The organism is Arthrobacter sp. 2762 (assembly GCF_040548745.1).
GTDB lineage: Bacteria > Actinomycetota > Actinomycetes > Actinomycetales > Micrococcaceae > Arthrobacter.
Genome location: NZ_JBEPSI010000013.1, coordinates 57,672 through 99,773, shown reverse-complemented (window position 1 = coordinate 99,773; position 42,102 = coordinate 57,672). Strand labels below are relative to the sequence as shown.

At 62.7% G+C, this 42,102-nt stretch carries 39 protein-coding genes and 1 tRNA gene (1 of these 40 cut by a window edge); 27 read left to right on the top strand and 13 right to left on the bottom strand.

What is annotated here, in order from left to right; genetic code table 11:
* Window positions 1-319 precede the first annotated feature (319 nt).
* Window positions 320-1,417, bottom strand: coding sequence for a hypothetical protein (locus ABIE18_RS20280; protein WP_499724329.1), 1,098 nt, complete (start codon window positions 1,415-1,417; stop codon window positions 320-322).
* Here ABIE18_RS20280 and ABIE18_RS20275 point away from each other — a divergent pair.
* From ABIE18_RS20275 to xerD, 9 genes are all read left to right on the top strand, one after another.
* Window positions 1,370-2,230, top strand: coding sequence for a hypothetical protein (locus ABIE18_RS20275; protein ID WP_499724328.1), 861 nt, complete (start codon window positions 1,370-1,372; stop codon window positions 2,228-2,230). The two genes, ABIE18_RS20280 and ABIE18_RS20275, sit on opposite strands and share 48 nt — an antisense overlap.
* Window positions 2,223-3,209 carry an HAD-IIA family hydrolase gene (locus ABIE18_RS20270; RefSeq protein WP_499724327.1) on the top strand — a complete coding sequence of 329 codons (987 nt, stop codon included), beginning with the start codon at window positions 2,223-2,225 and terminating at the stop codon, window positions 3,207-3,209. The genes ABIE18_RS20275 and ABIE18_RS20270 overlap by 8 nt, the downstream gene beginning before the upstream one ends.
* Window positions 3,210-3,218: 9 nt before the next feature.
* Entirely contained in the window at window positions 3,219-3,482 is a 264-nt protein-coding gene (locus ABIE18_RS20265) for a hypothetical protein (protein WP_499724326.1), read from the top strand.
* 3 nt (window positions 3,483-3,485) lie between these two features.
* On the top strand, window positions 3,486-4,298 hold the full coding sequence (locus ABIE18_RS20260; protein WP_499724325.1) for a TlyA family RNA methyltransferase: 813 nt from the start codon (window positions 3,486-3,488) through the stop codon (window positions 4,296-4,298).
* Between the two features lie 13 nt (window positions 4,299-4,311).
* Complete coding sequence (locus ABIE18_RS20255; protein ID WP_499724324.1) at window positions 4,312-5,370, top strand: NAD kinase; 1,059 nt, start codon at window positions 4,312-4,314, stop codon at window positions 5,368-5,370.
* A 3-nt stretch (window positions 5,371-5,373) separates the two neighbouring features.
* Entirely contained in the window at window positions 5,374-7,113 is a 1,740-nt protein-coding gene (gene recN / locus ABIE18_RS20250; RefSeq protein ID WP_499724323.1) for a DNA repair protein RecN, read from the top strand.
* A gap of 146 nt (window positions 7,114-7,259) precedes the next feature.
* Window positions 7,260-9,005 carry a CTP synthase gene (gene pyrG / locus ABIE18_RS20245; protein WP_477516481.1) on the top strand — a complete coding sequence of 582 codons (1,746 nt, stop codon included), beginning with the start codon at window positions 7,260-7,262 and terminating at the stop codon, window positions 9,003-9,005.
* A gap of 35 nt (window positions 9,006-9,040) precedes the next feature.
* Window positions 9,041-9,703, top strand: coding sequence for an NUDIX domain-containing protein (locus tag ABIE18_RS20240; protein WP_477516482.1), 663 nt, complete (start codon window positions 9,041-9,043; stop codon window positions 9,701-9,703).
* 2 nt (window positions 9,704-9,705) lie between these two features.
* Window positions 9,706-10,665 (top strand): site-specific tyrosine recombinase XerD, encoded by a 960-nt coding sequence (gene xerD, locus ABIE18_RS20235; protein ID WP_499724330.1) that lies wholly within the window; start codon window positions 9,706-9,708, stop codon window positions 10,663-10,665.
* Window positions 10,666-10,673: 8 nt separating this feature from the next.
* On the opposite strand, the gene ABIE18_RS20230 is transcribed toward xerD, so the two are convergent.
* Entirely contained in the window at window positions 10,674-11,459 is a 786-nt protein-coding gene (locus tag ABIE18_RS20230; RefSeq protein WP_499724322.1) for a hypothetical protein, read from the bottom strand.
* 74 nt (window positions 11,460-11,533) lie between these two features.
* Between ABIE18_RS20230 and ABIE18_RS20225 the strand changes: the two genes are divergently transcribed.
* Complete coding sequence (locus ABIE18_RS20225) at window positions 11,534-12,028, top strand: 8-oxo-dGTP diphosphatase (protein ID WP_499724321.1); 495 nt, start codon at window positions 11,534-11,536, stop codon at window positions 12,026-12,028.
* Window positions 12,029-12,140: 112 nt separating this feature from the next.
* Here ABIE18_RS20225 and ABIE18_RS20220 read toward each other — a convergent pair whose 3' ends face one another.
* The 8 genes from ABIE18_RS20220 to ABIE18_RS20185 form a co-directional block, all read right to left on the bottom strand.
* Window positions 12,141-13,280, bottom strand: a complete 1,140-nt coding sequence (locus ABIE18_RS20220) for a bifunctional 2-methylcitrate synthase/citrate synthase (protein ID WP_499724320.1) — start codon at window positions 13,278-13,280, stop codon at window positions 12,141-12,143.
* A gap of 75 nt (window positions 13,281-13,355) precedes the next feature.
* Window positions 13,356-14,261 carry a methylisocitrate lyase gene (gene prpB, locus ABIE18_RS20215; protein ID WP_499724319.1) on the bottom strand — a complete coding sequence of 302 codons (906 nt, stop codon included), beginning with the start codon at window positions 14,259-14,261 and terminating at the stop codon, window positions 13,356-13,358.
* A complete protein-coding gene (locus ABIE18_RS20210; RefSeq protein ID WP_499724318.1) occupies window positions 14,261-15,781 on the bottom strand; it encodes an MmgE/PrpD family protein in 1,521 nt (506 codons plus the stop codon). Before ABIE18_RS20210 ends, prpB begins: the two co-directional genes overlap by 1 nt.
* Before the next feature lie 44 nt (window positions 15,782-15,825).
* Window positions 15,826-16,467 carry a GntR family transcriptional regulator gene (locus ABIE18_RS20205; protein WP_499724317.1) on the bottom strand — a complete coding sequence of 214 codons (642 nt, stop codon included), beginning with the start codon at window positions 16,465-16,467 and terminating at the stop codon, window positions 15,826-15,828.
* 71 nt (window positions 16,468-16,538) lie between these two features.
* Window positions 16,539-17,651: a class I SAM-dependent methyltransferase gene (locus tag ABIE18_RS20200; RefSeq protein ID WP_499724316.1), complete on the bottom strand. Its 1,113-nt coding sequence runs from the start codon at window positions 17,649-17,651 to the stop codon at window positions 16,539-16,541.
* A 150-nt stretch (window positions 17,652-17,801) separates the two neighbouring features.
* Window positions 17,802-19,427 carry a LuxR C-terminal-related transcriptional regulator gene (locus ABIE18_RS20195; RefSeq protein ID WP_499724315.1) on the bottom strand — a complete coding sequence of 542 codons (1,626 nt, stop codon included), beginning with the start codon at window positions 19,425-19,427 and terminating at the stop codon, window positions 17,802-17,804.
* 57 nt (window positions 19,428-19,484) lie between these two features.
* Window positions 19,485-20,198 carry a response regulator gene (locus ABIE18_RS20190; RefSeq protein ID WP_499724314.1) on the bottom strand — a complete coding sequence of 238 codons (714 nt, stop codon included), beginning with the start codon at window positions 20,196-20,198 and terminating at the stop codon, window positions 19,485-19,487.
* The gene (locus ABIE18_RS20185) at window positions 20,195-21,841 is read right to left on the bottom strand and encodes a sensor histidine kinase (RefSeq protein WP_499724313.1); all 1,647 of its coding nucleotides are present in this window, start codon (window positions 21,839-21,841) and stop codon (window positions 20,195-20,197) included. Before ABIE18_RS20185 ends, ABIE18_RS20190 begins: the two co-directional genes overlap by 4 nt.
* Before the next feature lie 139 nt (window positions 21,842-21,980).
* Here ABIE18_RS20185 and ABIE18_RS20180 point away from each other — a divergent pair, with 139 nt between their 5' ends.
* From ABIE18_RS20180 to ABIE18_RS20135, 10 genes are all read left to right on the top strand, one after another.
* Window positions 21,981-23,327: a cation:dicarboxylate symporter family transporter gene (locus ABIE18_RS20180; RefSeq protein WP_499724312.1), complete on the top strand. Its 1,347-nt coding sequence runs from the start codon at window positions 21,981-21,983 to the stop codon at window positions 23,325-23,327.
* Between the two features lie 272 nt (window positions 23,328-23,599).
* The gene (locus ABIE18_RS20175) at window positions 23,600-24,499 is read left to right on the top strand and encodes a ParA family protein (protein ID WP_216922900.1); all 900 of its coding nucleotides are present in this window, start codon (window positions 23,600-23,602) and stop codon (window positions 24,497-24,499) included.
* Window positions 24,500-24,506: 7 nt separating this feature from the next.
* Window positions 24,507-25,394: a segregation and condensation protein A gene (locus ABIE18_RS20170; protein WP_499724311.1), complete on the top strand. Its 888-nt coding sequence runs from the start codon at window positions 24,507-24,509 to the stop codon at window positions 25,392-25,394.
* Window positions 25,387-26,043, top strand: coding sequence for an SMC-Scp complex subunit ScpB (gene scpB, locus ABIE18_RS20165; RefSeq protein WP_499724310.1), 657 nt, complete (start codon window positions 25,387-25,389; stop codon window positions 26,041-26,043). Before ABIE18_RS20170 ends, scpB begins: the two co-directional genes overlap by 8 nt.
* A 143-nt stretch (window positions 26,044-26,186) precedes the next feature.
* Window positions 26,187-27,392 (top strand): pseudouridine synthase, encoded by a 1,206-nt coding sequence (locus ABIE18_RS20160; protein WP_477522875.1) that lies wholly within the window; start codon window positions 26,187-26,189, stop codon window positions 27,390-27,392.
* A 3-nt stretch (window positions 27,393-27,395) separates the two neighbouring features.
* Window positions 27,396-28,502, top strand: coding sequence for a prephenate dehydrogenase (locus tag ABIE18_RS20155; RefSeq protein ID WP_499724309.1), 1,107 nt, complete (start codon window positions 27,396-27,398; stop codon window positions 28,500-28,502).
* A complete protein-coding gene (gene cmk / locus ABIE18_RS20150; protein ID WP_216922906.1) occupies window positions 28,502-29,215 on the top strand; it encodes a (d)CMP kinase in 714 nt (237 codons plus the stop codon). Before ABIE18_RS20155 ends, cmk begins: the two co-directional genes overlap by 1 nt.
* Window positions 29,205-29,954: a lysophospholipid acyltransferase family protein gene (locus ABIE18_RS20145; protein ID WP_499724308.1), complete on the top strand. Its 750-nt coding sequence runs from the start codon at window positions 29,205-29,207 to the stop codon at window positions 29,952-29,954. The genes cmk and ABIE18_RS20145 overlap by 11 nt, the downstream gene beginning before the upstream one ends.
* A gap of 10 nt (window positions 29,955-29,964) precedes the next feature.
* On the top strand, window positions 29,965-31,515 hold the full coding sequence (gene der / locus ABIE18_RS20140; RefSeq protein WP_499724307.1) for a ribosome biogenesis GTPase Der: 1,551 nt from the start codon (window positions 29,965-29,967) through the stop codon (window positions 31,513-31,515).
* A gap of 141 nt (window positions 31,516-31,656) precedes the next feature.
* A tRNA-Pro gene (locus tag ABIE18_RS20135) sits at window positions 31,657-31,733 on the top strand.
* 158 nt (window positions 31,734-31,891) lie between these two features.
* On the opposite strand, the gene ABIE18_RS20130 is transcribed toward ABIE18_RS20135, so the two are convergent.
* Window positions 31,892-32,338 (bottom strand): MarR family winged helix-turn-helix transcriptional regulator, encoded by a 447-nt coding sequence (locus ABIE18_RS20130; protein ID WP_499724306.1) that lies wholly within the window; start codon window positions 32,336-32,338, stop codon window positions 31,892-31,894.
* A 174-nt stretch (window positions 32,339-32,512) separates the two neighbouring features.
* Here ABIE18_RS20130 and ABIE18_RS20125 point away from each other — a divergent pair, with 174 nt between their 5' ends.
* Entirely contained in the window at window positions 32,513-33,721 is a 1,209-nt protein-coding gene (locus ABIE18_RS20125; RefSeq protein ID WP_499724305.1) for an MFS transporter, read from the top strand.
* Window positions 33,722-33,802: 81 nt separating this feature from the next.
* Here ABIE18_RS20125 and ABIE18_RS20120 read toward each other — a convergent pair whose 3' ends face one another.
* On the bottom strand, window positions 33,803-34,384 hold the full coding sequence (locus tag ABIE18_RS20120; RefSeq protein WP_499724304.1) for a hypothetical protein: 582 nt from the start codon (window positions 34,382-34,384) through the stop codon (window positions 33,803-33,805).
* A gap of 117 nt (window positions 34,385-34,501) precedes the next feature.
* On the opposite strand from ABIE18_RS20120, the gene gcvH reads away from it, so the two are divergent.
* The 5 genes from gcvH (at window position 34,502) to ABIE18_RS20095 (ending at window position 37,577) form a co-directional block, all read left to right on the top strand.
* Window positions 34,502-34,888 (top strand): glycine cleavage system protein GcvH, encoded by a 387-nt coding sequence (gcvH, locus tag ABIE18_RS20115; protein ID WP_216922914.1) that lies wholly within the window; start codon window positions 34,502-34,504, stop codon window positions 34,886-34,888.
* A 138-nt stretch (window positions 34,889-35,026) separates the two neighbouring features.
* The gene (locus ABIE18_RS20110; RefSeq protein WP_477516504.1) at window positions 35,027-35,503 is read left to right on the top strand and encodes an FHA domain-containing protein; all 477 of its coding nucleotides are present in this window, start codon (window positions 35,027-35,029) and stop codon (window positions 35,501-35,503) included.
* Window positions 35,504-35,526: 23 nt separating this feature from the next.
* Window positions 35,527-36,243 (top strand): transcriptional regulator FtsR, encoded by a 717-nt coding sequence (gene ftsR / locus ABIE18_RS20105; RefSeq protein ID WP_442017595.1) that lies wholly within the window; start codon window positions 35,527-35,529, stop codon window positions 36,241-36,243.
* Window positions 36,243-36,746, top strand: a complete 504-nt coding sequence (locus ABIE18_RS20100; protein WP_216922920.1) for a bifunctional nuclease family protein — start codon at window positions 36,243-36,245, stop codon at window positions 36,744-36,746. Before ftsR ends, ABIE18_RS20100 begins: the two co-directional genes overlap by 1 nt.
* Window positions 36,747-36,983: 237 nt before the next feature.
* A complete protein-coding gene (locus tag ABIE18_RS20095; RefSeq protein ID WP_499724303.1) occupies window positions 36,984-37,577 on the top strand; it encodes a MerR family transcriptional regulator in 594 nt (197 codons plus the stop codon).
* A gap of 90 nt (window positions 37,578-37,667) precedes the next feature.
* On the opposite strand, the gene ABIE18_RS20090 is transcribed toward ABIE18_RS20095, so the two are convergent.
* Window positions 37,668-38,477, bottom strand: coding sequence for a ParA family protein (locus ABIE18_RS20090; RefSeq protein WP_499724302.1), 810 nt, complete (start codon window positions 38,475-38,477; stop codon window positions 37,668-37,670).
* 303 nt (window positions 38,478-38,780) lie between these two features.
* Between ABIE18_RS20090 and ABIE18_RS20085 the strand changes: the two genes are divergently transcribed.
* Window positions 38,781-42,102 carry the 5' portion of a pyruvate carboxylase gene (locus ABIE18_RS20085; protein WP_499724301.1) on the top strand. 74 nt of this gene lie beyond the right edge of the window, so 3,322 of the gene's 3,396 nt are visible here — the first part of the coding sequence; it begins with the start codon at window positions 38,781-38,783; the stop codon falls past the right edge of the window.

Sequence of the window (42,102 nt, the reverse complement as noted above, 5' to 3'; positions counted from 1 at the left end):
ACCCGGGAGGGTGTGGGAGAGTAGGACACCGCCGGACACACATTAGGTCGAGACCCCCCAACCCACCAAGGGACGGGGGGTCTCCCACATTAACGAGACAATCAAAGACGCTGGAACCAACCAAGCCCCGACCACCACGGCCGGGGCTTCCCCCATTTAACCCCCAAAAGACGCAGAGCCAACAACGCTGTGAGACTTGCCACGGGGCGCCCATGGAGGTGCCCTGACGTTCGGCGCCTGAGGCGCTGTCGCCTAGAATTGCATAAGACATACGAGTCGGCAGCCCAGTGCTGCAGACGGCGTGACAACGAAATAAGGGTTATGAGCGACTACGCACGCGCCAGTGGTCGGCTCGCAACAGGAGGAATCCACCATGGCTGAGCACAACGGCGGCAATCGCGACGGCAATCGCGGGAACTTTGGCGGGAATCGCGGTGACCGCGGTTCTTTCCGCCCCAACAACAACTCCGGTGGAGATCCTCGCGGATTCCGTTCCAGGGAGAATCGCGACGGCAATGAGCAGGGTCGTTCCTTTAGTGGCGATCGTGATCGTAAGCCCTTCGGTGACCGCGGTGACCGCGCTGATCGTCCGGCGCGTGATGGTGAGCGTCGTCCGTTCAACAACGACCGTGGCGAGCGTAAGCCGTTTGGCGACCGCCCGCCCCGCGATGGTGAGCGTCGTTCCTTCGGCGGCGATCGTGACCGTAAGCCCTTCGGCGACCGTGGTGACCGCGCTGATCGTCCGGCGCGTGATGGTGAGCGTCGTCCGTTCAACAATGACCGTGGCGAGCGTAAGCCGTTTGGCGACCGCCCGCCCCGCGATGGCGAGCGTCGTTCCTTCGGCGGCGATCGTGACCGTAAGCCCTTCGGCGACCGTGGTGACCGCGCTGATCGTCCGGCCCGTGATGGTGAGCGTCGTCCCTTCAACAACGACCGTGGCGAGCGTAAGCCCTTCGGTGACCGTCCGGAGCGTGGAGGTGAGCGTCGTCCGTTCGGTAACGACCGTGGCGAGCGTAAGCCCTTCGGTAGCCGCCCTGAGCGTGGCCCGCGGAACTTTGATGGGCCGCGTCGTGATGGCGAGGAGCGTCGTCCGTTCAGCAACGACCGTGGCGAGCGTAAGCCGTTTGGCGACCGTCCCGAGCGTGGTGGCGAGCGTCGTCCCTTCAACAATGACCGTGCCAACTCCTGGGAAGAGCGCCCGGCCCGGGTTCCCAACGCGAAGGACATTCGCAGCGCCAACCGCCCTGACCGCGAACGTTCTCCCGAGATCGATGAGGATGTCACGGGTAAGGAACTTGACCGCGCCACCGGGCATCAGATCAAGACCCTCGAAGAGCAGAGCGCAGGCTGGGTGGCGAAGCACTTGGTCATGGCCGGTCGCCTGATCGACATCGAGCCGGAGTTGGCCTTCCAGCATGCTTTGGCCGCCAGCCGTAGGGGTGGCCGGCTCTCGGCTGTCCGGGAAGCTGTTGGCTTGACGGCTTACGCTGCGGGTCACTATGGCGAAGCGCTGCGCGAATTCCGTACGTACCGCCGTATCAGCGGATCCAACGTTCACCTGCCCGTCATGGCGGACTGTGAGCGTGGCCTTGGCCGCCCTGACCGTGCACTGGACATGGTCCGGTCTCCTGAAGCGCAGGACCTGGATGCTCCGGGCAAGGTAGAGCTGGCGATTGTGGCTTCGGGCGCCCGCGCGGACCTCAACCAGCTTGATGCTGCTGTTGCTGAGCTTGAGATCCCGCAGCTGGATATCAACCGGGCGTTCTCTTACAGCCCCCGCCTGTTCCGTGCGTATGCGGAAGCGCTGACGGCTGTGGGTCGCACTGAGGAAGCCGATAAATGGGCTCGTCAGGCACTGGTAGCCGAGAATGCCTTGGGTGTTGGCGACTTCGCGGAACCGGAAATTCTTGATCTCGGCTGGGACGAGCAGGAAGAAGCAGCAGCTGCACGGAAGCCGCGCTTCGAGAAGCGCGGCGAGGATTCCGACGTCGTTAGGCCGGAAAGCGAATCAGTGATCGCCGAGGCGGCTGCTGCAGATGCCGAACACGACGACGTTGACATCGATGATGCAGAGTCCGATTACTTCGAGTCGGACGACGCCGAATCGGACATCGATTCAGCAGAAGAGGCTGACGAAGCAGAAGCAGAAGAAGCAGAAACAGAAGCCGACGAATCCGTATCCCACACGGAACCCACCGAGGAACAGGGCACTGACTCCCAGCATGGCTGATTCACTCATTTCGTCCTTTGACGCGGTTCTTTCCGATCTTGATGGTGTCGTTTATGCAGGTCCCCATGCCATTCCCGGCGCTGTGGAGTCGCTGCAGCGCCTGGAGACGGTAGGCGTCGGGTTGGGTTACGTGACGAACAACGCCTCGCGTACTCCCGCCCAGGTTGCCGCGCACTTGAGGGAACTCGGGGCGCCTGCGGAGGATCACCAGGTGGTCAGCTCTTCGCAGGCCGCGGGGGAGTTGCTTGCTTCGATGCTGCCGGCGGGGGCTCACGTGCTCATTACCGGCAGTGCGGCGTTGGCCCATGAGATCGAACTGGTGGGCCTCAAGCCCGTGCATAGTGCAGCGGAGTCGCCGGTGGCTGTTGTCCAGGGCTTCAACCCGGAGATCGGCTGGAAGGACCTCGCTGAGGCCTCCTATGTTGTTGCCGGTGGCGCCCAATGGTTCGCGACCAACACGGATATGTCCATCCCGCAGGCACGCGGTATGGCTCCTGGCAACGGTACTCTCGTTGCCGCAGTGGCGGCCGCAACCGGCAAGACGCCGTTGGTGGCCGGTAAACCCGAAGCGCCGTTGTTCCACGCTGCTGCCAAGCGCTTGAAGTCTGATCGCCCTTTGGTGGTGGGGGACCGTTTGGATACGGACATCCTGGGCGGCAACCGTGCTGGATTTGCGACGGCGGCGGTACTCACCGGCGTCGATACGACGCTAACGATTCTGGCTGCACGGACAGAAGAGCGTCCGGACTACCTTCTGGCGGACTTGGGAGACCTTTACGCTCCTTACCCGGAAATCGTCAGCGACGCCGGCACTTACCGCTGCGGTGCAGCATCAGCAATTGCCGAGGACGGGAAGGTCACCCTCACGGGGGATAAGGATGACCTCGACGCGTGGCGGGCGGCGTGTGCGGCATGGTGGGCTGCGGTTCCGGACACTGCCGTGGCCCAAGCGCCGCAGCTGGAATGGCGAACTCATTAGACTGGTGCGATGACTGAGCCCAACAACCTCCCGGAAGCTGAGGCTGAACGGACCGCTGTGCACTGGCCGGAGGCTCTCGATTCCACCGGCGACGCCCCGGTGGACCGTGCCCTCAGCTTGCTGGAGGGCGTTCATGGTGCTCCGGTGGCCGATCATGCTGGGTTGTACGCAGCAATTCATGACTCCCTCCTGGAGGCTCTGGATGCTGAGCCTGGCCTGCCGCCCGCTGCGGACCGGGATACCCCTCGTACCCGCCCGGAAGGCGAGAATTAGCGAATGGCAAGACTTGATCAGGAACTCGTCGCGCGTGGGCTGGCGAGGTCCCGGACGCATGCTGCCAAGCTCATAAGCGACGGCAAGGTGAGTTCTGGCGGGGTTGTCTTCGCAAAGGCGGCCCAGCAAGTGGACGCCGGTACAGACCTGACCGTCCAATCCCACCTTGAGGACATCTACGTGAGCCGCGCCGGGCACAAGCTGGCGGGCGCGCTGGCCGCGTTTCCGGGGGTCGCCGTATCCGGCCGGCGGTGTCTCGACGCCGGAGCCTCCACTGGCGGCTTCACTGACGTGTTGCTTCGGCAAGGAGCGGCACAAGTGGTGGCGGTCGACGTCGGGCACGGCCAACTGGTGCCGCTCCTTCGCAATGATCCCCGGGTGGTGGTCCATGAGGGGCTTAATGTCAGGTACATGACGCCGGACCAGATCGGCGGCACCGCGGCCCTGACCGTTGCAGACCTGTCCTTCATTTCGCTGACGTTGGTCCTGGGCCCCCTTGCTGCCTGCACGGAACCTGGCGGAGACCTTGTCCTGATGGTCAAGCCGCAGTTTGAAGTCGGCAAGGAACGGCTAAGCCGCACGGGCGTCGTGTCTTCCGAGAATGAACGACGCCGGGCGGTGGCCCAAGTGGCCCGCGCTGCAGTGGATGCCGGGCTGGAACTTCATGGCCTGGCGGCAAGTCCACTCCCGGGCCAGGACGGAAATGTTGAGTACTTCCTGTGGATGAAGCGCAGGATGTCCGCTGTGTTGCCTAAGATCGAAGAGCGGGACGAGGACGTTGCTGCGTTGATAAAGAACCTCTGGCCAAACGACTAGAAAGCAGAACCCGATGAGCAGGCATGTACTTGTCCTTGCCCACACAGGGCGGGAGGAATCGCTCCGGGCGGCGTGGGATGCTTGTACGCAACTGCACTCGTCGGGCCTGGTGCCCGTCCTTCAGAAGTCAGAATTGGCAGATGTCGAGCGCTTCTTTGGTGCCGTTGATACCCCCATTGAGATCCTCCACGACGACGTGAGTTTGGAAGACGTGGAATTGGTGATGGTTCTGGGTGGCGACGGAACCATCCTGCGCGCGGCAGAACTGGTCCGGGAGGTGGACGTTCCCTTGCTGGGCGTCAACCTGGGCCACGTGGGCTTCCTTGCAGAGAGCGAACGTGCTGACCTTGCCCAGACGGTTGAGTGGATCGCGAGCCGCCAGTACACCGTTGAAGAGCGCATGACCATCGATGTCCAGGTGTGGATCAAGGGCCAGAAGATCTGGCATACCTGGGCCCTGAACGAGGCCGCTATCGAGAAGGCCAACCGGGAACGGATGCTCGAAGTCGTCACTGAGGTGGATGAACGCCCGTTGACGTCGTTCGGCTGTGATGGCGTGGTCCTTGCGACTCCAACAGGATCAACGGCGTATGCGTTTTCGTCTGGTGGGCCAGTGGTGTGGCCTGAAGTGGAAGCGCTCGTCATTGTGCCGATCAGCGCCCATGCCCTTTTTGCCAAACCTTTGGTGGTGTCTCCGCGATCCAAGCTGGCTGTGGAAATCATGAACCGGACGGATGCCTTGGGCGTCCTTTGGTGTGATGGCAGGCGCTCCGTTGACTTGCCTCCGGGAGCGCGTGTCGAGGTGACACGCTCAGCCACGCCTGTACGACTGGCACGGACGCACAGGACTCCTTTCTCGGCGCGGCTTGTGCGCAAGTTCCAACTCCCCATCCACGGCTGGCGCGGTCCGGCTCCCCGGTCAGGGGAAGTCCACACGGGCCCCATTCCCGTGATCCGAACCCTTTCACCGGCTCCTTTGCCCACTCCCCGGGACGCGAGTGATTCCCGGGACGCCGAAACATCCCTGAACCCGGGGCACGGTGAGCCATCCGACCCCACGAATGCGAAGTGAAGCATGCTTGAAGAACTCCGAATCCGTGACCTCGGTGTCATTACCGATGCCGCCCTGCCGCTAGGTCCCGGCCTCAGCGTCGTTACCGGTGAAACTGGTGCCGGTAAGACCATGGTGGTGACCGCCGTCGGGCTTCTCCTGGGTGCCCGTTCGGATGCCGGCGCCGTCCGGAGCGGCGCCAAATCTGCCTCCGCCGAGGCAGTCTTGAAGCTTAATCCAGGGCACAGCGCAGTGGAGCGTGCCAAGGAGGCCGGCGGCGAGGCTGAGGAGTTCGACGGCGTCGCCGAACTCCTGCTTGCCCGCACCGTTGGTGCCGATGGCCGCAGCCGGGCTTACGTTGGGGGACGGGCGGCGCCGGTTGGGGTTCTGGCCGAACTTGGCGAGAGCTTGGTGGTGGTGCACGGCCAGTCGGACCAGATCCGGCTGAAAAGCGCCACCGCGCAGCGACACGCCCTGGATCGCTTCGCTGGTGCACCGCTGGCCAAGGTCCTGGGGGAGTACCAGGACCTGTATAACCACTGGAAGTCCATTCAGGCAGAGCTGGAGACCCTTCGCAGCGAAGCACGGGAACGGCTTCGTGAGGCGGAGTCGCTGGCCGCGGCGCTCAAAGAGATCGATGACGTAGATCCCCAGCCTGGTGAGGATGAGACCCTCAAGGCTGAGGCCGTGAAGCTTGCCAACGTTGAGGAACTCCGGCTTGCAGCGGCAGCGGCACATGAGTCGCTCATTGCCGAGGAATTCGGCGATGCCGGCGACGCCACATCGATGGTGGACGCGGCAAAGCGGACGCTGGAGCACGTTGCAGAACATGATGAGGCGCTGGGAGCCGCTGCTGCACGCCTTGCAGAAGTTGGCTTCCTGCTGAACGATATCGCCGCTGACTTGTCCAGCTACCAAGCCGCATTGGACACCGAAGGCCCGGAACGGCTCTCTGAAATCGAGGAACGCCGCGCCGCCCTGGCCAAACTGATCCGCAAGTACGCCCCCAGCATCGATGAAGTGCTGGAGTGGGCGGCCACGGCCCGGATGCGTTTGGACGAGCTGCAAGACGATTCAAGCCGCATCGAATCCTTGGATGCCGAGGTGGCTTCGACCGAAGCTACCCTGCGCAAGCAGGCCGCAGCGATCACCAAGGCCCGGCTCAAGGCGGCCAAGGACCTTTCAGCCCGCGTGAGTGCAGAGTTGAAGGCATTGGCCATGGCGGATGCCACGTTGATCATCCAAATAGAGGACAGCGGATCGCTTGGCCCCTGGGGAACCGACGAGATCGCCTTCCTCCTCCAGCCACACTCCGGTGCTCCGGCGCGCCCACTGGGCAAGGGAGCCTCCGGCGGTGAACTCTCAAGGGTGATGCTGGCCATCGAGGTAGTGCTCGCTGCGGTGGATCCTGTTCCTACCTTCGTCTTTGACGAGGTGGACGCCGGAGTAGGTGGACGGGCCGCCGTCGAGATCGGGCGCCGGCTGGCCATGCTGGCCCGCCACGTCCAGGTCCTCGTAGTGACGCACCTGCCGCAGGTTGCTGCTTTCGCTGATCAGCACATCCGGGTTACCAAAACCTCGGTGCGGGGCGCCGACGGAAAAACGTCCACCGGATTCACCTCCAGCGATGTGCAACTGCTGGACGACGACGAGCGCGTGAAGGAGCTTGCCCGTATGTTGGCAGGGCAGGAAGACTCAGAATCTGCCCAGGCGCACGCGCAGGAATTGTTGGACGACGCGAAATTGCTTCCCCAGCGAGCCTAGGAAATTCCGGGCACGCGGCTGGAGCCGGACTGCGACCACTATCACATCCGTGCACTTGGTCCCGCCCGGCTCTTGATTGCAGGCATGGTCTTGGGCAACTATTGACCATTTGGGGAATCCGGACGAACGCTTGGAAGGCGTAATTGATGATAAGCTCGAATTCCGTGGTGCAGCGATCAAATTCCCGTGTAAATTCCCGGTTCCCGGGCTCGTCCAAGACGACCAAACACATCTTCGTCACCGGTGGTGTGGCGTCCTCGCTCGGTAAGGGTCTGACGGCTTCCAGCCTCGGCCACCTGCTGCGGGCACGCGGTTTGTCTGTAACTATGCAGAAGCTCGATCCTTATTTGAACGTGGATCCGGGCACGATGAATCCCTTCCAGCACGGCGAAGTTTTCGTGACTGATGATGGCGCCGAAACCGACCTCGACATCGGACACTACGAGCGCTTCCTCGATGAAAACCTCGAAGGTTCGGCCAACGTCACAACGGGCCAGATCTACTCCACGGTCATCGCGAAGGAACGCCGTGGTGAATACCTCGGAGATACCGTTCAGGTCATCCCGCACATCACGGATGAAATCAAGCGCCGCATGCGCCTTCCCTCCGAAGGCAAGAACGCTCCGGATGTCATCATCACCGAAATCGGTGGCACGGTTGGTGATATCGAATCGCAGCCCTTCCTTGAGTCGGCCCGCCAGGTGCGCCAGGACATCGGCCGGAACAATGTCTTCTTCCTCCACGTTTCCCTGGTTCCGTACATCGGTCCTTCCCAGGAACTGAAGACCAAGCCCACGCAGCACTCCGTGGCAGCCCTTCGTTCCATCGGTATCCAGCCCGAAGCCATCGTGATCCGTTCGGACCGCGAAGTGCCGGACGCCATGCGCGAGAAGATTGGCCGCATGTGCGATGTCGATATCGACGCCGTGGTCAACGCCGCTGACGCACCCAGCATCTACGACATCCCCAAGACGCTTCACTCCCAAGGCCTGGACTCTTACATCGTCCGTGCATTGGACCTGCCGTTCAAGGACGTTGACTGGAGCAAGTGGGACAAGCTGCTCGAAGCCGTCCACAACCCCAAGCACGAAGTCGAAGTCGCCTTGGTGGGCAAGTACATCGATCTTCCCGATGCCTACCTTTCGGTAACCGAGGCGCTCCGCGCAGGTGGATTCGCGAATGAAACCAAGGTCAAGATCCGCTGGGTCCCCTCTGACGAGTGCGAGACCCTTGCTGGGGCCACCAAGTCCCTTGCCGGCGTCGACGCCATCTGCGTGCCGGGCGGCTTCGGCATCCGTGGACTTGAGGGCAAGCTGGGCGCGTTGAAGTTTGCCCGCGAATCCAAGCTCCCGGTTCTGGGCCTGTGCCTTGGCCTTCAGTGCATGGTGATCGAATACGCCCGCAACGTGGTTGGCCTGGAAGGCGCCTCGTCCAGTGAGTTCGAGCCGGACTCCAAGTACCCGGTCATCGCCACGATGGAAGAGCAGCTGGACATTGTGGAAGGCAAGGGAGACCTTGGCGGCACCATGCGCCTGGGCCTCTACGAAGCCAAGCTGGACGAGGGCTCCGTTGTCGCAGAGACGTACGGCACCACATCAGTGAGCGAACGCCACCGCCACCGCTACGAGGTCAACAACAAGTACCGTGACCAGATCGCGGCAGAGGGCTTGGTCTTCTCGGGTACCTCTCCTGACGGCAAGCTGGTTGAGTACGTTGAACTTCCCCGCGAAGTGCACCCGTACTACGTCGCTACGCAGGCACACCCGGAGCTCAGCTCCCGCCCGACGCGCCCGCACCCGCTCTTCGCAGGCCTCGTGAAGGCTGCCTTGGAGCGCCGTGAAGGCGCCGTTGTGGGAACCAACACCGGTGCCCGCGCGGTAGTTGCCAAGTAAACGGTAAAACGCAAGCACTAACGAAGGACGGCGCGATGCCCGGCATTTCTGAAACCCCCAGCACCTCAAGGCAGGTTTCGGATATGCCGAGCCCGCGCCGTCTTTTGTCCACCAGCAAGGTCTACGAAGGCCGTATCTGGGATGTGGTCAGCGACGCCTTCCAGCTCAGCGAGGATACGGACACCCTGGTCCGGGATTATATCGACCACCCTGGGGCGGTGGCCGTGCTGCCGATGAACGTTGACGGCGAAATCCTGCTCCTGAAGCAGTACAGGCACCCCGTTGGTATGGACCTCTGGGAAATCCCGGCCGGCTTGCTGGACGTTGAGGGCGAGGATTTCGTGGCGGGTGCTGCCAGGGAGCTCGCTGAGGAAGCTGATCTTGTTGCGGCCACCTGGAATGTCCTGGTGGATTTCTTCAACTCTCCGGGATCCTCCAGCGAAGCTGTTCGCATTTATCTGGCTCGTGGGCTGAGTGCTGTTCCCGAGGCTGACCTGCATGTCCGCACGGACGAAGAGTCAGAAATTGAGTTCCACTGGATTCCGCTCGACGACGCCGTGAAAGCCGTCCTTGAGGGGCGCCTGCATAATCCGTCCGCGGTCCTGGGAATCCTTGCAGCCGCCGCCGCGAAGGCCGATGGCTTTTCCAGCCTTCGCCCCGCTGACGCGCCGTGGCCCGCGCACCCGAGCCAGCGCTGAGAATGGCCGAGGCCGCCACCCGCACCGCCAACGGCATCGATCGCGGAGTTACGGACTACCTCCAGCACGTCGGGGTGGAACGTGGCCTGGCCGCCAACACCTTGGCTGCCTATCGCCGTGACCTTGCCCGTTATTCGAACTTCCTGGCTGGTCAAGGCGCGGAACGGCCCGAAGACGTTACACGGCATCATGTCACCGCGTTTGCCCAAGCCTTGTCCGACGGCTCCGATGGGGCTGCGGCCCTCGGCGTCCGCTCTGCCGCCAGGACCATAGTGGCCGTGCGGGGGCTCCATAAGTTTTGGGCCCTTGAAGGAACCACGACGTCGGATCCCGCCAGCGATGTCCACCCGCCGATGCCGGGCAAACGGCTTCCGAAAGCCATCAGCATTGGTGAAGTAACGCGGATACTTGAAGCTGCGGGTTCGGACTCTGCGACCGGGCTGAGGGACCGGGCATTGCTTGAATTTCTCTACTCCACCGGTGCACGCATCAGCGAGGCCGTAGGGCTGGACGTTGACGATGTATCCCTGGAGCACGCCGGTGGCGAACCTGCAATCGTCAGGCTCTTCGGCAAAGGTTCCAAGGAGCGGTTGGTTCCTTTGGGCTCTTACGGTGCACGCGCCGTCGGGGCCTATGTGGTCCGGGGCAGGCCGCTGCTCGCTTCCAAGGGCAAGGGCACTCCCGCCTTGTTCCTGAACGCCCGGGGCGGCAGGATCAGCAGGCAAAGTGCCTGGACAATCCTCAAGACTGCTGCGGAGAAGGCAAACATCACCAAGGATGTGTCGCCACACACCTTGCGGCACTCTTTTGCCACGCACCTACTGGAAGGCGGGGCTGACGTACGCGTAGTCCAGGAGCTGTTGGGGCACGCATCGGTGACCACCACCCAGGTTTACACGTTGGTCACGGCCGATACTTTGCGGGAAGTTTACGCTGCTGCCCATCCCAGGGCGCTCGGCTGATCTTGCCGCTAGTCCAGCACGCTGACCGTCAGCTCTACGGCATCGACGAACAAGGCCAGAAGCGACGTCCCCAAACCGGCCACGAGCAAGAGCCCCGGGTGGGCCAGCCCCACCACCACCCGCTTCAGCCGCGGCTGTCCCTTGAGGAACTTTTTGGGTACCCGCGTCTTCAACGGTATTTGCCGCCAACCGCGTAGCCGCCGGAGGAACCAGGCGCACCGCACGATGAACGCCATCCACAGGACAGAAAGCACCAGCGGGACTGAAGCCAGCATGAGGTTGAAGCCGAGTGCGGTCACCTCCTTTTCTGAGTCGCCGATGACGGTTTGCACCGTGGTCGAGATGGAAGCACTCATCACCACGGAGGCAGCCCACACCATGAAGGCGACCACCAGGGCGAGGAAGCGGACGAAGAAATGGCCCAGGACAGTGGCGTCCACTGCCTTGAGGTGGCTGCGAGGCGTGGCATGCAGCACGGCCAGCGTGGACAGCAGGGTTGGCAGGGCAGCGACGAGGACCAGCAGATACCAAGTCCATCCAGCCAGGTCCACCACTTCATCCAGAACAATGAGTCCGGCCCACACCACCGTCCACGCCCAGCCGGCGTAGAGCGGATGTGCTACCACCCAACGGGGCACCCAGGCGTCGCGCTCCTGCCCGGCTCTGGTGTGTGATGGGGCCTCGGCCACAGGAGCTGCTTCGACATCGTCCCCGGCTTGGGACTTCACCTCATGGTTGATGGCCTGCGACTGTGCCTGTGTCTCCGCACGCGCTTCGCCCCCACCTTCGTTCATGGGCTCACTGTAGCAATTGGGCTGACTGTGGCAATGGCAGCCCTGGTACACGAGATCGGGTTAAGGTAGGCAGCATGACAGCAGCCCATGTGACACTGTGCTTCCTTCTCCGTGACGGAGCGGACGGGGAACACGTCCTCCTCGGTACCAAGAAGACCGGTTTTGGGCGTGGCAAAGTGGTGGGCGTGGGTGGGCATGTGGAGCCGGGGGAGACCGCACTGCAGGCGGTGTGCCGCGAGGTCCTGGAGGAGATCAGCGTGGTGGTCCAAGCCGCAGACCTCATCCCCGCCGGCATCATCGATTTCGTGTTTCCTGCCAGACCCGAATGGAACATGTACACCACCGTGTATCTGACGCGTGCTTGGGTAGGCGAACCGTCCGAGAGCGAGGAGATTGCGCCGGAATGGTTCCCGGTGGCCAAGCTACCGGTGGAACGCATGTGGGCCGACGCCGAGCATTGGCTGCCCGCGATGATTTCGGGGCAGCGGATCGCAGTTCGAGTGGATTTGGCTGCCGATAACGAGAGCGTGGCCGAAGTGCACACCATCGATTGGGTCGGAACCGACTAGAAAGCAGGCTTTCCAGCAGACGACGGCGGGCCGGTCACCTTTCGGTGACCAGCCCGCCGTCGTATGCTTCCCCCGCCGTCGTATGCTTCCAGCGCGGCCAGGCGCCAAGAGGCTACGGCACGTGCCGCTCTTCCGGTCCGTTGTATTCGCTGAGCGGACGGATCAGGGAGTTCGAGGCGAACTGTTCCATGATGTGCGCAGTCCAGCCGGTGATCCGGCTGGCGACGAAGATCGGGGTGAACGTCTGGGTGTCGAAGCCCATGAGGTGGTACGTGGGCCCGGCGGGGTAATCGAGGTTGGGCTTGATGGCCTTGGCTTCGTCCATGGCTTGTTCGAGTCCGTTGTAGAGCCCCAGGAGTTCGGGCCGTCCGTAGTGGGCGATCATTTTGTCCAGGGCGGCCTTCATGGTGGGCACACGGGAGTCGCCGTGCTTGTAGACGCGGTGCCCGAAGCCCATGACCTTTTTCTTCTGTGCCAAGGCGTCTTCCATCCATGCCCGGGCCCGTACTGCGGCTTCTTCCATGGATTCTTCGCTGCGGATGCCGATTTCGTCGAAGGTGTGCATGACCGCCTCGTTGGCGCCGCCGTGCAGCGGGCCTTTGAGTGCGCCGATGGCAGCGGTCACGGCCGAGTGCAGGTCCGAGAGTGTGGAGGTGACCACGCGGGCTGTGAAGGTGGAGGCGTTGAAGGAGTGCTCTGCGTACAGGATCATCGAGACGTTGAAAGCCTCCACAACCTCGACTACTGCTTCTTCGCCGAAGGTCATCCACAGGAAGTTTGCCGAGTAGTCCAGGTCTTCCCGCGGTTCCACCACGTCCTGGCCGCGGCGGCGGCGCTGGTCATAGGCGACGACGGAAGGCATGGCAGCCCAGAGGTCGATGGCCTTCTTCATGTTGGCATCGGGGGATGAATCTTCGGCCAGTTCGTGCCGGGCTCCCAGGACGGAAGCTGCTGTACGGCAGACATCCATGGGGTGCGAAGTGGTGGGCAACGTGTCAATAACTGACTTGACCACCGGGTCCAGGGCACGTCCCGCGCGTTCGCGGGCAACAAATTCAGCCAGTTGGCCATCGTCCGGCAGTTCGCCGTTCCATAGCAGGTAGGCAACCTCTTCAAAGCTGCACCTGGCGGCCAGTTCCTGGACCGGGTAGCCGCGATAGAGCAGCGAGTTGGTGTCCGGGTTAACCTTCGAGACGGCGGTGTAGTCCACCACGACGCCGGCAAGGCCTTTTTTGATGTCTTCAGCAGCCATGCTGAACTCCTTCGTTCATTATGCAAGCGCCCCGGTTTGCGGGAGTGCCTGCTTTCCCCTTGGTGATTCCCGGACCTAGCGGATGCCAGGAACCTGGAAGTTGAATACGCCGGTATCGAACTGGTTGTATGCCTCGTAATCCACGAGTTCATAGAGGCGCGCACGCGTGAGCATGTTTTCCACTTGTGCCTCTTGGGTCCCCGCAGCCTTAATCGATTCCAGCGTACGCTCTGCAGCGCCCATGGCAATGCGCAGGAGGGTGACGGGGTAGATGACCATGTTTACTCCGACGCTTTGGAGTTGGTCCACGGTGAAGAGGTCGCTTTTGCCGAACTCGGTCATGTTGGCCAGGATGGGCACGTCCACGGCGTCGCGGATGGCCTGGAATTCGCTCAAATCGGCCATGGCTTCGGGGAAGATGGCGTCGGCGCCGGCGTCGACGAGGGCTTTGGCACGGTCCTGGGCGGCGTGGATGCCGTCGGTGGCGCGGATGTCTGTGCGGGCCATGATGAGGAAGTTCGGGTCCCGGCGGGCGTCTGCTGCGGCGCGGATGCGTTTGGTGGCGGTGTCGATGTCCACGACGTTTTTGCCGTCCAGGTGTCCGCAGCGTTTGGGGTTGAATTGGTCCTCGATGTGGCAGCCTGCCAGGCCGGCGTTTTCGAGTTCCTGGATGGTGCGGGCGACGTTCATGGGTTCACCGAAGCCGGTGTCCGCGTCCACCAGGGAGGGCAGGTCCGTCATCCGGGCGATCTGCCCGGCGCGGGTGGCCACCTCGGTGAGCGTGGTGAGTCCGATATCCGGCAGGCCGAGGTCGTTGGCCAGGACCGCGCCGGAGATGTACACCCCGGCGAAGCCTTTCTCCTCGATCAGCCGAGCCGAGAGCGGGTTGAACGCCCCCGGGAACTGCTGCACGGTCCCGGAAGCCAGCAACTCACGGAGTTTCAGCCGTTTCTTTTCGGGGGTGACTTTGGAGTACAGCATCAGAAGAGTCCCTTCGGTGCTGCGGCGGGGTCGATCACGCCGGGGGCCGCGGTGATGTTCAGCTGGTCCAGTTCGCCGGGGCCGAGTTCGGTGACGCGTTCGACGGCGGCGAGGAACCTTTCGATTTCGGCTTCCTCTACCAAACCGGCAGCGAGGGTGCGGAACTTGTTGATGTATTGCTCGCGGGCGAACGGCCGGGCACCGAGCGGGTGCGCGTCGGCCACGGCGATCTCGTCCGTGACAACCGACCCATCCGTGAGTGTGATGACAACAGTGCCGCCGAAGGCCTTCTCCGCGATGTCCAGGGAGTGGTACCGGCGGGTCCATTCCGGGTCTTCGACCGTGGTGACCTTGTGCCAGAGTTCCACGGTGTCCGGACGTGCTGCCCGTTCGGGGGCGTAGGAATCCACGTGGTGCCAGGTGCCGTCCTGCAGGGCGACGGTGAAGATGTATGGGATGGAGTGGTCCAGGGTTTCGCGTGACGCGGTGGGGGAGTACTTCTGGGGATCGTTCGCGCCGGAACCGATCACGTAGTGGGTGTGGTGGCTGGTCTTGATCAGCACCGAGGCCACGTTGGCCGGGTCCGTGAGTTCCGGGTGCTCCTTGTTGAGCTTGCGGGCGAGGTCGATCCAGGCCTGGGCCTGGTACTCGGCGGAGTGTTCCTTGGTATAGGTGTCCAGGATCGCGCGCTTGGGCTCCCCGGGCAGCGGCAGCGGCACTTCGTAGGAAGCGTCCGGGCCGTCCAGCATCCAGGCAATCACGCCGTCTTCGCCTTCGTAGATCGGCACCGGGGAGGTCTGCCCGCGCATGGAACGGTCCACGGCCTCGACGGCCATTTTGCCCGCGAAGGCCGGGGCGTGGGCCTTCCACGTGGAGATTTCGCCCTTGCGGGACTGCCGGGTGGCGGTAGTGGTGTGCAGGGCCTGGCCCACGGACTGGAAAATCGTCTCAACATTTAAACCCAACAGCGTGCCGATGCCGGCGGCTGCGGACGGGCCAAGGTGGGCGACGTGGTCGATTTTGTGCTTGTGCAGGCAGATGGCCTTGACCAGGTTCACCTGGATCTCATACCCGGTGGCGATGGCCCGGACCAGGTCCTTGCCGCTGGAACCCACGTGCTGGGCGACGGCGAGGATCGGCGGGATGTTATCTCCGGGGTGGGAGTAGTCCGCGGCCAGGAACGTGTCGTGGTAGTCCAGCTCACGCACGGCCACCCCGTTGGCCCAGGCCGCCCATTCGGGGGAGACCCGCTCGCTGATGCCGAAAACGCGGGCACCCCTGCCGTTGGCGGACGGGGCGTGGGTCAGGGCCTGGGCGCGTGCTGCGATGATCGGGGCGCGGTTCAGCGAGGCGATGGCCACCGAGGCGTTGTCGATGATCCGGTTGATCACCATGTCGGTGACCTCGGCGGTGACGTCGACGGGGTCGGCGGCGACCACGGCGATTTTGTGCGCGAGCTGTTCCTCACGCGGGAGGTTCTCTTCGGACTTGTACACGCGGACGTGGTGGTTCTTGACCATGGTGCTCCTTCTACTGAGGGGTTTCAGCGGGCTAGTGAGGGTGTTCAGCGGGCCACATGAGCGGCCTTGACGTGGGTGAGGCTTCGGTGCAGATGAAGGGTGGTGGCGGCCTCGGCCAGCCGCGGATTCCCTGCGGCGATCGCCTCGGCAATCGCGGCATGCTCGGCGGCCGCGTCACGGAGCCTCGCGGCGTCATCGGCCGCCAGCCGCCGCACCCGGACCAGGTGGACCCGCAGGCCCCGCATGGCCTGGGCAAGGTAGGAGTTGGAGACCGCGGCGTCGATGGCCTCATCCAGGCGGCCCACCAACGCGTAATACTCGTGCCGGGCAGGATCGGTATCGCTGAGCAGATCCGGAGCCCCCAGCAACTGGGCATGCAGTTCGGCGAAAACGCCCGGCTCTCCGCGCTGCGCGGCCAACGCCGCGGCCCTGACCTCCAGCGTTTCGCGCAATTCAAACAACTCATCGATGCTGTCCAGCGAAATATCCGTCACGACGACACCGCGCCCACCAGCCGCCGTCGTCAATCCCTCCGCGGTCAGCCGGCCCAACGCCTCCCGGACCGGCGTGCGGGAGACCCCCAGCCGCTCGGACTGCTCCACCTCCGCCAGCACCGTCCCCGGCCGCAGACGCCACTCAATGATGTCTTCACGAAGAGCCGCATAGGCCCGATCACTGGCGCGCATAACCCCAGTGTATACATAAACCTCGATTCATGCACCAAAAAAGGTTCAATTTTTGATCTATGTATACATCACTAGCGTCTTGCAACGTAGTACACGTTGAACGGGTCTTCCTCGAGTTCCTTGACTTCCACGCTGCTGAACCCGGCATCACGGATCATGGCCGCTGCCAGCTCCTTGCCCCACACGGTTCCCAACCCCTGCCCGCCTTGTCCCAGCGAGACGGCCATGCAGTGAAAAGTGGAGATGGTGTAAAGGAAGGAAGCCCACGGCAGATCGGCGTTCTTTTCCAGGTTGCTGGACGCGTTGATATCCACCATAAGGAATGTTCCACCGGGTTTGAGCGCCTCGTGAATATTCTCCAGGACCTGCGCAGGATGCGCTTGGTCGTGGATGGCGTCGAAGGCTGTCACGAGGTGGTACCGGCCTTCTTCCTCAAGCTGGGTTACGTCCCTGGACACGAACCGGACGTTGGGAAGTTTCAATGCGGCGGCTTCGGCTCTGGCCACAGTCAGCGCCTCCTCAGCGAAGTCGTAGCCGGTGAAGGTGCTGTGGGGAAATGTGCTGGCTAGCAGGTTTACTGCATGGCCTTCGCCGCAGCCAATATCGGCCACGGCGATTCCTGCCTGCAAGTCACCTTCGCAGCCACTCAACGGGAGGATTGCGTCCAGGAGCGCGGCGTCGTTCACTGCGGCACTTTCGGAAGCCATGATGTGGTGGAACTGCGGGTAGTCGCTGTAATTTGTTCCACCGCCCTCCCGGAAAGCCCTGACGATCTTGGGGGCCACCTCGCCCATCAGTGTGAGATACTGCAGTGTCCGGGCCAGGTTTTCCGTTCCGGTCCCGCACAGAACCGGTACAAATTCAGGCCGAAGGTAATACGTGGAATCGCTGGGTTCATAGTCCACGAATCCCGCGGTCGTCATCCCTCCCAACCATTCGCGGACGTAACGCTCATGTAGGCCGGCAGCGTCCGCCACGAGTTGACTTGTCGCAGGGGGCAGCGACGCAAGGGTCTCAAACAGGCCGGTTTGATGGCCCACGGCAATGAGCAGTCCGATGGATGAACTGTTCAGGATGTCAATCAACCGTCCCGTTGCTTCCAGCGCCGCTTCCTGCCTCGCCTCTTCAAGTGACATTCGGGGCGTCGTCGCCGTTTCATATTTCCCGGGCTGGGTGGTCTCCATGGCATTTCCTTGGTCTTCAGGGGGCCGGTGGATCCGGCCTGTTGTCCCAATCCCCACGGTAGATTCAGGACCCATGAGCTTCTTCGGGCATTTTCTGCATTTTTTCGACCGAGCGTGGGTCGAACCATGCAGGACCCGGTGGAACGGCAGCTACGCTCCAGGCCGCTCGGAGATCCCGTGCTGGTGCGCCCAAGCGGCGGCGGCCGTCCTGGAAGTTACGCCGATCTTGGTGAAGATGTTGGCCAAATGACGTCCGGCTGTTTTTTCTGAAATAGTCAGCGACTTGGCAATTTGCCTGTTGCTGGAACCAGCCAGGACGCAGCCCAGTACTTCCACTTCCCGGGACGTCAGGCCGCCAGGCTCCTGGGCAGGCCGCGTCCAGGAGATGTGCTTGGCGCCTAGCTGGTTCCGGATGGCGGCCGCGGTGGCGCGCTCGGCCTCTGCGCGTCCGGTTTCACCCAGGGCAGCCCGGACAGTTGCCAGGCGTTCGTGGATCCGTGCCAGTTCATAGCGCATGTGTTGGGAGCGGTAGGTCTGTGCTGCGGATGCAAGCTCATTGATCGCCTCAGTCCAACGCCGCTCCTCCATCAGCACGGCACCACGCGCATGGTGGGCCCAGGCCAGGAAACCGGGGGTCTTGTAGAAAGCGGCGGTCTGTTCAAGTTCCAGGCAATGGGTGGCCGCCGCGCCGGGATCCCGGGGAGCCAGCAGTTCCACCAGGGGCAAGAGAAGGCCGGCCCTCCCCAAGGTTCCGCGGTCCGCCAAGGCAGCCCGAAGGGCCTCTATGGCGGCTTCTGTCTTTCCCGCATCGGCAAGCAGCAGGGCACGTCCTGGTTGCGCATCCAGCCCCAGCCCGCGGGCCAGGGCAAAGGCGGACTCTGCGCCGACCACGTCGCCACGGCGCCGACGGACCTCACCCAGCTCACAGTAGCCGTCCGCGGCGATCCAGCCGTGGGCATTCCTGAGGCGCTCGGCTTCGTGGGGCATCTCAGCCTCAACCTGTTCCCAATTGCCCTCAGTGCCGAGCAGTTGAAGTTCGTGAACGCGCGATATCCCGCTGTACATGAAGGATTGGGACAGCCCTGCACACCACGTTGCCAGCGCGTCGGTCCAAGCGCGCATCCGTGCGAAGTCTGCCATCTCGTAGCAGAGGTGGATGATGGAGCAGTAAATGTCTCCGCCCCACTCAGCCGGAACCTGCCCCGCCATCACGGGCAGCATGGCCTCGTCCAGGTCCTGGAATCCTCGTGCGGACTGTCCTGTCCGAACCGCCGCCAAGCCGGACAACATGTACCCAAAGCTGGCCAGTTCGGGTGAATCGTGCTTCCGGGTCATCTCCTTGAGGGAAACCGAGGCGGCGAGGGCCGGAACTGGATCCCCTTCGAGGTTCATTGCGTCATTGGCCTCAAGGTAGAGCAGATAGCCGTGTTCGGGCACCTCGGGCATATTCTCCAGCAGGCGGTGCGCACGATTGAGCCACGCCGAAGAAACTGCGAGGTTGCCGCGGATGCCCCACTGCATGGACAGCGTCAGTGCCGTCCGGGCCGCGGCCTGCGTCTGGTGGTCGTCATCCAGGCGATGGAAGATCTCCTCCGAGAGGGACATGGAGCGTTGAACGTCTCCCAGCCACCAGGCGGAACGGGACAGGATCTCAAGGTCCGGCGAGCTGAGTGGAGCGTCCTCGGCTGCCCGTTCCAGGCGTCGGCGCGCCACGTCCCATTCCCCACGGGCAAAGGCTTCGCGGGCCTCGGAAAGTTGCTGCAGCTGTTGGGACATGGGCTCTCCACGGGTTCGGCTCCAGCTTACTGCGGGAGCCGTTCCTTCGGCAGAAGGCTAGCCCCGGTTCCAGCCGTACTCGTTCTCCGGACGGCCTGGTGTTCCGTAGCGCGGCGCCCTGGTGACCGTCCCGGCGTCGGCCAGGTACTCCAGATACCGGCGGGCCGTGACCCGCGACATTCCCAAGGCATCCATGACTTCACTCGCGGAGACGGCTTGTTGCCGGGCGCGGACCAAATCCTTGACCGACTCCAGCGTGGAACCGGACAAACCCTTCGGCAGTGGTAGCTCCGTTGGTGCCCGAAGGCTCGCGAAGGCCTGGTCTACATCGCTCTGCGAAGCTCCGGCCTTGGAGATGCCGGACACCGAACCCGCTAATTGATCACGGAAAGTGCGGTAGCTGTTCAGCTTGTCGGCAAAGGTTGCGTACGTGAATGGCTTGATCAAATACTGCACGACGCCGATGGAAACGGCGCTGCGCACGATGTTCAGTTCACGGACGGCTGTGATGGCAATAATGTCGGCGAAGACTCCCGCAGAGCGCATGCGTCGGGCAACATCCAGCCCGTGGAGGTCCGGCAGGTTCATATCAAGCAGGACCAGGTCCACGGGCGAGCCGGACGCCGCGAATTCGCCAAGGATGCGCAGGGCAGACTGACCATCAGGAGCCGTTCCCACCAGCGTGAACCCTTGGAGCCGGCCCACGTAAATGGAGTGGGCGTCCGAGGCGATGGGCTCGTCCTCGATCACCAGGACGCGGATGTCTGTCATGCCTTCTCTTCCTCGGGGATGGGCGCGGGCAACACAACATGGAACTGGGCGCCCCCTGGATTGCTGATCGTCATAGTACCGTTCAGCCGCTGGACCGCTTGCCGGACCAGGGCAAGGCCGACACCACGTCCATGGGCTCCCCGCGGGTCGTCCTGGGCGGACTTGGTGCTGTACCCGTACTGCAACACGTCATCGATCGAACCAGGATCGATACCGGCCCCGGAATCCCGAACGGTAAATCCAACACCGGCCGCACTGGCTTCTACGTCCAGTTCCACCTTTCGGGGCATCTCACCGGACGCTGCAGCATCAATGGCATTGTCCAGGAGGTTTCCCAGAATCGTCACGAGGTCCTGGATTTCCAGACCGCGGACACCCGAACTCCCTGATGTCCGAACCACCAGTTCGACCCCGCGCTCATGTGCTTCGGCGGCCTTGCCCATCACCAAAGCACTCATCACCGGTTCATCCACCGAAGCAAGCATGTCGTCCGTGAGCTGCTGGCTAAGCTCCAGGTCCTTGGTGGCGAACTCGAGCGCTTGGGGCGTGCGGCCCAACTCAAGAAGGGAAACGATCATATGCAGGCGATTGGCATGCTCGTGGGTCTGGGCCCGCAACGCATCCGAGAGAGTCTTCATGGTTTCCAGCTCGGTTCCCAAGGACTCAATCTCAGTGCGGTCACGAATGGTGGCCACGGTGCCGTAGACCGATGGCTTTTGCCGGCTGCGGGCAGGAACCGGGCCCACGGCAGGGGCTTGGTTTACCACCAGGATCCGTGAACCAGTCAAATGGATTTCGTCGTGGGCTGGCCTGCCGGATTCGAAAAGCGCTCGCAGGCTCCCGTCGAAGGGGAGATCGGACAGTTTGGGTGCATCATCGGGGGAGCGGTCGGCCTCGGAAGGTTCCAATCCCAGCAACTCCGCGGCTTGATCGTTGTACATCACGGCTTTTCCCCGGGTATCGATCAGGATCACGCCTTCACGGACGGAGTGCAGGACTGATTCGTAGTAGGCGAAGAGCTGCGCGAGCTGTTCCGGACCCCAGCCGCGCGTCACGGATCGCAGGTAACGTCCGAGCAGCCAGGAGGCTATGGAGCCAAAGAACAACACCACGAGCGCGATGCCGCCAATCACTCCCAGCCTTTCGGCGACATCGGTATCCACTGTTCTTACGGTGATGCCTGCCGCCACCAAGGCCTTGACGGTTCCACCGGGGTCCTTCACCGGCACGATCGTCCGGACCGAGGGCCCCAAGGTACCGGCAGTGACTTCAGTGAAAGCCTCGCCCCGAAGGGCAGGCTCGATCGTGCCGATATAGGGCTTGCCCAGCTCTTCGGGACGGGGATGGGTCCATCGGGTCCGGTCGGGAGCCATGATGGTGATGAAATCCGCGTCCGCGTCCTTCATGACCTCCAGCGCATAGGGCTGCAGGATCGCCGATGGATCAGAAGTTGCCGCCGCCTGTAACACCAGGGGGTTGTTGGCAATGGACGTTGCGATCGCAAGCATCCGGCTGCCGGCATCCTCGTATGCCCTGTCCCGCGCCTCCAGTACCGAGAACGCGCCGAAGACAGCTGTCAGCACCAGCACGAACAGCAGGTTTGCCACAAACAAGCGGCGGGCGATGCTCCAGCGATGAAACAAGTAGGCCTCCCATGACCAATATGACCGCAACGGTGATGTGTGTCACCCATGGCTGAATGATGGATATCACACAAGGGCAGCGGATTGGACACAAGTGCAGGACCGCAGCGCCTTACACAGTATCCAGAAGGAGAATCCCATGACCTCTCAACGAGGAGAGTCGGCAGTAGCCGCCACCGGTGGACGCAGGGGGCTCGACAAGTCGCATTACCTGTACATCGCGGTCATCCTGGCCGTTGTGCTCGGTGCCGTGGTCGGCCTCATGTTCCCTGAGGTTGGAAAGTCCCTGAAGCCGCTGGGGGATGGCTTCATCAAGCTCATCAAGATGATGATCGCTCCGGTCATCTTCTGCACCATCGTCCTGGGCATCGGTTCCATCGCCAAAGCTGCAACAGTCGGCAAGGTGGGCGGACTCGCACTTGGCTACTTCGTGGCCATGTCAACCTTCGCCCTGGCTATCGGCCTTGTCGTCGGCAACCTGATCCACCCGGGCGAAGGCCTGAAGCTGACTCCTTATGATCCCAACAAGAAGGCGGCCACGGACAGCACCGTGGACTTCCTCCTGGGCATCATTCCCAGCGACATTCCCGTCCTTCCCACGCTCCTTGCCGCAATCCTGGTCGGCTTCGCACTCCAGAAGATGGGTAAGCAGGGCACCCCGATCCTTACCGCAATCGGCCACGGACAGCGCCTTGTCTTCCGGATCCTCATCATGATCATGTGGCTGGCTCCCGTCGGCGCTTTCGGTGCGATCGCCGCCGTCGTTGGTGCCACTGGCGCCCAGGCAATCCTCAGCATGTTCACACTGATGCTGGCCTTCTACATCACCTGCGCAGTGTTCATCGTGGTCATCCTTGGCTCCCTGCTCCGTGCGGTGGCCGGCGTCAACATCTTCAAGCTGATGAAGTACCTGGCGCGGGAATACCTCCTCATCTTCTCCACGTCCTCCTCCGAGGCGGCCCTGCCCCGTCTCATCGCCAAGATGGAACACCTGGGTGTCTCCAAGCCGGTTGTTGGCGTGACAGTACCCACCGGCTACTCCTTCAACCTTGACGGCACGGCCATCTACCTCACCATGGCCTCCTTGTTCGTCGCCAACGCCATGGGTACGCCGCTGGACCTGGGTGCCCAGATCTCGCTGCTGGTGTTCATGATCATCGCTTCCAAGGGCGCCGCAGGCGTCACCGGAGCTGGCCTGGCAACGCTTGCCGCTGGCCTGCAGGCACACAAGCCCGAGCTCCTTGGCGGGGTGGGCATGATCGTTGGCATCGACCGCTTCATGTCAGAAGCCCGAGCACTGACGAACTTCACCGGCAACGCCGTAGCCACCGTTTTGATCGGCACCTGGGTCAAGGAAATCGACAACGACCAGGTGGAGCGCGTTCTCTCCGGCAGCGAACCGTTCGACGAGACGACCATGATCGCCCATGGCGCAGAGGCTGAGGCTGCTCCGGAAGCTGAAACCCGCCACAAAGCAGCCATCTAGCAGGAACAGCTTCACGGCGTACAAAGCAACGAGGACCGACACCCAAGCAGGGTGTCGGTCCTCTGCCGTTCGTCGGGGAAACCAGCGAAGCCGCGGAAAACAGCTCTCAACCTCGTAACCTTCGACCTCAACTAGAGGGTAAAGGCTCAAAGATCAGCGAAAGTCAAGTTCCCCGAAATGCCGTGTCGGGGGCTGTAGCCTAGGTGGGTAGCAGCGCTGTACCCAGGGGAACAGCGGCAGGGAAGATCGTCGTCGAAAGAGTGGTTAGATACGTGAGCAGCGAACGGGGAACAGCTACGCTGGGAGACACCGAGCTCGATCTGGAAGACGCCATCATGGGGCCCACAGGCCGTCCTCACCGCGACTTCCCGGAACCGGCTCCGCTTGCCTCCCATGGCCCTGCAAGGGTCATCGCCATGGTGAATCAGAAGGGCGGGGTGGGCAAAACCACGTCCACCATCAACCTTGCAGCGGCGCTCGCGGAATATGGCCGGCGCGTGCTCTTGGTGGACTTTGACCCACAAGGCGCTCTTTCTGCCGGGCTCGGCGCCAATCCGCACGAACTCGATCTCACCGTCTACAACGTCCTCATGGACCGCAAAGTGGACATCCGGGATGCCATCCAGCAGACCGGAGTGGAAGGCGTGGACCTTCTGCCGGCAAACATCGATCTCTCCGCGGCTGAAGTGCAACTGGTCAACGAAGTCGCCCGCGAGCAAGTCCTGGACCGCGCCCTCAAGAGGGTTGAAGATGACTACGACGTCGTGCTGATCGACTGCCAGCCATCGCTCGGCCTGCTGACGGTCAACGCCCTGACCGCTGCCCATGGCGTCATCATTCCGTTGATCTGCGAGTTCTTCGCACTTCGGGCAGTAGCGCTCCTCGTGGAAACCATCGAGAAAGTGCAGGACCGTTTGAATCCGCGCCTGCAGGTGGATGGCGTCCTCGCCACTATGTACGACGCCCGCACCCTGCACAGCCGCGAAGTCATCTCGCGCCTCGTGGAGGCCTTCGGTGACAAAGTTTTCGAGACCGTCATCAAGCGTTCCATTAAGTTCGCGGACGCCACCGTGGCCGCGGAGCCTATTACGAGCTATGCCGGTAACCACATTGGTGCAGACGCCTACCGCCGCCTCGCAAAGGAACTTATCTCGCGCGGCGGCGCACCGTAGCGAACACGTGGGACGTTCACTCGCCGAGGCGGCAAGTCCGGAAAAAACGTCCGACGCCGGCACTTCCGACGCCCGTAGGGCGGGCTTTGAGGTTCGGCTCGCAAACTTCACCGGGCCGTTCGACCTCCTGCTGGGCCTGATATCCAAGCACAAGCTGGACATCACCGAGGTGGCGCTGGCCACTGTCACCGATGAGTTCATTAAGTACATCCGCCGCCTCCAGGAACTGGGGGAGGACTGGGCGCTGGACGAGGCCAGCGAATTCCTGGTGATTGCCGCCACGCTCCTGGACCTCAAAGCTGCCCGGCTCCTTCCCGCTGGCGAAGTAGAGGATGAGGAAGATATTGCCCTCCTGGAAGCCCGGGATCTGCTGTTCGCCCGCCTGCTCCAGTACAAGGCGTTCAAGCACGTAGCAGGTCTCATCAGTGAAACGCTCGAACAGGAAGACCGGAGATATCCGCGCCAGGTGGCGTTGGAAGGCCATTTCGCGGCGCTGCTGCCGGAACTCGTGTGGCGGCACACCCCCGAACAATTTGCGGAGCTTGCCGCCAAGGCGCTGAAACCAAAAGACGCGGCGCCCGCAGAAGTGGGATTGGACCACCTCCACGCGCCACCGGTGAGCGTCAAGGAGCAAGCCGGGATCATCGGCGACCGGCTTCAACGTGGAGCCCCGCTCTCCTTCCGCGCACTGATAGCCGACGCCGGGACTACCTTGGTTGTCGTGGCCCGCTTCCTGGCCTTGCTGGAGATGTTCCGGGACAGGGTTGTGACCTTTGAACAGGCGGGGCCGTTGGCAGAACTGACAGTGCGATGGACAGGGGATGTGGCTGAATGGGACACCTCGAACCTGAGCGAAGAGTACGAGGAAACGACTGAAGGGACAGCCAGTGACTGAGCAGGACATAGCCGCAGCCGGCCTTGCTGAGCTTGAAACTTTGCCCGGCGGGGCACGGGCAGCGCTGGAAGCTGTGCTCATGGTCATCGACGAGCCAGCCACCTCGGAAGAGTTGGCGGCGGGATTGAACGTAACGGTCGCCGTCGTCGAGGATTTGCTGCGGGACCTGCAGCGGGAGTATAGCGGCTATACTGTTAAAGCCCCGGACGTGGATGCTGTCGGCTTTGCCGTCGCCAGCTCTGCCCCCCGGGGTTTTGAATTGCGGAACGTCGCCGGTGGGTGGCGGATCTATTCACGGTCTGATTTTGCGGACATCGTGGGCAGGTTCGTCCTCGAAGGGCAGACCACCAGGCTCACTCAGGCAGCGCTTGAAACACTGGCGGTCATTGCCTACAGGCAACCGGTCTCCAGGGCCCGGGTTTCTGCAATTCGAGGCGTCAACGTCGATTCTGTAGTCCGGACTCTAACCCAGCGTGGTCTGATCGAAGACTCCGGGAACGATCCCGAATCAGGGGCTGTCCTGTATAGGACAACCTCCTGCTTCCTGGAACGGATGGGCATCGGCTCGGTGGCGGAACTGCCCCAGCTCTCGCCGCACCTTCCGGGTTTGGAAGGAATCGACCAGTACTACGACGCCAGCCGGATGTAAGCCCGGCACCGCACGATAACTACATACTGATTCACGGCACCGCATGGACGGTGCCACGGCGACAAGGGGCAGACGATGTCTGCCCGGCTGGCTAGTGTTGATTGCAGCACTAATTGCCGGCCATTACTACACAAGGACGGGTCATGACACAGGCGGGACGCCAGGGTTCACCACGTAACAGTTCGGGACGCAACAGTTCTGGACGCAATGAGGCAAGGGGCGGCACGGGCCGCTCCAACGCCGGCGGCTTCTCCGGCCGCGGCGGCAGTGCCGGCGCTGGAAAGCGCAACTTCACTCAGGGCGAGGGCCGCCCGTTCAAGGCTTCAAAGCCACGGGAAGCGGCCCCTTTCGATCCCGATAACCCCACAACGGCTGGCGATTACGATCGGGGCCAGGCCGCCAGGCCTGCCAAGCCCTTCCGCAAGCCCGGCTCCAACAAGCCCGGTTACGGCAAGGCTCCCGGAACACCCGGTGCGTTGAAGCCCAAGGCGAAGCCCGCCAGGCAGTACGGCTCCAAGGCTTTCGGCAGCGAACGCTTCGGCCAGAACCTGGGCCCCATCCGCAAGCCTGCACGCAACCGCGGTCCGCGCCAGGAAGTCCCGCAGTCGGACCTCCACGACGTCGACGGCGTACGCCTGCAAAAGGTCATGGCGCAGGCCGGCGTGGCTTCACGTCGCGTGTGTGAGGAAATGATCCTCGAAGGCCGCGTCGAGGTAGATGGCGTGGTCACCACCGAGCTTGGCATGCGTGTTGACCCCAAAACCGCCGTGATTCACGTTGACGGTATCCGCATCCAGCTGGACGAGACCCTCGTCTACATGGTCTTCAACAAGCCCAAGGGCGTTGTCTCCACCATGGAGGACCCCGAGGGCCGCCCGTGCATCAGCGACTTCCTGAAGAACGCCAAGGGTGAGCGGCTCTTCCACGTCGGGCGTTTGGATGTCGGCACCGAAGGGCTGCTGTTGTTGACCAACGACGGCGAACTCGCCAACCGCCTGACCCACCCTTCGTATGAGGTGCCCAAGACGTACCTGGTTCAGGTGCGTGGCCCCTTCCCGCAGGGCGTCGGCGCGCAGCTGAAGTCCGGCGTCGAGCTTGAAGACGGTCTGGCAACAGTGGATTCCTTCCGCCTTGTTGACTCCACCCCTGGCCACGTGCTCATTGAGGTTGTCCTGCACTCCGGCAAGAACCGCATCGTTCGCCGTATGTTCGATGCTGTTGGTTTCCCGGTAGAGCGTCTTGTCCGTGTCAAGATCGGTCCCATTGGCCTGGGAGACCAGCGCCAAGGAAGCATCCGCAACCTCGGCAGGCAGGAAGTCGGTCACCTTCTGGCATCTGTGGGGCTCTAGGGCATGTCGGCATTCCGCTCGCACGGCCGCGGCCATCTTGATGGCCCGGTCGTGGTTCTTGGTACAGGCTTGCTTGGAGCCAGCATTGGCCTTGGCCTGCGCGGACGCGGCGTTCCCGTTTTCCTTTTCGACCCCTCGCCAACGAACCAGGCGGTCGCGGTGGACATTGGTGCCGGCCGGCCCTTGGCCGAGCTTGACGAGCAACCGCAGCTGGTTGTTGTCGCTGCACCGCCTGACGTGACGGCCAACGTCGTGGAGAAAGCCCTGGCGGACTACCCGTCCGCCGTTGTGGTTGACATTGCCAGCGTCAAGGCAACTATCCAATCCCAATTGCGGGAGCGCGGCGTGGACCTGGCCAGGTACGTGGGGACCCATCCGATGGCCGGCCGGGAAAAGTCCGGGCCTGTTGCAGCCAGGGGCGAGCTTTTCACGTCCATGCCGTGGGTGGTTTGCCCAACGGAGGAAACCGACACCGACGCACTGCAGACGGCACGTTCGCTGGCGGGGGACCTGGGGGCAATCGTCTCCCAGTTCACCGCTGATGAGCACGATGAAGCGGTGGCTTTGGTCTCGCATCTGCCGCAGATCATGTCTTCGCTTCTGGCGAGCCGCTTGCAGGGGACACCCCTGCATGCGCTGTCCTTGGCCGGGAACGGGTTGCGGGATACCACCCGCATCGCTGCCAGTGATCCCACCCTTTGGGTGCAGATCCTGGGTGGCAACGCGGAAAAGGTTGTTTCCATCCTGCACGGTGTTCGTGAGGACCTGAATCGCTTGATAGGGACTTTGGAAGCGCCGAGTGCACCCGGAGCGCGGTTGGATCTCGCCCAGCTCATCAGTGAAGGCAACGCCGGGCAGGCCCGGATTCCGGGCAAGCACGGCGGGCCTCCACAAGCGTATTCCTGGCTGACCATCCTCGTGGATGACAAGCCTGGCCAGATCGCGCAGCTCCTGACCGAAATTGGGGAGATCGGCGTGAACGTCGAAGACCTCCGGCTCGATCATTCATCGGGCCAGAACGTGGGCATGGTGGAGCTCTCAGTCCTGCCGAGCAAGCATGACCTCCTTGTTGAAGCCTTGACCGACCGTGGATGGCGGGTACTCCAGTAATGACGCGTGAATTCTTTGGGCCGGAGACAGTTGCCCGCCCCGGCAAGCCGCTCGTGATCGCGATCGACGGCCCCTCAGGGTCGGGCAAGTCCAGCGTCAGCAAGGAAGTTGCCCGGCGCTTGAAGCTGGCGTACCTGGATACCGGTGCGATGTACCGCGCACTGACGTGGTACTGCCTCAAAACAGGGCTCGACCTCCAGGACGGCGCTGCGGTGGAGCAGGCTTCCAAGGTCATGCCCCTGGAAATCAGCACCAGCACCGCTACCGAGTATGTGGCAGTAGACGGCACGGATATTACCGATGAAATCCGTGATCCCTTGATTTCGTCCTCCGTGAGTGCCGTCGCTACTACATTGGGTGCCCGCACGGAGCTGATCCGCCGCCAGCGCCAGCTCATCGACCAGCACCATCACCGGATGGTGGTGGAGGGACGCGACATCACCACAGTGGTTGCCCCCAACGCCGAGGTCCGCATGCTCCTGACCGCAAGCGAAGAGGCCAGGCTCCGGCGTCGTGGTATTCAGTTGGGCGGTACGCAAAGCAAGGAACAGCTCGCCGCACAGGTGACACAGCGCGATGCCAAGGACTCCACGGTGGTGAACTTCACCCAAGCGGCTGACGGCGTTGTGACGCTCGATTCCTCGGACCTGGACTTTGAGGAAACAGTGGAAACAGCCCTGGCGATCGTTAGCAAGGTTATCTATGGCGACTAAGAACCAGCTTCCTGCGCTCCGCCTTCCAGCCAAGTGGACACGCATCTGGAGCCGTCCCGTTGGCTGGATCCTGGATCATGTCATCTACCGGACGGTCGTGGCGGGCAAGAGCAACATACCCGCCGCTGGTCCAGTGATCTTTGCGGGCAACCACATCAGCTTCCTGGACGGTCCCGTGATGTTCGGCGCCTCGCCGCGTCCCATGCACATCCTGGTCAAGAAAGAGATGTTCCGTGGATTCCTGGGCCGCGTCCTCAAGGGATCAGGGCAGATTCCCGTGGACCGAAGCGGTGACCGCAGCGCACTGCACGTGGGCAAGCACTTGCTCGACGCCGGCCGTTGCGTTGGGATCCTGCCCGAAGGTACCCGGGGGAGCGGCTCCGCTGACAGCATCAGCAATGGTGTCGCCTGGCTGGCCATCAACTCCGGGGCCACCGTCATACCAGTCGCGATCCTCGGAACCCGCAAGGGCGATGAGCACCGCGACCATATTCCCAAACCCCGCCGCAGGCTGTATGTCAGCTTCGGCGAACCCCTCACGGTGCAGCGCCGGAAGGGCGAACCGGGGCGTGTTTCAATGGACAGGGCGGCTGCGGCAATCCGCGATGCACTGGCCGGACACGTCCAGGATGCAGTCAGGACTACAGGGCAGGGCCTTCCCCAGGAACCTCCGTCCGGACCATCCACACCGCAGCACCGCCAAACAGAAGTAGCCGGGACGCCGGCAGACCACCATTAAGGAACGTGCAATGAGCGATACGACTCAAAAATCCGGCCTCCACGGAGCCGGCGACGACGAATACACGCCCACCGGCACCGACCAGGTGGCTGAAAACCTGGCTGCCCTGGACGATGACGAGGCCGAACTCCGTGCAGCCACCCTCCGGGCGGGCCTGGATGATTACGACCTCGACGAAGACGACGCCGCGCTGCTTAGCGGCGATTACGACGACGAAGGCGACGAAGGTCCCCTCAAGCTGGATCCGGTTCTTGCCATCATTGGCCGTCCGAACGTGGGCAAGTCAACCTTGGTCAACCGCATCCTGGGCCGCCGCGAAGCTGTTGTTGAGGACACCCCGGGTGTTACCCGCGACCGCGTCATGTACTCCGCACGTTGGAATGGCCGTAACTTCACGTTGGTAGACACCGGCGGATGGGAACACGATGCCAAAGGCATCCACGCCCGTGTTGCCGAGCAGGCCGAGATGGCTGTTGAGCTTGCCGACGCCGTTCTCTTCGTCGTGGACTCCGCCGTTGGCGCCACTGCAACGGATGAAGGCGTCATGAAGATGCTGCGCAAGAGCAAGAAGCCGGTCATCATGGTGGCCAACAAGGTGGATGACTTCGCACAGGAAGCTGACTCCGCTGCATTGTGGGGCCTTGGTTTCGGGCAGCCCTACCCGGTGTCCGCCCTCCATGGCCGCGGCGTAGCCGACCTCCTGGACCACGTCATGGACACCCTGCCTGAGTTCTCCCTGGTGGAGGGCGTGGAGCGTTCCGGTGGACCCCGGCGTATCGCTCTGATCGGCCGCCCGAACGTCGGCAAGTCCTCGCTGCTGAACAAGCTGGCGGGTTCCGAGCGCGTAGTCGTGGATCCGCTGGCCGGCACCACCCGTGACCCGGTTGACGAATTCATCGAACTTGGCGACCGCACGTGGCGTTTCGTGGACACCGCAGGTATCCGCCGCCGCCAGCACATGGCACAGGGCGCCGATTTCTATGCGTCACTGCGTACGCAGGCCGCGCTCGAAAAGGCGGAGGTCGCCGTCGTGCTCCTCGCCGTGGACGAGGTCCTCAGCGAACAGGATGTCCGCATTCTGCAGTTGGCCATTGAGTCCGGCCGTGCGCTGGTACTCGCGTTCAACAAGTGGGACCTGCTGGACGACGAACGCCGCCGCTACCTCGAGCGTGAAATTGAGCAGGACCTGGCCCACGTTGAGTGGGCTCCGCGAGTCAACATTTCCGCGAAGACCGGCTGGCACAAGGACCGTCTGGTTCCTGCCTTGGATACTGCGCTGGAAAGCTGGGACCGCCGTATCCCCACTGGCCGCCTGAACGCGTTCCTTGGTGAATTGGTGGCTGCCCACCCGCACCCGGTTCGCGGTGGCAAGCAGCCGCGCATCCTCTTCGGCACCCAGGCTTCCAGCCGCCCGCCGAAATTCGTGCTGTTCACCACCGGTTTCCTGGATCCCGGATACCGCCGCTTCATCACGCGTCGCTTGCGCGAAACGTTCGGCTTCGAGGGCACGCCCATCGAGGTCAACATGCGCGTTCGTGAGAAGCGCGGCAAGAAGCGCTAAATGAGACGGGCATCACAGTCGACTTTGGCTCTGATGGCATTGGCACCCTCCAACTTCGTGTAAGCTTTTGGAGGTGGTTCGGCCGGACTGCTTAGGTGGGACTCTTCGGAGGAAAACCTGGGCGGAGAACGGTGGAACCAGCGGGCTGTAGCGCAGCTTGGTAGCGCACTTGACTGGGGGTCAAGGGGTCGCAGGTTCAAATCCTGTCAGCCCGACCAAAAAGGCCGGAATCACGCGGAAACGCGGGGTTCCGGCCTTTGGTCGTTAAACCCCGATCTGCGTGGGCGGCGGCAAGCCCGCTCTTGTTCGCTCTACTCGCCGTTGTGCGGTGAGGAGAGCGAACAAGGACAGGTTCGGCCAACCCCGACGTCGAAACTCAGGCCTTCTGCAGCGCCCCCAGTGCGCGTACCAGGGGTTCGAGTTCGGGAACCTGCTCAGCGGCTTCCAGGGCGGATGCCAGGGTCTTATCGTGGACTGGCTTTGCTGCCTCGAGCAGCTTTTGGCCGGCGACCGTGAGCTCGGTGTAGATCCCGCGCCGATCATCCGCGCAGAGGATCCGCGTCAGCAGCCCCCGGTCCTCCAGGCGGTTGACCAGGCGGGTGGTGGCGCTGCTGGAAAGAGCCGTGGCTCGGGCAAGTTGCTGCATGCGCATGTGCCATCCATCCTGGCGGCTCAAGGCGTCAAGAACCGTGTATTCCACCACCGACAGTTCGGTGGAAGCCTGGAGTGCTTTCTCGAGTTCTGCCTCGATGCTTCCATGCAGGGCAGCGAGGGTGCGCCATCCCTGTGCCCGTACTTCTACGGCGTCATCCTTGATGCCCATGACTGTTGTGCTCCTGCCTTGGTTTGCGTATCAGCGCAGCCAGCCGAAAGTAGTTGCTTGCGCAATTATCTAGCGTGTGCAACTATATATACAGCGTCTGCAACTATTATTCTACGGGTCCCAGAGGCGCACATCCACTTTGCTTTTGGGAGCCACCCATTTAAGGAGTTCCACATGCCCGCAGGGTTGATAGCCCTCGCCCTTGGCGGATTTGGCATCGGATTAACCGAATTCGTCATCATGGGCCTTTTGCCGGAAGCAGCGGCAGATTTCCAGGTGAGCGAGGCCTCGGCAGGCTGGTTCATTTCCGGCTATGCGCTAAGCGTGACAGTCGGCGCCCTTCTGGTTACTGCCGCCGTTACCAGGCTTCCGCGCAAACCCGTCCTTGTTGGACTGCTTGTTCTGTTCATCGTCGGCAACTTCCTGTCCGCTATCGCCGACTCCTACGCGGCGATGCTTGTGGGCCGCATCATTGCCGCGTTGTGCCATGGTGCGTTCTTCGGAATCGGCTCGGTGGTGGCAGCGAGCCTGGTTCCTGCGCACAAAAAGGCCGGTGCCATTGCCATCATGTTCACTGGACTTACTGCTGCCAACGTCCTTGGCGTTCCTTTCGGCACGCTCCTTGGCCAGAACCTGGGCTGGCGTTCAACGTTCTGGGCCATCACCGGAATCGGCGTGGTGGCACTGCTTGGTATCGCGTTGATGGTGCCGAAGGGGAGGGCGGAGCCGACCAAGAGCCTCCGTAGCGAGCTGGGTGCCTTCAAGTCCGGCCAGGTCTGGCTGTCCCTCCTGGTGACGATTTTGGGCTTTGGCGGCATGTTCGGCGCTTTCACGTACATCGCCTTCACGCTTACTGAAGTCTCCGGGTTTGAGCCAGGCGCCGTCCCGTGGTTGCTGGTGCTCTTCGGTGGCGGACTCTTCGTCGGCAACTTCCTGGGCGGGAAGGCGGCCGACAAAAACCTGGACGGATCGCTCGTCGTTATCCTCGCCGGATTGGTGCTGGTCCTGGGGTTCTTCGCCCTCACCGCGTCCAGCAGCATCGCTACTTTGGTCTCGCTGGCCCTCATGGGCGGCTTCGGTTTCGCTACAGTCCCCGGTCTGCAGATGCGCGTGATGCACTTTGCCTCCTCCGCGCCCACGCTGGCATCCGGTGCCAACATTGGCGCCTTCAATCTTGGTAATGCGCTGGGCGCCTGGCTCGGAGGGGTCACCATTTCGGCTGGTCTGGGCTACACCTCGCCGATCTGGGCCGGAGCCGCGATTACTGTGGCGGCGTTGCTGGTCATGCTTGCTGCCGCCGCAGCAGCCAAGCGCCGGGAAGTTACCGCAGCAAAGGCCACGCCCGACGTCGAACGCGAACCTCAAGGGGCGGCCGTCACCTGACGGCCCACCAGGGAAAGTGAAGAGCCCGCCGTGGAACGGTTCAACCGTTCCACGGCGGGCTCTTCAACGTCTCAGGCCCGGTTATGGCTTGGGCGTGCTGTCACGGGCTTCCTGCTCAGCTCTCTTGGCAGCCCTGGCTCGTTCGCTCTCTGCCTGCTTCAACGCCCTCATCTGCTTGCCCCGCCGGCGCCACAGGGCCCAAAGAACAGTGACCACCCCAAAAATCACTGCAGCCGCTACGGCCGAGATCGCGGTCCAGGTGGTGAAGAATCCGGCATCCACGCTTAAGGTGCGCTGGCCGGCGTGCGCTGATTCGGTGGAACCGAACACAATGCCTGCCGTGAGCAGGTTGGGCGTGGCGATGGCGACGGCCGCCAGCAGGATGACGATCTTCCAAGGCCAGGAGACAGCCTTGTGGGTTGCCTGCCACGCCACCACAAGGGGAATGAAAGTAAAGACGAAGCCGTAGAACATACCCACCAGTACGCTCGCGCCGAGGTCCCGCCGGATCTGCCCCGCCACGACGTCGGACCACCAACGCGGCAGAATGGCCCCAAGGATGAAGTAGGCTGCCACAGCGACAAGCAATGCAACCAGGATCAGAATAATTTTGACGCCCCAATTGCGTTTTTTCCGAGCCGGTACTTGTGCTTGTTCAGTCATGGGTCAATCATGGCAGAGACCTCATCAGGCACAGGGGAATTGTGCCTATACTTTCAGCGGTGGCCGGATGCCCGGGCCGCCGTCGAGATCCGTAAATGTCCCGATGAAAGGCGACCCATGAGCAATATTCCAGCCGATCTTTCCTACACCGCAGAGCACGAGTGGGTTTCTGCCCCTGACGCCGATGGCGTGGTGCGGATTGGTATTACCGACTTCGCGCAGGACGCCCTGGGTGACGTTGTCTACGCCCAGATGCCCGAACCCGGGACCAAGATCACGGGGAATGAAGTTGTTGGCGAGGTTGAATCCACCAAGAGCGTCAGCGATATCTATGCTCCTGTTAGCGGAGAAGTCATTAATCGGAATGACTCTTTGGACCAGGATCCGGCACTGATCAACTCTGATCCTTATGGCGATGGTTGGCTTTTTGAAGTAAAGCTGGCAGAAGCCGATGCAGTGGATTCCCTGCTCAGTGCATCGGAGTACGAACAACAGGTAGGCTAAAGTTATCTGGCCCGCCCGGCTGCATTCTTTTAGCCAAGGACGCGGGAAGGCGGGCCAGCAACCGATTTGCCCGGCGGTACCGGGAGGCGGAAGTGCCTGGCAGGGTTTGGAACTGCCGGCGGATGAGGAGGAAATTCCATGGTTGGCGGCGAACAGAATCAAGCCAATGTCGGGAAGGGCGCGGAAGAGCAACCCACGTCGGAGACCACCTCGATCAGCATCACGCCAACGTGGGACGAGCCCAGCGTTGCACCCAGGCTTGCACCCGAAGAGCGTGCGTCCGTTGACGCCCTGCCACCGGACTCCGCCTTGCTCATTGCGCACAGCGGACCAAACGCTGGAGCCCGGTTCCTCCTGGACGCTGATACCACGACGGCCGGCAGGCACCCCGACGCCGACATCTTCCTGGATGACGTCACGGTGTCCCGCAAGCACGTGGAGTTCCTCCGAACCCCAACGGGCTTCGAACTCGTGGATATGGGCAGCCTCAACGGAACCTACGTGAACCACGACCGCGTGGATCGGGTGCAGTTGAAGAGTGGCAATGAGGTCCAGATCGGCAAGTTCCGGCTGACCTACTACTTGAGCCCTGGCCGCCCGGCGGGCCAAGTCTGACCCCGGGGTACCTGCCTGTGGCAATGGCCCAGCCGGAACGTCGCGGACCGCAGGTCCTGAACATCGGGGAAGTCCTGGCTCAATTGAGCGACGACTTCCCTGGGATGACCGCGTCCAAAATCCGCTTTCTTGAGGAAAAGGGCCTCATAAATCCTAAGCGGACCCCTGCCGGGTACAGGCAGTACGCGGACAGTGATGTTGAGCGGCTCCGTTTTGTCCTTGCCCTTCAGCGCGACCAGTACTTACCGCTGAAAGTCATTAAGGATTACCTGGACGCGATTGATCGCGGCGAGCGGCCTGAGAACCTTCCTCCGGGTGTCACGGTGTCACCCCGGGTGGTTTCGGCGGAGATGGCCGCGGAAATCCAAGGACGTGCGCGCGCCCTGACCGAAGAGCAACTCCGGGCCGAATCGGGTGCAAGCGTGCCATTGCTGGAGTCGCTCCTGAGCTTCGGGCTGATCAGCCACGTTGGCGGCAAGTTCGACGAACACGCCCTCCAGGTTGCACGTGCATGCGTCCAGTTGGAGGGTCACGGTTTGGAGCCTCGCCATCTCCGGCCGTTCCAGGCTGCAGCCGAGCGCGAGTTCGGCCTGGTGGAAAGAGCGGTTGCACCCCTGACATCCAGGCGCGACGCAGCCTCCCAAGCACGGGCTGCCGAGGCGGCGCGTGAAATCAGCGAACTGTGCCTGACACTGCACAGGGCGCTCGTCCACGACCGTATCTCCCGGATGGACACCTGATGATCGAAGTTGAAATTGTCGGCGTCCGGATAGAACTGCCGTCCAACCAGCCCTTGGTCCTCCTTCGCGAAATCAAGGGGGAGCGGCATGTCCCCATCTGGATTGGAACACCTGAAGCCAGTGCCATCGCCTTGGCCCAGCAAGGTGTTGTCCCACCGCGACCCATGACCCACGATCTCCTGATTGACGTGGTGGAGTCCCTGGGGCATTCAATCATCAGCGTTAACATCGTGGCGGTTGAAGACAACATCTTCTACGGGCAGCTGCAATTCGACGACGGCACTGTAGTGAGTTCGCGCGCTTCTGATGCGTTGGCCCTTGCACTGAGGGCCAAATGCCGCATTTGGTGCGCGGATGCAGTCATGGAGGAAGCCGGTGTCCGGATCACCGAGCATGATGAAGGCGAAGATTCAGAGCCGGATCCCAGTGTGGACGAAGAACGTGAAATGCGGCGTTTCCGCGAGTTCCTGGACGACGTGGAACCTGAGGATTTCGAAGGCTGAATCAGCCTAAGCCTAAAGTTGAGGGTGAAACTTTCGACACGACCGGATTTTGCGCCCGGGGTCTTTGACCTAGGGCCCTCCCGGGCCTAACGTCGAAGGTATCAAGTTCCCGTTGCATACACTGCCCGCGCAAGTCACACTGGAAGGTGCCGACTTGTGGGAATTACACGGCTGAATTTCGGCGTTGTGATCAGTGGTACGCACCGTCCCCAAGGGAACTGAGAACAAGGAGGTCACGTGAGTCCGAAAGGCGAAGCAGGCGAGCTGAAGCAGGCCTCGACCGGCATTGCTGCGCCCGCATCCGGCGCCCAAGGTTTGCTCTTCACAGAGGACCTTCCCGTGCTGGACGAGGACGCGGGCTACCGCGGGCCGACTGCCTGCAAAGCTGCAGGTATCACGTACCGTCAGCTGGACTACTGGGCACGCACCGGCTTGGTCGAGCCGGCCGTCCGTGGTGCTGCGGGTTCCGGCTCGCAACGTCTCTATGGATTCCGCGACATTCTGGTGCTCAAGGTGGTCAAGCGCCTGCTTGATACCGGTGTTTCCCTCCAGCAGATCCGCACCGCCGTTGAGCATCTTCGCGAGCGTGGCGTTGAAGACCTTGCGCAGATTACGCTGATGAGCGATGGCGCCAGTGTCTACGAATGTACCTCTGCCGACGAAGTCATTGACCTCGTGCAAGGCGGACAGGGTGTCTTTGGCATAGCGGTGGGACGTGTATGGCGGGAAGTCGAGGGAAGCCTTGCCGCGCTTCCGAGCGAGCACGCCGCCCAGCAGTCCTTTCCGGACGACGAATTGAGCAAGCGGCGGGTTGCACGCCGTATTGGCTAAAAACGCCCAACTGGATCTCTTAGTAACGGAAGAAGCCGCCCCTCGATACAGGGTGCGGCTTCTTCCGTTGTATGGCTGGTGCGTTGCGGGTTAGCGCTGCTGCCGATTCCGCGAGCCGGTTTGGCCCTGAAGCAGGCTCTGCAAGAGTGCGTCGAAAAGTTTTGCGGAGTTTTTGGCGGAATCGCCTGGCCAGTGGTGAACGGAATGCGCTGCGCCTTGGATCTGCTGCCAATTCGCTTGTTCTGGAATGTGCGGGGTCAGGAGCAACTCGCCGAACATGGACTCCATCTCGGACAGCCGGAAGGTGTGCTCGGCTGACCCGGTGCGAACGCGGTTGGCGACGATTCCCGCCGGCGCCAGGTGCGGAGCAAATTCCTGCCGGAACAACTGGATGGCGCGCATGGTTCGTTCGGTACCGGCCACGGAGAACAGACCGGGCTCGGCCACGAGTACCACGCGGTCGCTCGCGCTCCATGCCATGCGCGTGAGCCCATTCAGCGAAGGAGGGCAGTCCACAAGGATCAGTTCGTAGTTGGTGGTGCCTGCAAGAACGGCGGAGAGCCTGCGAAGGTCCCGCCGGCCCAGGTCCGGGCGATCATAGATGCCCGTGAACGCGGACCCGACGGCAACGTCAAGCTTGCCGCCGCTGGAACCGTTGGAGACCCAGCTGCTGCTGGCGACGTTCTCGGGGAGTTTGGCTTTCCGGGGACTCTTGAGCATACGGCCAATGTCCAACTGCTCGCCTCGCTGGACGCCGAGTGCCGTCGTAGCGTCGGCATGGGGATCGAGGTCCACCACGAGGGTTGGAATGCCGGCCGCGAGGGCCGCGGACGCCAGGCCGGTGGTCACGGACGTCTTTCCCACTCCGCCTTTGAGGCTGCTGATGCTGACTACTTGCACTTGAAAACCCAAAACCTAACGCCGGTTGCCGTATCGCGCTGTTTTCCGCTCCGGGAACGCCGGAGCCGGGGCTTGCCGAAGCCCCTCCAACATCATATGGGGCGGGGCCGTGGATTCCCGCTTTCTACGCGCCCGGACGCCGGGGATGCTGAGGGCATTAGCACGATGGGGAGTCGCGCGCACGCATATACAGCCCAGATGACGATTCCATTGTGATGGTTGCCACAAAGATTTGTGTTTGATGCTGGCGGCACTACACACTGTGACCACCGACCGATCCACCCGCAATGATGCAGGAGAAGTATGTTTTCGAAAATTCTGGTGGCCAATCGCGGCGAAATCGCGATCAGGGCGTTTCGCGCTGGTTATGAACTGGGCGCCAAGACCGTAGCCGTCTTTCCGCACGAGGATCGCAACTCGATCCACCGGCAGAAGGCCGACGAAGCTTACCTGATCGGCGAGGTGGGCCACCCTGTCCGCGCCTACCTGGACGTCGAGGAGGTTGTCCGCGTCGCCAAGGAAGCCGGCGCCGACGCCATTTACCCCGGCTATGGCTTCCTCTCGGAAAACCCGGACCTGGCGCGTGCAGCCAAGGCCGCGGGAATCACCTTCGTGGGCCCGCCTGCCGAGGTCCTGGAGCTCGCAGGCAACAAGGTTGCTGCCCTGGAAGCTGCCCGCAAGGCCGGTGTCCCCGTGCTGAAGTCGAGCAAGCCCTCAAAGGACCTCGACGAACTGATCGCGGCAGCCGACGAAATCGGCTTCCCGATCTTCGCCAAGGCCGTTGCCGGTGGTGGTGGACGTGGCATGCGTCGCGTGGAGACCCGCGAAGCCCTCCCTGAGGCCCTGCAGTCCGCCATGCGCGAGGCCGATGCCGCGTTTGGCGATCCCACGATGTTCCTCGAGCAGGCGGTGCTGCGCCCGCGCCACATCGAAGTGCAGATCCTGGCGGACGCCGAAGGTAACGTCATGCACCTGTTCGAGCGTGACTGTTCCTTGCAGCGCCGCCACCAGAAGGTAGTGGAAATCGCGCCAGCGCCCAACCTGGATGAAAACATCCGCCAGGCGCTCTACCGTGACGCCGTTGCCTTCGCCAAGGCCCTGAACTATGTCAACGCCGGAACGGTTGAGTTCCTGGTGGACACCGAGGGTGAGCGCGCCGGCCAGCACGTTTTCATCGAAATGAACCCCCGCATCCAGGTTGAGCACACTGTGACCGAAGAAATCACGGATGTGGACCTCGTGCAGGCGCAGATGCGTATTGCCTCGGGTGAGACCCTCGCGGACCTTGGCCTGAGCCAGGAGACAGTATCCATCAAGGGTGCCGCGCTGCAGTGCCGCATCACCACGGAGGACCCGGCCAACGGCTTCCGCCCGGACGTCGGAAAGATCACCGGCTACCGTTCCGCAGGTGGCGCAGGCGTGCGTCTCGACGGCGGTACCGTCTACTCAGGTGCCGAGATCAGCCCGCATTTCGACTCCATGCTCGTCAAGCTGACCTGCCGCGGACGCGATTACCCCGCTGCGGTTGCCCGTGCGCGGCGCGGCCTGGCGGAATTCCGGATCCGTGGCGTGTCCACCAACATTCCGTTCCTGCAGGCCGTGCTGGCCGATCCGGACTTCAATGCCGGCAATGTAGCCACGGACTTCATCGACAAGCGGCCGGAGCTGCTCAAGTCGCACATCTCCGCGGACCGCGGCACCAAGCTGCTGACGTGGTTGGCTGATGTCACGGTGAACAAGCCCAATGGCGAGCTGAGGGTCCACTCCGACCCCGCCAACAAGCTTCCCGTCGTCGAGGGCCCGGTTCCCACATCCGGTTCGCGCCAGAAGCTGCTGGAGCTTGGTCCTGAGGGCTTTGCGAAAGCGCTCCGCGAGCAGCAGGCAGTCGCCGTTACGGACACCACGTTCCGTGACGCCCACCAGTCCTTGCTGGCTACCCGTGTCCGTACCCGCGACCTCGTGGCCGCCGGCCCGGCAGTCACTGCGTTGCTGCCGGAGCTGCTTTCCGTAGAGGCCTGGGGTGGTGCGACGTACGACGTCGCGCTTCGCTTCCTTGGCGAGGACCCCTGGGACCGCTTGGCTGCTTTGCGCCAGGCGCTGCCGAACACCTGTATCCAGATGCTGCTCCGTGGACGGAACACTGTTGGTTACACGCCTTACCCGGAAGAGGTGACCGAGGCGTTCGTCAACGAGGCCGCAGCCACCGGCATTGACATCTTCCGCATCTTTGACGCCCTCAACGACGTCAACCAGATGGCCCCGGCAATACGGGCTGTGCGTGCCACCGGAACTGCCGTCGCAGAGGTCGCACTCTGCTACACCGGCAACCTCCTTGACCCGAACGAGGACCTGTACACCCTCGACTACTACCTGGACCTTGCCCAGAAGATCGTCGACGCCGGTGCCCACATCCTCGCCATCAAGGACATGGCAGGCCTCCTGCGTCCCGCTGCGGCCGCCAAGCTCGTCTCGGCTTTGCGTGAGCGCTTCGATCTCCCGGTGCACCTGCACACGCACGACACCGCCGGTGGCCAGCTCGCAACACTCCTGGCAGCCGTGGATGCCGGAGTCGACGCCGTGGACGTCGCTTCTGCTTCACTGGCAGGCACGACCAGCCAGCCTGCCGCATCCGCTCTCGTTGCAGCGTTGGCCAATACACCGCGCGACACCGGGATGAGCCTCGCCAACGTCGGTGCATTGGAGCCGTACTGGGAAGCGGTTCGACGCGTTTACGCGCCGTTCGAGTCCGGGCTGCCCGGTCCCACAGGCCGTGTGTACCAGCACGAAATCCCCGGGGGCCAGCTGTCCAACCTTCGCCAGCAGGCCATCGCCCTGGGGTTGGGGGAGCAGTTCGAAGCCATCGAGGACATGTACACGGCGGCAGACCGCATCCTGGGCCGCCTGGTCAAGGTGACTCCTTCCTCCAAGGTGGTGGGCGACCTTGCCCTGCACCTCGTTGGACTGAACGCGGATCCCGCCGACTTCAACGAGAATCCGCAGAACTACGACATCCCGGATTCTGTCATTGGCTTCCTTTCCGGCGAGCTCGGCGACCCTCCCGGAGGCTGGCCCGAGCCGTTCCGTACCAAGGCCCTCAAAGGCCGCAGCATCAAGGTCCGGGACGTTGAGATCAGTTCGGAGGACAGCGCCGCGCTGAAGGGTGATTCGAAGACCCGCCAGCACACCCTGAACCGGTTGCTCTTCGCAGGTCCTACCAAGGACTACCTCAAGAGCGTGGAGACGTACGGCAACATCTCCGTGCTGGACACCCGTGATTACCTCTACGGCCTGCAGCGCGGTGCTGAGCACGTCATCGAGCTGGAGAAGGGTGTACGGCTGATCGCCCAGCTTGAGGCCGTCTCCGAACCCGACGAGAAGGGCATGCGTACGGTGATGTGTACGCTCAACGGCCAGTCGCGTCCGGTGGTTGTGCGCGACCGTTCCGTGGTGAGCAACGTCAAGGCGGCAGAGAAGGCCGACCCAGCACAGCCCGGACAGGTGGCAGCCCCCTTCGCCGGGGCGGTCACCGTTACGGTCAAGGCAGGCGATGTGGTCAACGCCGGCGATACCGTTGCCACGATCGAGGCAATGAAGATGGAAGCATCCATCACGACGCCGGTGGCCG

Excerpts from the sequence above, each read along its gene's own strand:
- ABIE18_RS20110 (WP_477516504.1), top strand. The coding sequence starts at position 35,027 with ATGGTTGGCGGCGAACAGAATCAAGCCAATGTCGGGAAGGGCGCGGAA.
- ABIE18_RS20220 (WP_499724320.1), bottom strand. The coding sequence starts at position 13,280 with ATGGCTGCTGAAGACATCAAAAAAGGCCTTGCCGGCGTCGTGGTGGAC.
- gcvH (WP_216922914.1), top strand. The coding sequence starts at position 34,502 with ATGAGCAATATTCCAGCCGATCTTTCCTACACCGCAGAGCACGAGTGG.
- ABIE18_RS20200 (WP_499724316.1), bottom strand. The coding sequence starts at position 17,651 with ATGGAGACCACCCAGCCCGGGAAATATGAAACGGCGACGACGCCCCGA.
- cmk (WP_216922906.1), top strand. The coding sequence starts at position 28,502 with ATGACGCGTGAATTCTTTGGGCCGGAGACAGTTGCCCGCCCCGGCAAG.
- ABIE18_RS20255 (WP_499724324.1), top strand. The coding sequence starts at position 4,312 with ATGAGCAGGCATGTACTTGTCCTTGCCCACACAGGGCGGGAGGAATCG.
- ABIE18_RS20225 (WP_499724321.1), top strand. The coding sequence starts at position 11,534 with ATGACAGCAGCCCATGTGACACTGTGCTTCCTTCTCCGTGACGGAGCG.
- ABIE18_RS20240 (WP_477516482.1), top strand. The coding sequence starts at position 9,041 with ATGCCCGGCATTTCTGAAACCCCCAGCACCTCAAGGCAGGTTTCGGAT.
- ABIE18_RS20145 (WP_499724308.1), top strand. The coding sequence starts at position 29,205 with ATGGCGACTAAGAACCAGCTTCCTGCGCTCCGCCTTCCAGCCAAGTGG.
- ABIE18_RS20275 (WP_499724328.1), top strand. The coding sequence starts at position 1,370 with ATGGCCGGTCGCCTGATCGACATCGAGCCGGAGTTGGCCTTCCAGCAT.
- ABIE18_RS20125 (WP_499724305.1), top strand. The coding sequence starts at position 32,513 with ATGCCCGCAGGGTTGATAGCCCTCGCCCTTGGCGGATTTGGCATCGGA.
- ABIE18_RS20260 (WP_499724325.1), top strand. The coding sequence starts at position 3,486 with ATGGCAAGACTTGATCAGGAACTCGTCGCGCGTGGGCTGGCGAGGTCC.
- xerD (WP_499724330.1), top strand. The coding sequence starts at position 9,706 with ATGGCCGAGGCCGCCACCCGCACCGCCAACGGCATCGATCGCGGAGTT.
- recN (WP_499724323.1), top strand. The coding sequence starts at position 5,374 with ATGCTTGAAGAACTCCGAATCCGTGACCTCGGTGTCATTACCGATGCC.
- ABIE18_RS20160 (WP_477522875.1), top strand. The coding sequence starts at position 26,187 with ATGACACAGGCGGGACGCCAGGGTTCACCACGTAACAGTTCGGGACGC.
- ABIE18_RS20205 (WP_499724317.1), bottom strand. The coding sequence starts at position 16,467 with ATGCGCGCCAGTGATCGGGCCTATGCGGCTCTTCGTGAAGACATCATT.
- ftsR (WP_442017595.1), top strand. The coding sequence starts at position 35,527 with ATGGCCCAGCCGGAACGTCGCGGACCGCAGGTCCTGAACATCGGGGAA.
- ABIE18_RS20270 (WP_499724327.1), top strand. The coding sequence starts at position 2,223 with ATGGCTGATTCACTCATTTCGTCCTTTGACGCGGTTCTTTCCGATCTT.
- ABIE18_RS20100 (WP_216922920.1), top strand. The coding sequence starts at position 36,243 with ATGATCGAAGTTGAAATTGTCGGCGTCCGGATAGAACTGCCGTCCAAC.
- ABIE18_RS20280 (WP_499724329.1), bottom strand. The coding sequence starts at position 1,417 with ATGCTGGAAGGCCAACTCCGGCTCGATGTCGATCAGGCGACCGGCCAT.
- ABIE18_RS20130 (WP_499724306.1), bottom strand. The coding sequence starts at position 32,338 with ATGGGCATCAAGGATGACGCCGTAGAAGTACGGGCACAGGGATGGCGC.
- ABIE18_RS20230 (WP_499724322.1), bottom strand. The coding sequence starts at position 11,459 with ATGAACGAAGGTGGGGGCGAAGCGCGTGCGGAGACACAGGCACAGTCG.
- prpB (WP_499724319.1), bottom strand. The coding sequence starts at position 14,261 with ATGCTGTACTCCAAAGTCACCCCCGAAAAGAAACGGCTGAAACTCCGT.
- ABIE18_RS20180 (WP_499724312.1), top strand. The coding sequence starts at position 21,981 with ATGACCTCTCAACGAGGAGAGTCGGCAGTAGCCGCCACCGGTGGACGC.
- ABIE18_RS20155 (WP_499724309.1), top strand. The coding sequence starts at position 27,396 with ATGTCGGCATTCCGCTCGCACGGCCGCGGCCATCTTGATGGCCCGGTC.
- ABIE18_RS20210 (WP_499724318.1), bottom strand. The coding sequence starts at position 15,781 with ATGGTCAAGAACCACCACGTCCGCGTGTACAAGTCCGAAGAGAACCTC.
- ABIE18_RS20265 (WP_499724326.1), top strand. The coding sequence starts at position 3,219 with ATGACTGAGCCCAACAACCTCCCGGAAGCTGAGGCTGAACGGACCGCT.
- ABIE18_RS20190 (WP_499724314.1), bottom strand. The coding sequence starts at position 20,198 with ATGACAGACATCCGCGTCCTGGTGATCGAGGACGAGCCCATCGCCTCG.
- pyrG (WP_477516481.1), top strand. The coding sequence starts at position 7,260 with ATGATAAGCTCGAATTCCGTGGTGCAGCGATCAAATTCCCGTGTAAAT.
- ABIE18_RS20120 (WP_499724304.1), bottom strand. The coding sequence starts at position 34,384 with ATGACTGAACAAGCACAAGTACCGGCTCGGAAAAAACGCAATTGGGGC.
- ABIE18_RS20195 (WP_499724315.1), bottom strand. The coding sequence starts at position 19,427 with ATGTCCCAACAGCTGCAGCAACTTTCCGAGGCCCGCGAAGCCTTTGCC.
- der (WP_499724307.1), top strand. The coding sequence starts at position 29,965 with ATGAGCGATACGACTCAAAAATCCGGCCTCCACGGAGCCGGCGACGAC.